Source organism: Allofournierella sp. (assembly GCF_048388525.1).
Taxonomy (GTDB): domain Bacteria; phylum Bacillota; class Clostridia; order Oscillospirales; family Ruminococcaceae; genus BQOK01.
Map to the genome: position 1 here is coordinate 113,487 of NZ_DBGCTQ010000049.1, position 48,326 is coordinate 161,812.

The 48,326-nt window shown below is 63.6% G+C and carries 47 protein-coding genes and 1 pseudogene (1 of these 48 only partly in view); 35 read left to right on the forward strand and 13 right to left on the reverse strand.

The window, feature by feature from the left end; translation table 11 throughout:
* From ACMLHZ_RS05880 to ACMLHZ_RS05910, 7 genes are all read right to left on the reverse strand, one after another.
* Positions 1-372, reverse strand: partial view of a beta-N-acetylhexosaminidase gene (locus ACMLHZ_RS05880; protein WP_418666841.1) — the 5' portion only. Its footprint begins 1,494 nt before the window's first position; 372 of the gene's 1,866 nt are visible here — the first part of the coding sequence; it begins with the start codon at positions 370-372; the stop codon falls past the left edge of the window.
* 32 nt (positions 373-404) lie between these two features.
* The gene (locus ACMLHZ_RS05885; RefSeq protein WP_418666842.1) at positions 405-1,655 is read right to left on the reverse strand and encodes an MFS transporter; all 1,251 of its coding nucleotides are present in this window, start codon (positions 1,653-1,655) and stop codon (positions 405-407) included.
* 5 nt (positions 1,656-1,660) lie between these two features.
* On the reverse strand, positions 1,661-2,509 hold the full coding sequence (locus ACMLHZ_RS05890) for a carbohydrate ABC transporter permease (RefSeq protein WP_418666843.1): 849 nt from the start codon (positions 2,507-2,509) through the stop codon (positions 1,661-1,663).
* Between the two features lie 12 nt (positions 2,510-2,521).
* Entirely contained in the window at positions 2,522-3,454 is a 933-nt protein-coding gene (locus tag ACMLHZ_RS05895; protein ID WP_418666844.1) for a carbohydrate ABC transporter permease, read from the reverse strand.
* A 62-nt stretch (positions 3,455-3,516) separates the two neighbouring features.
* Positions 3,517-4,908, reverse strand: a complete 1,392-nt coding sequence (locus ACMLHZ_RS05900; protein WP_418666845.1) for a carbohydrate ABC transporter substrate-binding protein — start codon at positions 4,906-4,908, stop codon at positions 3,517-3,519.
* Positions 4,909-5,051: 143 nt separating this feature from the next.
* Complete coding sequence (locus tag ACMLHZ_RS05905; protein WP_418666846.1) at positions 5,052-6,638, reverse strand: response regulator transcription factor; 1,587 nt, start codon at positions 6,636-6,638, stop codon at positions 5,052-5,054.
* Positions 6,631-8,433, reverse strand: a complete 1,803-nt coding sequence (locus tag ACMLHZ_RS05910; protein WP_418666847.1) for a cache domain-containing sensor histidine kinase — start codon at positions 8,431-8,433, stop codon at positions 6,631-6,633. Before ACMLHZ_RS05910 ends, ACMLHZ_RS05905 begins: the two co-directional genes overlap by 8 nt.
* A gap of 191 nt (positions 8,434-8,624) precedes the next feature.
* Between ACMLHZ_RS05910 and ACMLHZ_RS05915 the strand changes: the two genes are divergently transcribed.
* Complete coding sequence (locus tag ACMLHZ_RS05915) at positions 8,625-9,944, forward strand: PHP domain-containing protein (RefSeq protein ID WP_418666848.1); 1,320 nt, start codon at positions 8,625-8,627, stop codon at positions 9,942-9,944.
* 294 nt (positions 9,945-10,238) lie between these two features.
* Here the strand turns inward: ACMLHZ_RS05915 and ACMLHZ_RS05920 are convergent, their stop codons facing one another.
* Complete coding sequence (locus ACMLHZ_RS05920; protein ID WP_418666885.1) at positions 10,239-10,760, reverse strand: RNA polymerase sigma factor; 522 nt, start codon at positions 10,758-10,760, stop codon at positions 10,239-10,241.
* A 243-nt stretch (positions 10,761-11,003) separates the two neighbouring features.
* On the opposite strand from ACMLHZ_RS05920, the gene ACMLHZ_RS05925 reads away from it, so the two are divergent.
* The 4 genes from ACMLHZ_RS05925 to ACMLHZ_RS05940 are packed head-to-tail and all read left to right on the forward strand — an operon-like array spanning position 11,004 to position 13,782.
* Positions 11,004-11,462, forward strand: coding sequence for a DUF2975 domain-containing protein (locus ACMLHZ_RS05925; protein WP_418666849.1), 459 nt, complete (start codon positions 11,004-11,006; stop codon positions 11,460-11,462).
* 13 nt (positions 11,463-11,475) lie between these two features.
* Positions 11,476-11,694, forward strand: a complete 219-nt coding sequence (locus ACMLHZ_RS05930; RefSeq protein WP_418666850.1) for a helix-turn-helix domain-containing protein — start codon at positions 11,476-11,478, stop codon at positions 11,692-11,694.
* Positions 11,695-11,752: 58 nt separating this feature from the next.
* On the forward strand, positions 11,753-12,124 hold the full coding sequence (locus ACMLHZ_RS05935; protein ID WP_418666851.1) for a hypothetical protein: 372 nt from the start codon (positions 11,753-11,755) through the stop codon (positions 12,122-12,124).
* Positions 12,125-12,168: 44 nt separating this feature from the next.
* Positions 12,169-13,782, forward strand: coding sequence for a DUF4153 domain-containing protein (locus ACMLHZ_RS05940; RefSeq protein WP_418666852.1), 1,614 nt, complete (start codon positions 12,169-12,171; stop codon positions 13,780-13,782).
* Positions 13,783-13,841: 59 nt separating this feature from the next.
* Here ACMLHZ_RS05940 and ACMLHZ_RS05945 read toward each other — a convergent pair whose 3' ends face one another.
* Complete coding sequence (locus ACMLHZ_RS05945) at positions 13,842-14,615, reverse strand: alpha/beta hydrolase (RefSeq protein WP_418666853.1); 774 nt, start codon at positions 14,613-14,615, stop codon at positions 13,842-13,844.
* Between the two features lie 90 nt (positions 14,616-14,705).
* On the opposite strand from ACMLHZ_RS05945, the gene ACMLHZ_RS05950 reads away from it, so the two are divergent.
* Positions 14,706-15,893 carry a hypothetical protein gene (locus ACMLHZ_RS05950; RefSeq protein WP_418666854.1) on the forward strand — a complete coding sequence of 396 codons (1,188 nt, stop codon included), beginning with the start codon at positions 14,706-14,708 and terminating at the stop codon, positions 15,891-15,893.
* Between the two features lie 22 nt (positions 15,894-15,915).
* Positions 15,916-17,169: a hypothetical protein gene (locus tag ACMLHZ_RS05955; RefSeq protein WP_418666855.1), complete on the forward strand. Its 1,254-nt coding sequence runs from the start codon at positions 15,916-15,918 to the stop codon at positions 17,167-17,169.
* Positions 17,170-17,246: 77 nt separating this feature from the next.
* Here ACMLHZ_RS05955 and ACMLHZ_RS05960 read toward each other — a convergent pair whose 3' ends face one another.
* Positions 17,247-17,798, reverse strand: coding sequence for an NUDIX hydrolase (locus ACMLHZ_RS05960; RefSeq protein WP_418666856.1), 552 nt, complete (start codon positions 17,796-17,798; stop codon positions 17,247-17,249).
* Positions 17,795-18,748 (reverse strand): hemolysin family protein, encoded by a 954-nt coding sequence (locus ACMLHZ_RS05965; protein ID WP_418666857.1) that lies wholly within the window; start codon positions 18,746-18,748, stop codon positions 17,795-17,797. The genes ACMLHZ_RS05960 and ACMLHZ_RS05965 overlap by 4 nt, the downstream gene beginning before the upstream one ends.
* 307 nt (positions 18,749-19,055) lie before the next feature.
* Between ACMLHZ_RS05965 and nifJ the strand changes: the two genes are divergently transcribed.
* From nifJ to ACMLHZ_RS06055, 18 genes are all read left to right on the forward strand, one after another.
* Positions 19,056-22,595 (forward strand): pyruvate:ferredoxin (flavodoxin) oxidoreductase, encoded by a 3,540-nt coding sequence (nifJ, locus tag ACMLHZ_RS05970; protein WP_418666858.1) that lies wholly within the window; start codon positions 19,056-19,058, stop codon positions 22,593-22,595.
* 281 nt (positions 22,596-22,876) lie between these two features.
* A complete protein-coding gene (locus ACMLHZ_RS05975; protein ID WP_418666859.1) occupies positions 22,877-23,131 on the forward strand; it encodes a hypothetical protein in 255 nt (84 codons plus the stop codon).
* 9 nt (positions 23,132-23,140) lie between these two features.
* On the forward strand, positions 23,141-23,491 hold the full coding sequence (locus ACMLHZ_RS05980) for a hypothetical protein (protein ID WP_418666860.1): 351 nt from the start codon (positions 23,141-23,143) through the stop codon (positions 23,489-23,491).
* A 289-nt stretch (positions 23,492-23,780) separates the two neighbouring features.
* The gene (locus ACMLHZ_RS05985; protein WP_418666861.1) at positions 23,781-24,653 is read left to right on the forward strand and encodes a YitT family protein; all 873 of its coding nucleotides are present in this window, start codon (positions 23,781-23,783) and stop codon (positions 24,651-24,653) included.
* A 323-nt stretch (positions 24,654-24,976) separates the two neighbouring features.
* Positions 24,977-25,645, forward strand: a complete 669-nt coding sequence (locus ACMLHZ_RS05990) for a Rhomboid family protein (RefSeq protein ID WP_418666862.1) — start codon at positions 24,977-24,979, stop codon at positions 25,643-25,645.
* 132 nt (positions 25,646-25,777) lie between these two features.
* Positions 25,778-26,101 carry a cyclic-di-AMP receptor gene (locus ACMLHZ_RS05995; RefSeq protein ID WP_177562166.1) on the forward strand — a complete coding sequence of 108 codons (324 nt, stop codon included), beginning with the start codon at positions 25,778-25,780 and terminating at the stop codon, positions 26,099-26,101.
* Complete coding sequence (locus tag ACMLHZ_RS06000) at positions 26,101-27,000, forward strand: hypothetical protein (protein WP_418666886.1); 900 nt, start codon at positions 26,101-26,103, stop codon at positions 26,998-27,000. Before ACMLHZ_RS05995 ends, ACMLHZ_RS06000 begins: the two co-directional genes overlap by 1 nt.
* 110 nt (positions 27,001-27,110) lie before the next feature.
* Positions 27,111-27,959 carry a PSP1 domain-containing protein gene (locus tag ACMLHZ_RS06005; protein ID WP_418666863.1) on the forward strand — a complete coding sequence of 283 codons (849 nt, stop codon included), beginning with the start codon at positions 27,111-27,113 and terminating at the stop codon, positions 27,957-27,959.
* A 199-nt stretch (positions 27,960-28,158) separates the two neighbouring features.
* The gene (locus ACMLHZ_RS06010; RefSeq protein ID WP_177562162.1) at positions 28,159-28,329 is read left to right on the forward strand and encodes a DUF362 domain-containing protein; all 171 of its coding nucleotides are present in this window, start codon (positions 28,159-28,161) and stop codon (positions 28,327-28,329) included.
* Between the two features lie 107 nt (positions 28,330-28,436).
* Complete coding sequence (locus ACMLHZ_RS06015) at positions 28,437-29,141, forward strand: SAM-dependent methyltransferase (RefSeq protein WP_418666864.1); 705 nt, start codon at positions 28,437-28,439, stop codon at positions 29,139-29,141.
* A gap of 6 nt (positions 29,142-29,147) precedes the next feature.
* Complete coding sequence (rsmI, locus tag ACMLHZ_RS06020; RefSeq protein WP_418666865.1) at positions 29,148-29,987, forward strand: 16S rRNA (cytidine(1402)-2'-O)-methyltransferase; 840 nt, start codon at positions 29,148-29,150, stop codon at positions 29,985-29,987.
* On the forward strand, positions 29,984-30,484 hold the full coding sequence (locus tag ACMLHZ_RS06025; RefSeq protein WP_418666866.1) for a metallophosphoesterase family protein: 501 nt from the start codon (positions 29,984-29,986) through the stop codon (positions 30,482-30,484). The genes rsmI and ACMLHZ_RS06025 overlap by 4 nt, the downstream gene beginning before the upstream one ends.
* Positions 30,468-31,208 (forward strand): biotin--[acetyl-CoA-carboxylase] ligase, encoded by a 741-nt coding sequence (locus ACMLHZ_RS06030; protein WP_418666867.1) that lies wholly within the window; start codon positions 30,468-30,470, stop codon positions 31,206-31,208. The genes ACMLHZ_RS06025 and ACMLHZ_RS06030 overlap by 17 nt, the downstream gene beginning before the upstream one ends.
* A gap of 412 nt (positions 31,209-31,620) precedes the next feature.
* Positions 31,621-32,445, forward strand: coding sequence for a MerR family transcriptional regulator (locus ACMLHZ_RS06035; protein WP_418666868.1), 825 nt, complete (start codon positions 31,621-31,623; stop codon positions 32,443-32,445).
* Positions 32,446-32,583: 138 nt separating this feature from the next.
* On the forward strand, positions 32,584-33,060 hold the full coding sequence (locus ACMLHZ_RS06040) for an SAM-dependent methyltransferase (RefSeq protein ID WP_418666869.1): 477 nt from the start codon (positions 32,584-32,586) through the stop codon (positions 33,058-33,060).
* Positions 33,061-33,264: 204 nt separating this feature from the next.
* Entirely contained in the window at positions 33,265-33,627 is a 363-nt protein-coding gene (locus ACMLHZ_RS06045) for a BlaI/MecI/CopY family transcriptional regulator (RefSeq protein ID WP_418666870.1), read from the forward strand.
* 5 nt (positions 33,628-33,632) lie between these two features.
* Complete coding sequence (locus ACMLHZ_RS06050) at positions 33,633-35,270, forward strand: M56 family metallopeptidase (protein ID WP_418666887.1); 1,638 nt, start codon at positions 33,633-33,635, stop codon at positions 35,268-35,270.
* Positions 35,271-35,292: 22 nt separating this feature from the next.
* Positions 35,293-36,738: a hypothetical protein gene (locus ACMLHZ_RS06055; RefSeq protein WP_418666871.1), complete on the forward strand. Its 1,446-nt coding sequence runs from the start codon at positions 35,293-35,295 to the stop codon at positions 36,736-36,738.
* A 116-nt stretch (positions 36,739-36,854) separates the two neighbouring features.
* On the opposite strand, the gene ACMLHZ_RS06060 is transcribed toward ACMLHZ_RS06055, so the two are convergent.
* Positions 36,855-37,490, reverse strand: coding sequence for a nuclease-related domain-containing protein (locus ACMLHZ_RS06060; RefSeq protein ID WP_418666872.1), 636 nt, complete (start codon positions 37,488-37,490; stop codon positions 36,855-36,857).
* A 255-nt stretch (positions 37,491-37,745) separates the two neighbouring features.
* On the opposite strand from ACMLHZ_RS06060, the gene ACMLHZ_RS06065 reads away from it, so the two are divergent.
* From ACMLHZ_RS06065 to ACMLHZ_RS06090, 6 genes are all read left to right on the forward strand, one after another.
* The gene (locus tag ACMLHZ_RS06065; RefSeq protein ID WP_418666873.1) at positions 37,746-39,191 is read left to right on the forward strand and encodes an aldehyde dehydrogenase family protein; all 1,446 of its coding nucleotides are present in this window, start codon (positions 37,746-37,748) and stop codon (positions 39,189-39,191) included.
* A gap of 34 nt (positions 39,192-39,225) precedes the next feature.
* Complete coding sequence (locus ACMLHZ_RS06070; protein WP_418666874.1) at positions 39,226-40,764, forward strand: acyl-CoA carboxylase subunit beta; 1,539 nt, start codon at positions 39,226-39,228, stop codon at positions 40,762-40,764.
* Positions 40,765-40,780: 16 nt separating this feature from the next.
* A complete protein-coding gene (locus ACMLHZ_RS06075; protein WP_418666875.1) occupies positions 40,781-41,164 on the forward strand; it encodes an OadG family protein in 384 nt (127 codons plus the stop codon).
* 28 nt (positions 41,165-41,192) lie between these two features.
* The gene (locus tag ACMLHZ_RS06080; protein WP_418666876.1) at positions 41,193-41,600 is read left to right on the forward strand and encodes an acetyl-CoA carboxylase biotin carboxyl carrier protein subunit; all 408 of its coding nucleotides are present in this window, start codon (positions 41,193-41,195) and stop codon (positions 41,598-41,600) included.
* 114 nt (positions 41,601-41,714) lie between these two features.
* Positions 41,715-42,809: a sodium ion-translocating decarboxylase subunit beta gene (locus tag ACMLHZ_RS06085; protein ID WP_177562784.1), complete on the forward strand. Its 1,095-nt coding sequence runs from the start codon at positions 41,715-41,717 to the stop codon at positions 42,807-42,809.
* 253 nt (positions 42,810-43,062) lie between these two features.
* On the forward strand, positions 43,063-43,809 hold the full coding sequence (locus ACMLHZ_RS06090) for a DeoR/GlpR family DNA-binding transcription regulator (protein WP_418666877.1): 747 nt from the start codon (positions 43,063-43,065) through the stop codon (positions 43,807-43,809).
* A gap of 69 nt (positions 43,810-43,878) precedes the next feature.
* Here the strand turns inward: ACMLHZ_RS06090 and ACMLHZ_RS06095 are convergent, their stop codons facing one another.
* Entirely contained in the window at positions 43,879-44,631 is a 753-nt protein-coding gene (locus ACMLHZ_RS06095; protein WP_418666878.1) for a PIG-L deacetylase family protein, read from the reverse strand.
* 320 nt (positions 44,632-44,951) lie between these two features.
* On the opposite strand from ACMLHZ_RS06095, the gene ACMLHZ_RS06100 reads away from it, so the two are divergent.
* The 4 genes and pseudogenes from ACMLHZ_RS06100 to ACMLHZ_RS06115 all read left to right on the forward strand — a co-directional run.
* Positions 44,952-46,052, forward strand: coding sequence for a tripartite tricarboxylate transporter substrate binding protein (locus tag ACMLHZ_RS06100; RefSeq protein WP_418666879.1), 1,101 nt, complete (start codon positions 44,952-44,954; stop codon positions 46,050-46,052).
* Between the two features lie 18 nt (positions 46,053-46,070).
* Complete coding sequence (locus ACMLHZ_RS06105; protein ID WP_418666880.1) at positions 46,071-46,541, forward strand: tripartite tricarboxylate transporter TctB family protein; 471 nt, start codon at positions 46,071-46,073, stop codon at positions 46,539-46,541.
* A 22-nt stretch (positions 46,542-46,563) separates the two neighbouring features.
* Positions 46,564-48,075 (forward strand): tripartite tricarboxylate transporter permease, encoded by a 1,512-nt coding sequence (locus ACMLHZ_RS06110; protein WP_418666881.1) that lies wholly within the window; start codon positions 46,564-46,566, stop codon positions 48,073-48,075.
* A gap of 66 nt (positions 48,076-48,141) precedes the next feature.
* Positions 48,142-48,326 (forward strand): annotated as a pseudogene (locus tag ACMLHZ_RS06115) (dihydroxy-acid dehydratase); the annotation flags it as partial.

Sequence of the window (48,326 nt, forward strand, 5' to 3'; positions counted from 1 at the left end):
GGTGTCTTCCATGTAAAGCTGAAGGGTGGTATAGCCCATTTTGGAAAGGCTGACCGCCAGGCGGCAGAAGGTCCCGAAGGTGGGAATGGCGTTGCGCGAGCAGTCCAGCAGCATGCCGAGCTCCCGGTAGGAGGGGGTCTCGCACAGGCGGCAATCGCCCCCCAGAGCCAGGGCGTCCTCCAAAAGAAGAAGGCCCCGGCCAAACAGCTCCGGCCGTTCCAGCCGGAGCACCGCCCGGCTTTGCCGCACCGTGACCTCGAGGCCCGCGCCCCCGGTTTCCACAAAAACGTCGGTCCCGGCCAAAAAGCCGGTCCCCTGCGGGTAGTACGCTTCCAGCGCCGCCTGCTGGGCGGCGTTCAGACCAAAAAACATGGGTGTTCCCCTTCCCTTTTTATTTTTCATTTTCAGGTTTGTTTGAACCGCTGCCAGCGGCGCGCCGCGGCGGCGCAGAACAGCCCCCCGGCCAGCGAGAGACCGGCCCAGCCCAGGATGGTGGACCCCCAGCCCAGGACAGCGCTGGCAAAGCCGGTGCCCCAGATCGAAACGCTGCACCCCACATAGATGCAGAAGTTCAGCACGCCGGCCGCCGAGCTGGACCGGCCCCAGGGCGCGAACGCCAGCGGCATGGAGCTTGCGAAAAGCGTGTTGGCCCCCATCATGGTGGTGGTGGCCAGGGCCAAAAGGATGTAGGCGGGCCAGGGCCCGGCCCCCCTGGCAAGGTATAAAAGGGCGATGAAGCCGGTGTTCAGCAAAAACAGCGCGCCGGTGCTGGCAAGTTCGTTTTTGAAAACGCGGCGGTCCAGCCAGGAGGCCAGATACACCCCGCCCAGGTTTACCAGCGGCAGAAACATGGTGCCGAACACCGACAGCGCGGGGGTGAGGCCATAGGCCTCGGCGGTGAAGCTGGGCACCCAGGTGGTGACGCCGTCTTTTAAAATGCCCTGGGCCGCCAGCGGGAAGAAAAAGATGAAAAGCCCGGCCCGCCGCAGCAGCGGCCACAGGGAGGGGCCCCGGGCGGAGGGCTGCGCGGGCGCGGCCGCCGCCGCAGGTACAAAAGCGCTGCTGCGGCTGAGGGGCGCAAGGCAGGCCGCCCACACCCCGCTCAACAGCACAAGCAGCGCGCCCACCAGCAAAAACTGGCCGCGCCAATTGCCCAGCCGGATGAACAGCACCGCCAGCAGGTAGGCCGCCACGGTGCCGGCCGGAACGATCAGGTTGATGCGGATGCAGGCGGCCCTGCGGTATTCGGGCCGGAACCACTCGGCAAAAATGCGGATGATGGGCGACCAGAGGAGCGACTGAAAAAAGCCGTTGCAGCACCACAGCGCCGTGAGCACCCCCGCGCTGTGGGCCAGGGAGAAGGCCAGGTTGGAAAGCCCGGAGCCGAGAAGGCCCAGAAGGATCATGCGGTGGGGGGCGGCCCGGTCGCCCACAAAGCCGTTGAGCAGCTGGCCGCAGCCGTAGACCACAAAGAAGGCGGTGCCGATCATGCCGCCCTGGGCCCGGGTGAGGCCGCAGTCGGCAATGATCTGCACGAGGCAGGCGGAATAGTTCAGCCGCCCCATGTAGGCGCAGGTGTAGGCCGCGGCGCACAGGCAAAAAAGAAAGAGGTGCTGCCGGGGGACCGAAAGGTGGGAAAGAGAGCCGGATCTCATTGCGTTCACTCCTTGATGCCGCCCATGCTCATGCCCTGGGTGAGCCGCTCCTGAGCAAAGATGTACACGATGACCGAGGGGATGAGCACGATCATGAGCCCGGCGAACAGGGCGCCCCAGTCGGTGGCGTAGCGCTGCACCTCGTACAGGTTTACAAGGCCCACGGGCAGGGTGTATTTGGTCTCGGAGGAGATCATGGTGAGGGCGATGGCGTATTCGTTCCAGTAGCCCAGCGCCGCCAGCAGCCCCACCGTGAAGATGCCGGGCTTTGCCAGGGGGGCCACGATGCGCCACAAATTGCGGGTGTAGGAGCAGCCGTCGATCATGGCCGCCTGCTCGTAATCCACCGGGATGGACTTCATGAAGCCCGAGAGCAGAAAGACCGAGAAGGGCATGCGCACCGTGGCGTAGATGACCGCCAGGGCAATGAGGTTATCCAGCAGATGGATGCGGCTGAGCTGCAGGTAGAGGGGCACCAGGATGTAGGGCTCCTGGATAAAGATGCAGGCCATCAGCACCGCCAGCAGAAGCTTGCTGCCGAAAAAGCGGTAGCGGGAGAGCGCGTAGGTGATGGGGATGACCAGCAGAAGGTGCAGGGCTGTGGCCAGCACCACCACGAAGATGGAGTTGAGAAAGTAATCGCCCATGCTGGCCTTCTGGAAGGCGGAGAGATAGTTTTCCCAGTGAAGGGCGGTGGGCAGGGCCCAGGGATCGGCCATGATCTCGGTGTTGGATTTGAGCGAGGAGTAGAGGTTCCAGACAAGCGGGAACACCACGCTGAGAGCGAGAGAGACCATGACGAGGCGGACCGGCAGACGGCCGAGGGCGCCCTTCCAGCTGAATTTTGTTTTCATTTTTTTGCCCCCTCAATCGTTTTTGGTCAGCCGGTCGCTCAGCTTGGACAAAAGGAACGCGATGGTGAGCGTGACCACCGCGATGGCCATGGCATAGCCGTAGTTTGCATTGGTAAAGGCCTGCTGGTACATGTATTGCAGCAGCACGCTGGTGGCCCCGGCGGGGGCGCCGTTGGTCATGACCGTGACCAGCACGAAGCTGGAGGACAGCACAGTGGAGATGCACAGCACCACCGTGGTCTTGATGACCCGGGTGAGCAGCGGAAGGGTGATGCGCCAGAACTTGGCCATTTCGCCCGCGCCGTCGATGGTGGCGGCCTCGTATACATCGGGAGAAATATTGTCGATGCCGGCGATGTACATGACCATGTAGTAGCCCGCGTTGGTCCACACCAGCACCACGGCCACCGCCAGCAGCGCCACCTTGGGATCGCCCAGCCAGGCGTGGGCCCAGAAGCCCAGGCCCAACTTTTCCAGCAGGTTGTTGAGCAGGCCCATGTTGGGGTTGTAGATGAAGGTCCACAGCATGCCGATGACCGTGGTGGACAGGATGCTGGGCAGGAACATGACCACCCGGTAGAACTTTTTTTCTTTCAGGCGGCTTTGGGTGATGATGACCGCCATGACCAGCGCCAGCGCCAGGGTGACCAGCGGCACCCCCAGCATGAGCTTGAAGGTGTTGGAAAACGCCTGGAGAAAGTATTCGTCCTGGAGCAGGTAGGTGTAATTTTCGAGACCCGCGAAGGAGCGGGTGGCGGACATGGCCGTTTGGTTATACAGGGACATGCTGAACACCTGGACCGTGGGGATCAGCACGATGTAGACCAGCAGCGCGGCGGCGGGCAGGATGCAGGCACACAAAAACAGGCGCAGCTTTTTGTCGTTTTTGAAAATCGCCACGTCGCTTTGCAGGGGCGGAATGCGAAATTTTTTGAGGGCAGGCATAAAGCTCATCTCCTTAAAAAAGCGCCGCCCTGCGCTTGGCAGGGCGGCGGGCTGGTGTTGCGTCAGGCGCCCAGCTTCGCCTGCTCGTCACGGATCTGGGCAAAGGCCTTTTCCACGATCTCGGCGCATTCGGTGGGGGTGACCTGCTCGCTCATGAGCTTGGTCATGGCGTTTTCAAACACGGTCTGGCTTACATCCACCTTGGAACCGGTGGGCAGGGTGGCAAAATCGTTGAACAGGGCCTTCACTCCGCCGCCCAGCTGGAACATGTTGTAGGCGTCTGGTTCCAGGTAGTCCTTGGCAAGCTCGGCACCGCCCTGGATGGCCAGCACGGTGCTGGATTTTTCAGCCATGAGTTGTGCGGACTGCGCGGTGTACAAAAAGCGCAGGAAGTCCTTTGCGCCCTCGGGGTTTTTGGCGTCTTTCGGGATGGAGATCTGGCCGTAGTTTGCCAGGGTGTAGCGGGTGCCGCCCTTTTCGGCAGCGGGCGCGCAGGCCAGGCCGTAGCTGAAGCCGTCCTCGCGGGGGGCGTCCTTCATCTCGTTGATCATCCAGATGCCGTTGGGGATGAACAGGGCGTGGCCCTGCATCATCTCGGTCTGGCTTTGGGTGTGGTTGAGGGCGAGGGTGCCGTCCATCAAATAGCCGCCGGAGGCGATCTTCTGGAAGTTGGCCAGCACGCTGACCACGCCGGGGTTATTGAAGGAGCCCTCCTCGTAATTGAAGATGCTGTTGATGCCCTCGGCGCCCACCACGTCCGCGATGGCGGGCCAGAGCAGGCTTTCCAGGTAACTGGGGTAGATACCCTGGTAGGTGAACAGGGCGCGGCCTTCGGCCTTGGCCTGATCGCCCAGGGCAAAAAACTCGTCCCAGGTCTCGGGCACGGCCCAGCCCTTTGTCTCGAACAGGGCCTTGTTGTATACCATGCCGCTGTAGCCGCAGTCCTTGGGGGCGATGTAGATCCTGCCATCGCCGTAGGGCTGGAACTTCTTGCTGTCCAGGTAGCCGGGCAGGATAACGTCCTTCAGGGGGGTGTCGCTGTCGTAAGCGGGGCCCTCGAACACGTCGGTGATGTCCAGCAGGGCCTTGTCCTTGATCATGGAAACCAGCAGGCCGGAGGCGTCGCCATCGGTCATGACCAGCAGATCGGGCGCGTCGCCGCTGACGATGCGGGGGCGGATGATCTCGCCCACCTTGGGGCTGATGGTGCTTTTGAACTCCACATTCGGGTGTTCGGCCTGGTAGGCGGCCATCATCTGTTCCCAGTACTCGCCGCCGAGGCCGCCCTCGAACACCGCGATCTCGATGACCTGCTTTTCGCCGGAAGCGGCGGGTGCGCTGCCGGCGCTGCCCGCGGGGGCCGGGGAGCCGGAAGGCGCGCCGCCGCAGCCGGTGAGGGCGCCGGCAGCCAGCACGGCCGCCAGGGCCAGCGATGCGAATTTTGCTTTTTTCATCTGTTGTTCCTCCTTTGTTTTGGGTAAAAAACCTTGTAACAACAGCATACACCGGGGGGCGGGCGCGGCAAATGCAGCTTTTTTGGGCCTGTTTGTACAATGCTCGGGGCCTTGGCGGCGGGGCTGGGGCCGGGCATGGAAAATCATTGGGAGCTGGTAATATCCTGCTGCTTTTTACGGTATTCGGTGGGGCTGATGCCGTAATACTTGCGGAACAGCTTGTTGAAATAGAACTGGTCGCTGAAGCCCAGGTCCGCCGCCAGGGTTTTGAGCAGCACATCGCCGGAGCGCAGGCATTCAGCGGCCTTTTCCATCTTGGTCTGGTTGATGTAATTCACGATGCTGGTGCCGGTGCGGGCCCGGAACACGGTGCAGAGATAGGTCTCGTTGAAATTGACGTGCTTTGCCAGCTGGGCCAGGGTGATTTTTTCGCCGATGTGGGCGTGGATGTATTGAAGGGTCTTTTCCACCTCGTGCGCACCCGCGCCGCCGGTGTCCGGCCGGAGGGCGGCGGCCACCCGCCGCAGAAGATCGTGCAGCAGGGCCCGGAGCTGGGCCTGGGTGTCCAGCCCGTCCAGCCGGAGGGACACCTCGGCCACCGCGCCGGGCAGCAAAAAGCCCTCCATGCGCTCGTGGAGGCGCAGCAGGATGGCCGACCATTTGTGCAGCGCCTCGCTGCGGCCCACGTTTGCCTGCCCGCAGGCGGCGAGCTGGGCGTCCACCGCGGCCAGCGCGCCGGGAAGGTCTGCGCAGCGCAGCGCTTCGCAGATCCCGGCCGTGAACTGGGGAATGTTTATATTCCAGCTGCCGCAGGGGCCGAGGCTTTCCAGCGGGATGGGGGCCGAGCCGCCCAGATAAAAGATGCGGTCCGCCATGTGCCGCCTGCGGGCCAGGGCCGCCAGAAGGGCGGCGGGAGAGGCGAGGGCGGGCTGGTAAAAGGCGGCCACCGTTACATTGAGATACTGGGTGAGCGCGGAGCAGAGCTTCTGCGCAAGAAAGCCCTGCTCCAGCGGCCGGCCCGGGGCGGCGGGGGTGACGACAAAATACTGCCCCCCGGCCACCGGGCCCTGGCACAAAATATCCGGCCCCAGCAGCTCGGCGGCGATGTTGAGCAGCGCGTAGGTGAGCAGCTCCATATCCTGCTGGGAGGAGACCTTCATCACCTCACCGTACTGCACCACCTGGATGAGATACAGATTGATGGGGCCCGCCGCGAACAGGGCCTGGGGGACGTCGCCCTCGTTCAGGGCGGGAGCCAAAAGCAGCTTTTGCCAGAAGGCGGCCTGCTGCTGGCGCTCGAGCTTATCCAGGGCGGTGCGGGCCAGTTCGTCCTGCCGGCGGCGGCGCATGGTTTCGTCCAGCGCCTGCTTCATGCGGCCCAGCATGGCGGTGTATTCCTGCGTGGTGATGGTGAGCTTGAGCAGGTAATCCTGCGCGCCCAGCACCATGCCCTGGCGCACCAGGTCAAAATCGTCGTAATTGCTGATGAGCACGATCTTGCCGGTGAAGCCCTGGCCGTTGAGACGCTCGATGAGGGTGATGCCGTCCATGCGGGGCATCTTGATGTCGGTGATGATGAGGTCAGGGTCCTCGGCGGCGCACAGGCGCAGGGCCTCCTCGCCGTCGGCCGCGGTGCCGCACACGGTAAAGCCGTACTGCTCGTAGTCCACCATGGTGCGGAAGGCCACCCGGACCAGATTTTCGTCGTCCACGATCAAAAGTTTATACATCCGGCCGTTCCTCCTCGTTTTTGGGGGGCAGAAGCAGGATTACCGCCGTGCCCCGGCCCGGCTCGCTCTCCACCGTCATGGCGGCGGCGGGCCCGTAGACCAGCGCGATGCGCTGGCGCACATTGCCCATGCCGATGCCGGAAAAGCGCCGGCTGCTGGTGTTCTGAAGCTCGGGAAGGGCGGTATCGAAGCCGGCGCCGTCGTCTTTCACCGTGACCTCCAGGCCGCCCCGCCAGGGGCGCGCTTCCACCGTGATGGTGACCAGCCGCCCCACCCCCTCGACCCCGTGGAGGATGGCGTTCTCAACGATGGGCTGCAGAAGAAATTTCAGGATGGGCGTTTCCAGGCAGGCGTCATCGACCCGGTATTCCATGCGAAACTGCTCGGTGTAGCGCAGGGACTGGATGAGCGCGTAATTGCGGATGTTTTCCAGCTCCCCGCGCAGGGGCAGGAACTCCTGCTTGTTCACGATGGTGTTTTTGAGAAGGCCCGCCAGGGCGGAGAGGCTGTCGGCCACCGCGGGCACCCGGCTGAGCACTGCCGTCCACTTGATGGAGTTGAGGGTGTTGAACAAAAAGTGGGGGTTGATCTGGGCCTGGAGCATCTGGATCTCGAGGTTTTTCATCTGGATGCTGTTCTGAACTTCCCGCTCGCCGTATTCATCCAGCCGGGCGACCATCCGGCCCACCTCGCCGGTGAGGTAGCCGATCTCGTCGCGGCCGCCGTCCCGGATGGAGCGCTCACCGGTGCGGGCCGCCACCCCCCGGCAGTAGCGCACCAGCCGGTTGACCGGCCGCACGATGCTGGCAGCGATGACCAGCATGGCCACAAGGCCCAGGCCCAGGCACAAAAAGCTCACCAGCAGAATGAAGGTGTTCAGGCGGTCCATCTCGGCGTTCATGTAGCCCTCGCGCACCAGGCCAAGGGCGTACCAGCGGGCCTTGGAGTTGTAAAAAAACGAGGCGTAATAGCTTTGGCCGCCCACCTCGATGGAAAAATGGGGATCGCCTGCGGCGTGAAGGCCGCCGATCGTTTCCAGCAGGGAGGGATCCGGCAGGGGCATGCCGGAGGCGAGCGCGGGGTCTGCGCTGCTGATCACGGTGCCGTCGGCACCCACCAGAACCACCTGGCCCTGCTCTTCCGGGTAGACCTGGCGGCAGGTTTCCTGGGCAAAGCGCTCCTCGTCCACCACCAGCAGCAGGTAGCCCAGGCGCTGGCCGGTGAAATCGGCCTGGTTGATGGCCCGCACCATGACCATGTTGGCCTGGCCGCCCGAGGGCAGCGAGGTGACCAGCTCGAGGGGATAAGTGTCCTCGGCGCGGGGCACCAGCTCGCGCAGGGCGTCGTCCTGCAGGCGGTCGTACCCCATGCTGTAGACCACGCGGCCCCCAGTGTCCAGCAGAGTGACGTTTTTGGCCAGGGGCGAAATGAGCAGGTTCTGCTCGATCTGGCGGGTGATCTGCAGCGCCAGCTGGTTTTTGGCGTAGGGGTCCAGCGAGGGCTCGGTGAGCATGCGCTGCACCTCGTCGGTGGTGGAGAGCTTCATGGTAATGCGCTCCATGTTTTCCAAAAGATCGTTCTGCCGGTCGGTGAGCATGGAGAGCAGGCGCAGCGCGTCCGAGCCGAGCTTTTGCCGCAGTTCGGCGGTATAGCGCGCCCGGTACAGCCCCCCGAAGATCAGGATGGGAGCGGCGCACACCACCGCGTACAGGATGATGAGCCGCCAGAGGATGCGCCCCTTGCGCAGGGGCAGGATGACCCGGTCCAGCCAGGCACCGCGCCGCGATCGCTCCATACCAAATTGCCGCCTTTCGACTTTTTTCTCTATCATACTACATTTTAACACGGCGGCAAGCAATCGGGCCCGCGGGCCCAAAGATTGTCAATGCAGTGCCGCGGATAATCCATACCCCGCGGGCCGCACCCGCCTTATACTGAAGCCAGGAAAGCGCGCAAAGCGGCGCGCTGCAAAAGGAGAGATGGAAAATGCTGCTGGCATATCCGCGGGTGGTGGCGGCGTGCGGGCGCCACACGGTGCGGCTGAGGGCCGAAAAGCCCCTGTTCACCGGGGAGAGCTACACCGCCCTGTTCACCGCCTGCGAGGTGTTTAAAAACGAACAAGAGGCCACCCAGGGGGAGATGATCTCGGGCTTTGAGGTGTTCCACACCACCAACAAGCCCCGGGAGCTGGCCGTGCGGGTGAAAAGCCCCTTCGAGTGCCTAGTAGAGGTGGAGTGCCCCGATGAGCAGGAGTACATTTTGCGGGTGGCGCAAAAGGAGGGCGGGACGCTGCGGCCGGTGGGCTGCGCCTGCCTGTACGCGGTGGAGCAGGACTTTCAGGGGCTGCTGCCCTATAAGGGCGATCTGCACATGCACAGCTATTGCTCGGACGGGGAAAACGCGCCCCAGGTGATGGCCGCCGCCTGCCGGGAAAAGGGCTTTGATTTTATGGCCCTGACCGACCACGGCAAATTTGAGCCCTCGCTGGAGCTGCGGCGGCAGTTTGCCGCCATGCCGGAGCTGGCGATGGAGCTGTATGCCGGAGAGGAGATCCACCTGCCCTGGCACCAGGCGCATATTTTGAACATCGGGGGCCGGGCCAGCGTGAACGAGGCGTTTTTGTCTGACCGGGAGGGCTTTCTGCGCCAGGTGGAGGAGATGGGCAAAAACACAGCCGTGCCGGAGGGCGTGGACCGGTACCAGTACCTGGCGGCGCTTTGGGCCTTTGACCGGGTGCGCCGCGAGGGAGGCCTGAGTGTGTTCTGCCACCCCTACTGGCGCAGGCCCTCGGGGTTTGAGCTGTGCGCAGAGTTCACCGAGGCGATGCTGGCGGCCCGGCCGTTCGACGCGCTGGAGGTGGTTTCCGGCTACGGCAAGGCGGACACCGACTCGAACCTTTTGCAGCTGGCCCGGTATTTTGAGCTGGAACCCGGCGCCCGGCCGCCCATTGTGGGGGTGAGCGACGCCCACGCGGCCTTTGCCCGCGAGGTGCCCGCCGGGGAATACCTGCTGGGGGCCTTTTACACGGTGGTGCTGGCAAAAACGAACAGGTTTGAGGACGTGGCGGAGGCCATACGCGCCCACCGCAGCCTGGCGGTGGAGGAGCAGGAGCACGAGCAGCGCCATGTGTACGGGCCATACCGGCTGGTGAAATATGCGCAGTTTTTGGCGCGGCAGTTCTTCCCCGAGCACGACGCGCTGGCTGCCCGCGAGGCGGCGGCCATGGGGCGTTTTGCCCGTGGCCTGGCCGCCCGGGGGGAACAGGCGGCGATGGAAGAGCTTTACGCCGCGGCGTTTGAGTGGTGAGGGACTGGAAAAGGACAGGGAGCTTTTGGCCTTTTTCAACATCCGCGCAAAACGGGAACGATGCACAACAGCTTTTGAGAAAAACCGCGCAAAAAATAACCGCAGCGCAGCGAAGACTATTTTTTGGCCCTGTGTTTCGGTTGCCGTTTCAGCGGCGAGGGGAAGCGCCATTTTAGATAAGTTTTTTGTTGCGAAGCAATAAAAACGCCTTTGGCCCCGGTTTTATCGCCGGGGTCAAAGGCGTTTTGTTTTTTGACACACTGCTTTTGTGCAATTTCCTGTTATAAATCCATTTTACGGCAGCCGCCGGGAAAAGAACCAAAGACCGGCGGGAAAAAAGCCTTTACGCGGTGAGGCGTGCAAGCTGCTCGAGGCAGGCGCCTTCAAATTCCGCGTCGGGCGGGTACAGAAAGCCGAACTGGCCCGGGAAGGCCGGCCGCGCCAGGAGGTAACCCAACTGCCCGCCTGGGTGATCACCATGGTCACGGTTTCGCCCAGGTGCTCGTATTCCAGGTTATAGCTGCCCAGTACCCTTTCAAATTCTCCTTCCAGATCGGCTTTTAGTTTTTCACGCCCGTGTGCCAGCCGCGTGGTGACCCCGGAAACGCTGAGGCCCAGCGCCTCGGCGATCTGCCCGGTGCTCTGCCCCTCGTAGTAGAACAGATACAGCGGGATGCGGTATTTTTCCGGCAGGCGCAGCAGCGCGTTTTGCGCCACGTCCTCGGCATCCTGGGGGTTGCGGGTGTAGTTGAGGGCGATGCGGTAGATGGTGTCGGCATGCGCGCGGAACAGCCGCTCAAACAGCTCGGTGTCGATGTGGCTTCCCTCCCCTGCTGCGTTTTAAAAGGCCTTTCAAACAGGAATACCCGCCGGGGCCCCGGTTTGTCTCATCGGCGGGCGGTTTGCCGCAAAAAAGGGGGCTGGGGCCGCCCGGCGCCGCCGGGCACAGTACGAACAACTGTTTATCAATTAAAAAATATTGATAAACGATAAATAATGCTTGCAATTCGATAAATGCTATGGTATAGTAGTGCCAGAAACCGAAGGAGGAGCAGGCCTATGTGGAGCGAAAAGAACAGCATTGCGCTTTCGCAGATTGCGGTGAAGGTGTTTTTGGTGATTTTGGTGGGGTGCGATGTGGGCGGCTGGTGGCTGGTGGACTGGTTTTTGGATTGGCCCCGCTACATGCCCATGAACGACCTGGCTCACCGGGTGTTGTTTTTGGCGTCGCTGTACGCGGCCAGCGTGCCGGCCTACTGCATTTTGCTGTGCCTGGCCCGGCTTTTGGGCAACATCCGTGAGGGACAGGTGTTCATCCCCCAAAACGTGCGGGCGCTGCGCAGCGCGAGCTGGTGCTGCGCGGCGGCGGCGCTGGTGTGCCTTGCCAGCTGCTTTTACTATATCCCCTTTTTGGCCGTGGCGGTGGCCGCCGCGTTTATGGCGCTGATCATCCGCATTATCAAGAACGTGTTCGAGCAGGCCATCGGCATGAAGGCCGAGCTGGACCTGACTGTGTAGGGGGGCGCGGAATATGCCCATCATCATCAACCTGGACGTGGTCATGGCCCGGCGCAAGATCGGCGCGGGCGAGCTGGCCGAGAAGGTCGGCATCACGCCGGCGAACCTTTCGATCTTAAAAAACAACAAGGCCAAGGCGGTGCGGTTTTCGACCCTGGCGGCGCTGTGCCGGGCGCTGGATTGCCAGCCCGCCGACCTGCTGGAATACCTGCCCGGCGAGGAAGAGGAATAAGCGCGGAAAACGAGAGCCGGCGTGCTGCCGGCCTTTAAAAGAAAAGGAGGCGGAGACCATGGGAGCGGGCTGGCTGAATTTTGGCAGCCTTGTGCTGGGTATCGCGGCCTGGGGGCTGCCGGCGGCGGCGCTGCTGCTGACGCCGGGAGGCCGGCCGGGGCAGGCGGGCCGGACCTGGTGCGCGGCGGGGAGCCTGGGGGCCTGCGGCGCGGCGCTGTGGCTGCAGATTTTGTACGGGGCGCATTTGGCAAGGATCCGGGACTGGAGCGCGGTGATGGATACCGCCGAGAGCGCAGCCCTGGTTTCGGGCGTTTTGCTGGCGGGGACCCTGCTGCTGAACGGCGCCCTGCTTGCCTGGGGCGCGGCGCGGAACGCAAAAAATGCGCAAGAGCGGGGGCCTGGGCGGGTAAACGCACGCCCTGCCCGTTGAATAAGTAATAAGGCCGGACCGGCCGTAAAGTGAGGAAACTGAATATGGAAAACAAGCCTTTGGAGGGCAAAAGCTGCCCCCCTTGTTCCAGTGCGCCCAAAACGGGGGCGCAGGAGACCTTGGATAGGGCGCAGGAGCGCGGCGGCACGGCCGGCAACGCGGCGGGCGCGGCGCGGCCGCCGGAAGGGCAGCCCATTGCCAGGTATGGGCCGGGGGCCCAGACGGCGCCGGAGCCGTTCACGGCCACATGGGTGCAGGGCGCCGGGGCGGCGCTGACCTACCTGCTGGGCTGGTTTTATATGCGCTGGCTGCTGGCGAACGGCGACTGGGGCGAGCCGGGCCGCTTTGGCGGCTGGGCGTTGGCGGTGTTCTGCCTGGCCTTTTTCGGCGGGGTGGAGCTGCTGCTGCGGGCCGCGGGCCGCAGGGCCAGCGCCGAGAGCTGGCTTTGGATGGGCTTTTGCGGTCTGCTGGCCGCGGACATCACCGCCAAGAGCTTTTTGTTTTGGGATTCGGGAAGCCTGTTTTGGTGGGAGATGTGGGCGCTGCACGGCGCGGCGGCCTATTGGGTGGTGTGCCGGGCGGGGCTGCTGACCGAGGGCGGCACCGGCCCCTTTGCGGCGCTGGACGCGCTGCGCGCGCTGGTGGCGTACCCCTTCGGGCAGTTCTTTTTGCGGGTGCGGGTGGTGTGGCACGGGCTGAAAAAAGCGGTGCGCCGCCTGCGGGGGCACCGCTTTAAAAAGAACACCGCCTTTTGGGTGACCCTGGCGGTGGCTCTGCCGCTGCTGCTGGCGGCGGCGGTGCTGCTGGCCGGGGCGGACCAGGGCTTTGGCCGGCTGCTGGGCGATCTGCTGCACTGGCTGGAGCTGATCGAGCTGCCGGAGTGGCTGTGGCAGAACTTCTGGTATTTCGTGGTGGGCCTGCCGGTGGGCGCTTACCTGTTCGGGCTGATCGGCGGCGCGCTGCGGGCGGCCCCCCGGCCGGAGCGCGGGGCCCGGCTGCGCGGGCGGGCCGAGGCGCTGCGCGCCGCGCCCGAGGGGGCGCTGGCGGTGGCGATGGCCGCGTTTTTGGCCCTGTATCTGTTGTTTTTCGGGGTGCAGGCCAGCTACCTGCTGGGAGGGTTCACAGGGCGACTGCCCGTGGGGTTTACCGCGGCCGGGTACGCGCGGCAGGGTTTTTTTGAGCTGTGCGCCATCGTGGTGCTGAATTTTGGGCTGCTGGTGCTGACCGCAAAGCTGGCCCGCCGCCCGGTGCGGCAAAGCCCTGCACTAAAAGCGCTGAGCCTTTGCCTTTGCGGGGCGAACCTGCTCTTCGCGGCGGTGAGCTTTTCCAAGCTGTATCTGTATATCAGCCGGTTTGGCCTGACCCCACGGCGGGTGATGTCCAGCTGGTTTACCCTGGTGCTGGCGGTGCTGACCGTGCTGGCCGCCCTCTCGATCCTGCGGCCGTTCCGGGCCGTGCGGGCCGGGGTGATCGCCTTCTGCGGGCTGTTTTTGCTGTTGTGCCTGTGCCAGCCGGATCTGCTGATCCACAAGGCGAACCGGCAGCTTTACCGCGCGGGGATCCTGCAGGAACTGGACGAGGGCTTTTATCACCCCAAATATATAAGCACGGCCGGGGAGGAAGCGGAACAGGCCATAAACGGAATGTTTGAAAAATAAACTCCCTCCAAAACAGGGGCGCGTACCTTTTGCCAAGGCACGCGCCCCTGTTTTGAGAATCAGCCAAAGGAGAGCTTGTCCGGGCCGAGGAAATGGTCCAGGGCTGTTTGCAGCAACTTGCCCCACACATCCCAGGTGTGGCCGCCGGGGCAGGGGCAGAATTCGTGGGCGACGCCCCGGCGGTTGAGCGCCCGGTGCATTTGCAGGTTCATGGGCCACAGCCGGTCGGAGGTGCCGCAGCCCACAAAGAGGCGGGGCAGCGCGGCGGGATCGGCGGCCCCGAGCAGGGCAAACAGATCCTCGGTGGCGGGGACCTGTTCGCCGGACCCGAATACGGCGGCGGCCTCGCCGGCGCGCAGGCCGCCGGAGGCCTGCCTGCGGTGCAGAAAGTCGTTGGCGTCCATCACGGCGGAGAAGGCGGCCGCGCCCGCATATTGGTCCGGGCGGCGCAGCGCGCATTTCAGGGCGCCGTAGCCGCCCATGGAATTGCCCATGACAAAATTTTGTTCCCGCGCGCCGGAAAGGCCGAACATGCGCCGGCAGAAGGCGGGCAGCTCCTCGCTTACATAGGTGAAATAGGCCGGGCCGGCGGCCATGTCGGTGTAAAAGCTGCGCTGCACCTCGGGCATGACGACCACCGCCTGCTTGAGCCGGGCGTACCACTCGAGGCCCGTGTAGCGCTGCCAGGCGGTGCTGTCGTCGGTGAGGCCGTGCAGCAGCCAGACCACCGGGGCGCCGGCGGGGGAAAAACCGTCTTCGGCGGGAAGGATCGCGCAGAACTGGGTCGCCATGCCCAGAGCCTCGCTGCGGAAATCACATTGAATAAAAGCCATAACGGCCGCCCCCTTTTACATTTTTTTCATTATAGCACATCCTGCGCCCACAGGGATATGCTATACTATTGAAAAAAGGAGGCGCTGCCTATGCCGAGAGCCCGTTTTACAAAGCAGCACGCCGCTGCCCTGGTGGGCGGCCTTGGCCTGCTGGCCCTTGCGCTGCTGTTTTACCATTCGCTGGCGGGCGGCACCCTGCTGGCCGAAAACGTATATGACAGCTACCTTTTGCAGGCGCAGAACTGGCTGGCCGGGCGCATGGACATTGCGGACGGCGCGAGCCGCCCCTGGCTGGAGCTGGCGGTTTTTGAGGGGCGGTATTACCTGTCGTTCCCGCCGGTGCCCTCGGTGCTGGCGCTGCCTTGGGCGGCGCTGGGCCTGAGCGCCGGTAACCTGACCCAGGCCGTGTACGCCCTGGTGGCGCTGGCGGGGGTCTACCTGTGCTTTTGGCAGCAGAAATACAGCCCGGCGGCCTGCGGCTTTTGGGCCGTGTTCGCCACTGTGGGCTCCAACTTTTTGTGGATGGCCTGCTATGGTGGCGTGTGGATGGAGGCCCAGGCGCTGAACTTGTGCTTTGCGGTCTGGGGAATCTTTTTTTACCTGCGCCGGCAGGAGGTGCCAGCCTTTTTTCTGCTGGCGGCGGCGGTGGGGTGCCGCCCCTTCACCGCCCTGCTGGCGGTGGTACTGTTTTTGCGCCCCCTGTTTGAGTGTGGGAGGCAAAGGCGGTGGGGCCGCCTGGCGGCGGTGAGCGCGCTGCCCCTGGCGGCGGCCGTGACCCTGGGGTGGTACAACTGGGCTCGCTTTGGCTCGCCCTTAGAGTTTGGGCGCGCCTATCTGCCCGAATTTGCCCGTGAGGGATATGCGCAATTCAGCTTGACCTATTTGGCGCAGAATCTGAAAAATCTATTGAGACCTGTAACGCTGGACACGGCGCTGGATCTGAAATTTCCGATGTTCGACGGCTTTTTGCCCGTTGCGGTAACGCCATTGTTTCTGGTGTGGGGCGCGGGGCAGGTGCGCGCAGTGCGGAAAAAGAGCTTTGAGCTGCGGGACGGTATTTTGCTGGCGGGCCTTGTGTTCACACTGCTGGGGCTGTGCACGCACCGCACCTTTGGCGGCTGGCAGTTCGGGGCCCGGTATACGATGGATCTTGTGCCCTGGGCGCTGCTGTTTTTTCTGCGGCATCCCCCGGCCGAACCGGGCCCAGGTGCGCGCTGGTTGTGCGCAGCGGGAATGTTGTTCAATTTTTATGGGGCAGTGTATCTGCTGAGCCACTGAAAAAACGAAGGGGGACGGTGGATTGGATATACTGCAAGCGGTGCTGCCGGGAGTGGCCGCGGCACTGTTTTTATGGGGTGCAGCAGTTTGCGTGCGGCGTTTGTTTTGGCCCGACCCGGAAGGACCCGCGCCCAGCCCGGCGTGCAAGGGGGAATATGTGCGGGTGCTGGCAGCCTGCCTGTGCGCCGGACTTTGTTTTATAACGCTGTTCAGCGTTTGTGCCCTGTGGCAATACCCCGGACAGGGACTGGCAGCGGCAGTGCAGCGCTTTTTCGGGCAGAATATCGACTCGAACAGTTATGTGGGACTGGCACAATATGGCTATGGAACCGGCAGCAGCGAGCTGTGGCCGGAGCAGACGGTCCAGATTGTGTTTTTTCCGCTTTTTCCGGCGTTGCTGCGAGTTGTGTCGCTGGGGGGCAGGCTGCCGCTGCACTTGGCCGGCTTTTTGCTGCAGATTCCCCTGTTTTGCTGGGCGGGCACAGCGCTCTACGCCCTGCTGCGCCGCAATTACGGCCCGGGCGCGGCCCGCTGGGCCCTGGCTTTTTTGCTTGTGGCTCCCGGGGCTTTCTTCTTTTTTACTCCCATGACCGAGAGCTTGTTCCTGGCGCTTTCTGTAAGTTTTTTCCTGGCGCTGGAAAAGGACCGGCCGGCCGCCGCCGGCTGGCTGGGCCTGCTGGCCGCCCTGTGCCGCAGCCCCGGCGCGTTGCTGGCCGGAGCGGCAGCGGCGTGGTACATCCTGTGCTGGCGGCGGGAAAAAAGCGCCCCCCGGCCGGCTGCGCTGTGGCCGGTGGCAGCCCCGGCCCTGGGTCTGGGAATGTATCTTTTGCTGAACTGGAGGGTGTACGGAAACTGGTTTCAGTTTGCCGTGTATCAAAAAGAGCATTGGCACCAGGGACCCGGTTTTTTTACCGATACGGTGCGGTATCACCTGGGTTATTTCGCCTCCTGGTGGGCGGGGGGAAACCGGGCGGGAGCGCTATTTATCAGCCTGGCAGCGGTGTGCACCATTCTGTGCAGCCTGGCACTGCTGACCCTGACCGCCAAAAAGCTGGCGGTGCATCATCTGGCATATGGGCTGGCTTATTTGGCTTTTACCATGGGGGCGACCTGGCTGCTCAGCGCGCCCCGCTATGCCGAGGGCCTGTTCCTTTTGCCCGCGGCCCTGGCGCTGACCGCAAGACGCAGAGGGACCCGCTGGCTGGTCCTTGCGGTGCTCACGGTGCTGGGCGCTGTTTATACGGTGGAGTTCATCCGGCATGGGCCCATCTACTGAGGGGGTGCAGACAAAGAAACGCCCGGGCAGGCGCCCGGGCGTTTCTTTGTCTGCCTGATCCAGCTGCTTGAGAAAAATCATTCGGCCGCCTTTTCTCGTTCACGCAGGGTTTTGATCTTGAGCAGAGCGGCGATGGTCTTGCCATCCTTGATCTCGCCGGTGAATACCATGTCCACCGCGGTTTCAAAGGGGACCTTTTCGGGGGTGAGGAACTCGTCTTCGTCCAGGTGCATGGCGCAGGGGGAAAGATCGGTGGCAAGCCAGGTGTAGATGATCTCGCTGCAATAGCCCACCGTGGGATAAAAGGCCCCCAGGTCGGTGTAGCGGCGGGCGATGAGACCGCACTCCTCGCCCAGCTCCCGCTGGGCGGCCTCGAAGGGGTCCTCGCCGGGCTCCAGCTTGCCCGCAGGCAGCTCCCACAGCTCCTCGCCGAAGGCGTAGCGGAACTGCCGCACAAGATACACCTCGTCCTGCCCGGTGAGGGCCGCCACGCAGGCCCCGCCGTGATGGTGCACGATCTCCCGCACCGAGGTCTGGCCGTTTTCCAGCTCCACCTGGTCGCGGGTGACGGTGAATACTTTGCCCCCGTAAACTGTTTCGCGGGAGAGAGTGCGCTCAAAATGGCTCATGTGTGCCCCTGCCTTTCCGGGGATTTGCCGCCCGCCGCGCTTTGCGCCCGGATGCAGCGCACCCGGTGGATGCGCCGCTCGCCGGCTTTTACCACCGTGAAGGTGAGCCCGCCCCAGCTGACGCTGGCGGCCTCGCCCTGGGCGGGGATGCGGCCCAGCTTGTCGGCAATCAGGCCGCCCACCGTGTCGAACTCCTCGTTTTCGCCGCGCCCGGGGCATTCCAGGCCGAAGGCCTCGAACACGTCCTCCAGATCCAGCGCGCCGTCGGCCAGAAAACCGTCGCCGTCCGGCGAGAGCTCGGCCTCTTCGTCGTCGTATTCATCCTGGATGTCGCCCACGATCTCCTCCAGGATGTCCTCCATGCTCACTAGGCCCGCGGTGCCGCCGTATTCGTCGACCACGATGGCCAGCAGGGTGTGCTGGTTTTTAAAGTCCAGCAGCAGCTGGCTGGCGGGGCGGCTCTCGGGCACGTAGATGGCCCGGCGGCAAAAGCGGCGCACTGGGCTTTCCAGGCCGTCCGGCTCGTCGAAGAGGGCCAGCAGGTCCTTGACGTACAAAACGCCCACCACCTCGTCCACCGTTTTGCGGTAGAGGGGCAGCCGGCTGTTGCCGCTTGCAAGGGCCGCCGCGATCACCTCGCGGCAGGTGGCGCTTTCTTCCACGGCTACCATGTCCATGCGGTGGGTCATGATGTCGCCCGCAGTCACATCGGCCAGTTCGATGATGTTGTTGATCATCTCTTTCTGGCTGGAATCGATCAGGTCCTGCTGGTCGGCGTCGTCGACCAGTTCGTACAGGTCCTCTTCGGTCACCGGGTCGGCGCCGCCGAGCCTTGCCAGCCAGCGGGGCGCCCGTTTGAGCCTGCGGGCCGCAAGCCAGCCCAGGACAAGGCCGATCGCCAGAGCCGCCAGGGCGGCGCCGAGGGCGATCAGTAGGCCGGTCGTATCCATGTGTTTCTCCCATTACCCGCCCCTTGCGGAGCTGTTCTTACAATATCATAAATATACTATACGGTCTCTCCCCCGGCTTGTCAAACCCGGGTTTGGGGCAAAAAACAGGCTTTTGGGGCGAAAAGGAAGGGCAGGCAGGAACTGGCGCGGTAAATTGCCCGATAAAAGCCCCGCACGGCGCAAAAAGCCCGGCGAAGGTGGTTTACATCCGCGGACACTTTTGTTAAAATAGAACATAGGTAATAGCGCCCATTCCCCCACCTGGAGGGAGCGACGTTAAATACTGATAAGTTATGGAGGAAGAAAAATGCCTAGAGCAAAACAGTCCATGGATGGCAACACCGCGGCAGCGCATGTAGCCTATGCGTTTACCGAGGTGGCGGCCATCTACCCCATCACCCCGTCCAGCCCCATGGCGGACTACGTGGACCAGTGGTCCGCGGCGGGCCAGAAGAACATCTTCGGCACGCAGGTCAAGGTCATGGAGATGCAGTCGGAAGCCGGCGCCGCCGGCGCCGTGCACGGCAGCCTGGCTGCCGGCGCCATGACAACCACCTTTACCGCGTCCCAGGGCCTGCTGCTCATGATCCCCAACATGTACAAGATCGCGGGCGAACTGCTGCCCAGCGTGTTCCACGTTTCGGCCCGCACCGTGGCCACCCAGGCGCTGAACATCTTCGGCGACCACTCGGACGTGTATGCCTGCCGCCAGACCGGCTTTGCCATGCTGGCTGAGTCCAACCCCCAGGAGGTCATGGACCTTTCGGCCGTGGCGCACCTGGCCTCCATTGAGGGCCGCGTGCCCTTCATCAACTTCTTCGACGGTTTCCGCACCAGCCACGAGATCCAGAAGATCGAGAAGTGGGATTACGCGGATCTGGCCGAGATGGTGAACTGGGACGCCATTGAGGAGTTCCGCAACCACTCGCTGAACCCCGAGAACCCCTCGATGCGGGGCAGCCACGAAAACGGCGACATCTTCTTCCCGCACCGCGAGGCCTGCAACCGCTACTACGACGAGCTGCCCGCCACCGTGGAAAAATACATGGAGAAGGTCAACGCCAAGATCGGCACCAACTACCAGCTGTTCAACTACTACGGCGCGCCTGACGCCGAGCGGGTCATCATCTGCATGGGCTCGTTCTGCGACGTGGCCGAGGAGGTCGTGGACTACATGACCGCCCACGGCGAAAAGGTGGGCCTGGTGAAGGTGCGCCTGTACCGCCCGTTCGTGGCGGAGAAACTGCTGGCCGCCATTCCCGCCACCGCCAAGAAGATCGCCGTGCTGGACCGCACCAAGGAGCCCGGCAGCCTGGGCGAGCCCCTGTTCCTGGATGTGGTCACCGCCCTGCGCGAAGCGGGCAACGACGCCGCCGTGATCGGCGGCCGCTACGGCCTGGGCTCCAAGGATACCCCGCCCCGCAGCGTGTTCGCCGTGTACGACGAGCTGGCGAAGGCCGAGCCCAAGAGCCGCTTTACCATTGGCATTGTGGACGACGTGACCGGCCTTTCGCTGGAGGAGAAGCCCGCCCCCAACACCGCAGCCGAGGGCACCAAGGAGTGCAAGTTCTGGGGTCTCGGGGGCGACGGCACCGTGGGCGCCAACAAGAACAGCACCAAGATCATCGGCGACCACACCGACAAGTATATCCAGGCGTACTTCCAGTACGACTCGAAAAAGACCGGCGGCGTGACCATCAGCCACCTGCGCTTCGGCGACAAGCCCATCCGCGCGCCCTACTACATCAACAAGGCTGACTTTGTGGCCTGCCACAACCCCAGCTACGTGATCAAGGGCTACAAGATGGTGCAGGACGTGAAGCCCGGCGGCGTGTTCATGATCAACTGCCAGTGGTCGGACGAAGAGCTGGCCCAGCACATGCCCGCTGAATCCAAGCGGTACATTGCGCAGAACAACATCCAGCTCTACACCATCAATGCCATCGACAAGGCGGTGGAGATCGGCCTGGGCAAGCGCACCAACACCATTCTGCAGTCGGCGTTCTTTGCGCTGGCGGGTGTGCTGCCCCGCGAGGACGCCATCAAGTATATGAAGCAGGCCGCCGAGAAGAGCTTCTCCAAGAAGGGCCAGGCCATTGTGGAGATGAACTGGAAGGCCATCGACGCCGGCTTTGACGCCTACCACAAGGTGGAGGTGCCCGCCGATTGGGCAAACGCCGTGGACGCCGGCGACGGCGAGGCGCTGCAGGGCGATCCCGCCACCGTGAAGATGGTGAAGAACATTCTGGAGCCTGTGGCCCGCCAGGACGGCGACAGCCTGCCTGTTTCCGCCTTTGTGGACTATGTGGACGGCCAGTTCGCCCAGGGCGCTTCGGCCTACGAGAAGCGCGGCGTTGCCGTGACCGTGCCCGTGTGGAAGCCCGAGAACTGCATCCAGTGCAACCAGTGCTCGTTTGTGTGCCCCCACGCCACCATCCGCCCGTTTGCCCTGACCGACGAGGAGGTGGCTGCGGCGCCCGCAGGGATCAAGACCGCCGCCATGAAGGGCAAGGGCTGCGAGGGCTACAAGTTCGTGATGACCGTTTCCCCGCTGGACTGCATGGGCTGCGGCGTTTGCGTGAACACCTGCCCCGCCCCGGGCAAGGCGCTGGAGATGGTGCCGCAGGAGAGCCAGGCGGCCGAGCAGCCCGTGTTCGACTACTGTGTGGAGAACGTGCGCAAAAAGGACGGCATGATGGCCGAGACCACCGTGAAAGGCAGCCAGTTCAACCAGCCGCTGCTTGAGTTCAGCGGCAGCTGCGCCGGCTGTGCCGAGACCGCTTACGGCCGCCTGGTGACCCAGCTGTACGGCGAGCGGATGTATATTTCCAACGCCACCGGCTGCTCTTCCATCTGGGGCGGGCCCGCTGCGACCTCCCCCTACACCATGAGCAAGGAGAACGGCCACGGCCCCGCCTGGGCGAACAGCCTGTTTGAGGACAACGCCGAGCACGGCCTGGGCATGTATCTGGGCCAGAAGGTGATCCGCGAGGCGCTGGCCGCCAAGCTGCACGAACTGGCCGAGGTGACCACCAATGACGCCAAGAAGGCCGCCATTGAGGAGTACTTCGCCACTTACGAGGACGGCAACGCCAACGCGGCGGCCACCAAGAAGCTGATCGCCCAGCTGGAGGCCGACCCTGACTGCCAGTACAGCAAGGACATCCTGCCCCAGAAGCAGTATCTTTCCAAGAAGAGCGTGTGGATTTTTGGCGGCGACGGCTGGGCCTACGATATCGGCTTCGGCGGCCTGGACCACGTGCTTGCCTCGGGCGAGGATGTGAACGTGTTCGTGTTCGACACTGAGGTGTACTCCAACACCGGCGGCCAGGCCTCCAAGGCCAGCCAGATCGGCCAGGTGGCGCAGTTTGCCGCCGCCGGCAAGGCCATTGGCAAGAAGAGCCTTTCGGAGATCGCCATGAGCTACGGCTATGTGTACGTGGCCCAGATCGCCATGGGCGCCGACATGAACCAGACCATGAAGGCCATCACCGAGGCCGAGAGCTACCACGGGCCCTCGCTGATCATTGGCTACGCGCCCTGCGAGATGCACGGCGTGAAGGGCGGCATGACCAACTGCCAGGCTGAGATGAAGAAGGCCGTGCAGGCGGGCTACTGGAACATGTTCCGGTTCGACCCCCGCAAGAAGGCCGAAGGCAAGAACCCCTTCAGCCTGGATTCTAAGCCCGCCACCGCGGACTACAAGGAGTTCATCTCCAACGAGACCCGGTACAGCCGCCTGAAGCTGGCTTTCCCCGAGCGCGCTGAGGAGCTGTTCGACCTGGCCGACCAGAAGGCCAAGGAGCGCTACGAGTACCTGGAGAAGCTGGTAAAGCTGTACGAGTGAGCGTGAAGCAGCCCTGAAAACCCCGAGAAAAGGTTTTGCCCCCCGCCGAAAGGCGGGGGGCTTTTTGTGTGAAATGAGAGGCGCTGCGGGGAGGAGCTTGCGTAGGCAAAAGAAACATGCGCAATTTTTATTAAAATTGCGCATGTTTCTTTTCATATTATGGATTATATGATAGGATAAAAATGGAAATAAAAGAAAGGAGAAGGGTCCAATGCATTTGTGTGGGAAAGAGCCTTTTCTTTTGAGAGGGCGCAAATAGTGTTTGGAGCAAAGGGGGAAACATGATCTTAAAGACATGGGCGCTGTGCGCGCTTATCGCCACAGTGGTACAGCTCGTGCTGGCGAGGAAGTGCCGCTGGTATTGGGGCCTGATCCTGCCGGCCTGCTTTGCCGTTTTTACGGTTTATGCGTGGGTAGACCTGGTAAAGATCGGGATCCCCTTCTCGGTGCTGGTTACGCTTGCGATCCCTCCCATCTGGCTGGCCGCCATTTTCGACGTTTTTTATTGGCGCGGGAAATGGAAAGAGGGAAGGTGACGAAAAGAGATGGATCTTATTAGGGAGTTCCTTGTGCGCCACCGCATTTTAGATTGGCAGCTCGGCTGGTTCTTGATCGCGGTGGTGGTGTGCCTGGGGGTGCTGCAGTGGTTCCTGGCAAGAAAAAACCGGATTGCGGTGGGCCTGGTCATTCCGGCGGTCGTGCTGATCACGGTTTCCCCCAGAGTATACGCGGCCCTTTTTCACAGCATTGTGAAAAACAGACCGAATTATTACACGGCGGCGGCGCTGGTGTTTCCGGCGGTCTGGCTGGTCTGCGTATACCTGAGTTCGTATTACCGGCAAAGGTGCCATGCAAAACCGGCGCGGGAAGGACCGGCCGCCGCACACAAGGAGTGAAGCCCGCTGCGGGGTTGCCCGGCCGGTGCGCGGACGTGCGGGCTTGCCACCCCGAGATCCCGCTCCCGCTGCAAAGCGGGGGCTTTTTTGGTTGCCCGGCCCCTGCCCCAAGAGGGAGAAGCGGGGCTGACCGCATAAAGGGCGCAAAGTGCGGCCTTTCTCCCCTGCCCTGCCGCGGATTTGTGTAGCGGGCGGCAAATATGCTATAATACATTTGAGAATGCGGCGCGCTGCCCGGCACTTGTCTGCCGGCGCGGCGCGCGATTTTAAACAGAGGAGGAGGCCGCCTGTGGAAAAACGCGCGAAGCGCAGGGAGTTTTTGCTGGATGTCGCCTACGACCTGGCGGGCAGCGTGCTGTTTGGGGTGGGGGTGTACACCTTTGCGCTGAAGGGAGGGTTTGCGCCGGGGGGCATTTCGGGCCTGGCGCTGATTGTGAACTATCTCTTCGGACTGCCCGTGGGTACCGTGAGCCTGGTGCTGAACATCCCCATCATCCTGTGCACCTACAAGACACTGGGGCACCGCTTTTTTATAAAAAGCCTGCGTACCATGCTGATCAGCACCGCCGTGATCGACCTGGTGCTGCCCCTGTTCCCCGTTTACGAGGGCAACCGGCTGCTGGCGGCGGTGTTCAGCGGCATTTTGATGGGGGCGGGGCTCTCGATCATTTATATGCGGGGTTCCAGCACCGGCGGCGCGGATTTTTTGATCCACACGGCCAAGCGAAAGGCCCCCCACATGAGCTTCGGCCAAATCAGCCTTGCCATGGACGGCATCATCATCCTGGTGGGCGTGCCGGCCTTCGGGGACATCGACTCGGCGCTGTACGGCATGATCGCGGCCTTTGCGCTGACCATTGTGATGGACAAGATCATGTACGGCGCGGGCAGCGGCAAGCTGGCGCTGATCATCACCGACCGGGGCGCCGAGGTGGCCAAAGCCATTGACGAGGCGGTGGAGCGCGGCAGCACCCTGGTGGACGTGACCGGCAGCTACTCGGGCCTTGCCAAATGCATGGTGATGTGCGCTTGCTCGAACAACGAGGTGTTCAAGGTGCGCACCGCCGCCCACGGGGTGGACCGGGGCGCCATGGTGATGATCTGCGAGGCGAACGAGGTGTTCGGTGAGGGGTTCCACCCGCCGGAAATACAACAAAAGTAACGAAAAGTGCAAGGGCAAAAAAGAGTGAAAAATCCATTTTGCAAGGGATTTTCCACAGGGCTGTGAAAAATTTTCCCGAAAGGCTTTACAACAGGTATAAAACCAGGCTTTCCACAAAAAGCGTTGAAAACTCGGTTGAAAGTGTTTAAAACCGCCGTCTGAGTCAAGAGTTTTCAACATATGGATCCCCCGCGGAAAAGCCGGTTTAACTTTTTGTTGAAGAAGCCGGGGAAAAAGTGGAAAGAATCGCCTGTTTCGTAAAAGATTTTCCACAAATATATGGTACAACAAAAACAAATCTTGACTGAAAAGGAGCAACGCCGATGGATTGGCTTACAAAAATGGAACAGCGCTGGGGGCGCAGAGCGCCCCGGAACCTGATGCTGGTGATCGTGGGCGGGCAGATCGCCGTGTGGCTGGTGGTGATGCTGGCTTATCAGAACCTGTATTACCTGATCCAGCTGACCCGCAGCGGGCTGGCGGCGGGGCAGGTGTGGCGGCTGGTGAGCTTTGTGTTCAGCCCGGTGAGCATGACCTGGAACCCGCTGCTGTTCGCGCTGGCGCTGTATCTGATCTATATGATCGGCACCTCGTTGGAGCGGGCCTGGGGCAGCTTTAAATTTGACATGTACCTTGTGCTGGGCATGGCCGGGGCGTGGATCGCCTGCCTGATCACCGGCTACAGCGACGCCATGGCGCTGTATTATTCGCTGTTTCTGGCCTTTGCGTACCTGTTCCCGGAGGTGCGGCTGATGCTGTTCTTCTTTATCCCTGTGAAGGTGAAGTGGCTGGGCTGGATCGCGGCGGCCATGTGCCTGCTGAACATCCTGGCGCCGCTGTTTTTCGGCGACTGGCGCAGCAGCGCCGCGCTGGTGGTGGGCCTGGCGAACTTTTTGCTTTTCTTCGGAAAGGGCACGGTGCAGGCCATCCGGGCCGAGATCAAAAACCGCCGGCGCCGCCGCGAGTGGCAGAACCAGTGGCGTGACCGGTAAAAACCGCCGAAAGGCCGCGCGGCAAGGGCGGCCGGCCACACTTTTTTGTGGAATTTTGCGCGCCGCCATGCTATAATGAACGTAAAGAGAGCACCGGGCCTTTTGCCCTGCTCTGAAAGGGGAGCTGCCAATATGAAACTCATCACTGCGATCGTGAACAAAGAGGACTCCAAGCATGTTTGTAACGAGCTGATCAAGGCGGGCTTCTCGGTCACGCGGCTGTCCACCACGGGCGGCTTTTTGATGGCCGGCAATATGACCCTGCTGATCGGCACCGAGGACGAGAAGGTGGACGAGTGCATCGGGCTGATCGCGGGCTGCTGCAAGCAGCGCACCGAGGTGGTGCCCAGCACCGCCAGCTACGGCATTGGGGTGGCCACGGCCTACCCCCTGCAGGTCACGGTGGGCGGGGCGACCGTGTTCGTGACAAATGTGGAGCGGTTCGAAAAGCTGTGATGCTGGACCGGCTGGCGGGAAACGCCGAACTGAAACAGGACTTGCAGGCCGCCCTGCGCGCAGGGCGGCTTTCTCATAGTGTGCTGCTGTGCGGCGAGGCGGGCTGCGGCGCGGGCTTTGCGGCCCGGTGCCTGGCTGCCGACCGGCTGTACCCCCAGGGCGGGCCGCAGGCCGAGGCCGTGCTGGCCGGCCGGGCAGCCGAGTGCTGTGAGGTGCGGGGCGAAGGGGCCTCGGGCGAGATCAGGATCGACCGGGTGCGCCAGGTGCGCCGCCAGGTGTTTGACACCGCACTTTCCGCCGAGGGGCGGGTGGTGATTTTTTACGGCGCCCACAAGCTGAACGGCCCCAGCGCAAACGCGCTGCTGAAGGTGCTGGAAGAGCCGCCCGAGGGGGTGCTGTTTGTGCTGACGGCCACTGGGGCGGCCGCGGTGCTGCCCACCATCCGCAGCCGGTGCGAGGGTTATACCGTGGCGCCGGTGAGCGCGGCCGAGTGCGAGGCGTACCTGAAAAAGGAATTCCCGGCCTGCGCAAGGCCCGGCCTGCTGGCCCGGGTGTATGCGGGGCGGATCGGCCTGGCCCGGGCCGCTGCCGGCGAGCCGGAGGCCGCCCGCAGCCTGGACGAGGCGCTGGAGCTGGCCCGCGCTGTGGGCGAAAAAAACGAGTATGAGCTTTTGGTGCGGCTGGCGGGCTATGAAAAGGACAAGCCCGCCGCCCAGCGCCTTCTGCGGGACCTTGCCAGCGTGGCGGCCGCCGCGCTGGAGGGGGAAACGAGCCTTGGCCTGCCGCCCAAAGCGGCTGCCCGCACGGCGGCGCTGTGCGGCGCGGCGGTGCAGGATATGGCCCGGAACCTGAACCAGAAGCTGCTGCTAACGTGCCTGGCTGCACGGCTGGCCGGCTAGCGGCGCACCGGGGGCCGGCGTTCCCTTTCTTCTTTACAAACTTTTGCCCAAGTTCCGCCGCGGGCAAAAGAAATGAACACCCGCCCCGCGGCAGGGCAAGCGAGAACCATATGAAAAAGATCGTTTCCGTCCGCTTTAAGCCGGGCGGCAAAGCCTATTATTTTGACCCCACCGGGTTTGAGATCCAGACCGGCGACCACGTGATTGTGGACACCGCCCGCGGCACCGAGTGCGGCGAGGTGGTGGCCGGGCCCCGGGAGGTGCCGGACAGCCAGGTGGCCCACGAGCTGAAACCCGTCAAGCGCATGGCCGACGCGGTGGACGTGCGCCGTATGGAAAAAAACCGGGCCGATGAAAAGGCCGCCTTTGAGGTGTGCAGCCAGCGCATCGAGGCTCACAAGCTGGATATGAAGCTGGTGGAGGCGGAGTACAACCTGGACCGCACCAAGATCGTGTTCTACTTTACTGCCGACGGCCGCATCGACTTCCGGGACCTGGTAAAGGACCTGGCCGGGGTATTCCACACCCGGATCGAGCTGCGGCAGATCGGCGTGCGGGACGAGAGCAAGATGCTGGGAGGCCTTGGGATCTGCGGGCAGCCCTTTTGCTGCAGCCGCTTTTTGAAGGAGTTCCAGCCGGTTTCCATCAAGATGGCGAAGGAACAGGGGCTTTCGCTCAACCCCACCAAGATCAGCGGCAGCTGTGGGCGGCTGATGTGCTGCCTTTCCTATGAGCAAAAGGCCTATGAATACCTGAACGGCATCACCCCCATGCCGGGCAGCATTGTGCGCACGCCGGACGGAGACGGCATGGTGGTGGAGGCAAACCCGGTGAGCGGCATGCTGAAGGTGCGGTTCCAGAACGAGGCGCTGGCCCCAAAATACTATAAGCGCAGCGAGTGCACCTACCTGCGGGGCGGCAAACGCGCGCCCCGGGCGCCGGACCCGGAAGAGGAATAAGCAGGGGGTTTTTGGGCCACACTGCTACCAAAGGCACGGCAAAGTTTTCGGCAAATTTTCACCTGCAGGGCCTTGTTCTTTTTGGATTTTATGCTACAATAAACCCATAAAGGGGCAATGCCCCCTGCCCGCGCGGCGCCCGCTTTCTCTGGGCCTGCGGCGGGCGCCAAAGAATATGGAGAAAAAGGAGAGAATGATCATGGCTTATAAGATCACTGACGCCTGCGTTTCCTGCGGCACCTGCGAGGGCGAGTGCCCCGTGAGCGCCATCAGCCAGGGCGACGGCAAGTACGAGATCGACCCTGATACCTGCATTTCCTGCGGTACCTGTGCCGGCGCTTGCCCTGTGGGCGCCATCGAAGAGGGCTGAAAAAGCCCCCTTGAGGCGGTAAAACAAAAAAGAGCGGCGGGTGGATTCACCTGCCGCTTTTTCTGTGCCGCGCCCGGCGCGGCGGGCTGCAAAGAGGTGAAACGCGAGTGGATTATTCGGCAGAGACATTGTATAATGGAACCAGTGTGTATGTGAGCGGGGCGCACCGCTTTGGCACCGACGCCATGCTGCTTTCGGCGTTTTGCAGGCCGCGGCGCGCCGAGCGGGCGGTGGATCTGTGCAGCGGGTGCGGCATCGTGGCGCTGCGCTGGCATGATCTGGGCCACCGGGGTCCCTGCCTTGCGGTGGAAAAGGAGCCGGAGGGCACGGCGCTGCTGGAGCTGGCGCGGTGTAAAGACCCGGAACTGGCGCACATCCTGCCGCTGTGCATGGACCTGAACGAGCTGCCCGGCACGGGCGAAGAGCACCTGGTGGCGGCCAATCCCCCGTATTTTACCGGCGGGCGCGCCAGCCCCAGCCCCGCGCGGGCCGCAGCCCGGCACGAGGGGGGCTGCACCCTGGAGCAGGTGGCGGCCGCCGCGGCCCGCCTTTTACGGGACGGCGGGCGCTTTGCGCTGTGCCACCGGCCGGACCAGCTGGCGCGGGTGTGTGCCGCGCTGGCCGCGGCGCGCCTGGAGCCCAAGCGGATCGCCTTTGCAAAGCAGGAGCCGGACGGCGCGCCCTGGCTGTTTTTGTTGGAGGCGCAGAAGAACCGCCGGCCCGGCCTGCGCTTTGAGCCGGATATCCTGATGGCGGACGAGGCGGGCCGCCCCAGCGCCCAGCTGCAAAAGATTTACAAGGAAGGGATGTGAAGGGGCATGCAGGGTACCCTGTACATCGTGGGGACCCCCATCGGGAACCTGGAGGATCTGACCCCCCGGGCGGCCGCGGCCTTTGGCAACGCGGATTTTATTGCCGCCGAGGACACCCGGGTCACCTTAAAGCTGCTCAACCACCTGGGGATCAAAAAGCCCATGGTGAGCTATTATGAGCACAATTTGAAGGAGCGGGGAGACTATATTTTGAGCCGCATCGAGGCGGGCGAGAGCTGCGCTTTGTGCAGCGACGCCGGCATGCCCGCCATCTCGGACCCGGGCGAGGTGATCGTGCGGGACGCGCTGGCAAGGGGCATCCGGGTGACGCCGGTGCCGGGGCCCAGCGCCTGTGTGACCGCGCTGGCGGTGAGCGGCCAGGCCACCGGGCGTTTTGTGTTTGAGGGCTTCCTGCCCATGAACGCACGCCAGCGCAAAGAGCGGCTGGCAGCCCTTGCCGGCGAGGAGCGCACCGTGATCTTTTACGAGGCCCCCCACAAGCTGCGGGCCACCCTGGCGGATCTTGCCGCGGCGTTTGGCCCCGAGCGGGGCGTGACCCTGGCGCGGGAGCTGACCAAGCTGCACGAGGAAGTGGACAAGACCACCCTGGGCGCGGCGGCGGCGCATTATGCGGACACCGCCCCCCGGGGGGAGTATGTGCTGGTGATGGAGGGCGCGGCGGCCCCCGCGCCCGAGGCGGTGAGCCTGCAGGAGGCCGCGCAGCGCGCCCGCCGCTTGATCGAAGAGGGGCTTTCGCCCACGGCGGCGGCAAAGCAGGCCGCGGCGGGCACCCCCTATTCCAAGAGCGAAGTGTACCGGCTGCTTGCCAGGGAGGGCGAAACATGAAACGAATCCTGATCATGAGCGACACCCACGGCATGGCGAGCGCCTACCGGCGGGTGCTGGCAAGGGAAAAAGAACTGGACGCGCTGATCTTTTTGGGGGACGGGCTGCGGGATTTGGAGGTGGTGGAGGGGCTGCGCCCCCGCCTGCCGGTGTATGCGGTGCGGGGCAACTGCGATTTCAGCGCTTTGGAGCCGGTGGACGGCCTGGCGGCGTTTGCCGGGGTGTGCGTTTACTACACTCACGGGCACCTGTTCGGCGTGAAGTACGATCTGTACCAGCTGGCGGGCCTTGCCCGGGAGCGGGGGGCGGACATCGCCCTGTTCGGCCACACCCACATCCCCGCCAAGGAACAGTTCGGCGACGTGACCCTGTTTAACCCCGGCAGCGCGGGGATGCCCCGGCACGGGCAGGCCACCTACGGCCTGCTGAGCCTGCCGGGGGGCGGCGCGTTCCAGCTGGAACACAGAGAGGTGCCGGAATTTGAAGACTACGACTGAGCCGGCGCTGTATCATTTGCAGACGGTGGGCAGCACCAACGCCTGGTGCAAGGAGCGCTTTGCGGGCCTTGAGGATGGCGCGGCGGTGTGGGCCGATGCCCAGACGGCGGGGCGCGGGCGGCTGGGGCGGGCCTGGCACAGCGCGCCGGGCGCGGCGCTGTATTACACGGTGGTGTTCAAGCGGCCCTTTGCCCAGCCCGCCTGCCTGCCGCTGGCGGTGAGCCTGGAAACAGCCGCCGCGCTGCGGGTGGAATTCGGCGCGGCGTGCGCGGTGAAATGGCCCAATGACCTCTTGCTGGGCGGCAAAAAACTGGTGGGCATTCTGTGCGAGGGGGTGCCGGGCGGCATCGTGTGCGGCATCGGGGTGAACCTGCGCCAGAGCCGGGCGGAGTTTGAGGCGGCCGGGCTGCCCCACGCGGCCAGCCTGGAAGCCGGGGGCATTCCCCTGCCCCGGGACGCCGCTGCGCGGCTGGCCGCGGTTTTGAGCGCCCGCTTTGCCCCCGGCGGACCGCTGAGCGCCTTTTGCGAGAGCGGCTTTGCCGCGGTGCGGGAGGAATACCGGGCGGCGTGCGTGAACCTGGGCCGCCCGGTGGAATTTGAGGGGGGCCGGGGCGTGGCGGAGGACGTGGACGAAGAGGGGCGGCTGGTGGTGCGCACCGAGGAGGGGACGGCCTCCGTTTTTACCGGCGAGGTGAGCGTGCGGGGGATCTACGGAAAGGTATGAAGGGGAGCCGCCGCTTGAGAGAGGGCGCTTTGCGCCGCGGCGGCAAAGGGGACCCGGCGGGCCAGAGAGGAAAAAAACAGGATTTTTAAGATTCACAGAAAGTTAACAGAGCTTTAAAACTTCTTACGCAAGTTCCGGGTATACTAAAATCACAGGACGGAGGAGCCGCAACCGAAGTCCTGTACATGATTCCTCCTCACACCAAAGCGATACCCCTTAAACGCCCCCCGTGATCCGCAAGCACGGGGGGCACTTTTTTGCCCTTTCCCCGGCCGACGAGCCGGGGACTTTTTTTGCCGGAAAAACCCCGCAGAAGGGCAGCCGCGCCCGGTCCCCCTGCCCCGCGGCCGGGGATTGAAGAATGCCTCCGCAGCCGGTATACTGAGACAAACAGGCAAGGAGGCGGGCGGCCATGTTCAGGATCGGCGAATTTTCCAGGCTGACACAGGTGTCGGTGCGGATGCTGCGGTATTACGACGCACAGGGGCTTTTAAAACCCGCCCTGACCGACCCATTTACCGGCTACAGGCTGTATACCGCGGAGCAGATCCCGCAATTGCAGCGGGTGCTTTTGCTGCGGGACGCCCAGTTCACGGTGGGCGAGATGGCCCCCCTGCTGGCGCGGTGGGAGGAGGGCGCGGTAGCGGAAGGCCTGCGGGCGAAAAGGCGGGAGCTGGAGGAGGAGCTGGAGCGGCAGCGGCGGCGGGTGGAAAAGATCGATGCGGCGCTGGAGGACCTGGCCGGCGGGCGGCTGGAGGTGCACTGCAATGTGGTGCTGAAAGCAGCCCCAGGCGGGCTGATCCTGGGGCTGCGGCAGGTGATCCCCGACCACTTCTGCGAGGGGCGCCTGTGGGAAAGGCTGTATGATTTTATGCGGCGGGAGGAAGCGGAGCCCCTGCCGGGAGCGAGCAACCTGGCGCTTTTTTACGATGAGGGCCAGCGGGAGGAGGGCGTGGACGTGGAGGTGGCCGTGCGGGTGAGCCGGATGGGGCAAAGCAAGGAGGGGTTTGTATACCGGCAGCTGGAACCGGTGGACACGATGGCCTGCGTGATGGTGCGCGGCCCCTATGAAAACATCGGCCCGGCCTACCACGCGTTCGCCCGGTGGCTGGAAGCGCACCGCCGGTACGAGATGGCCGGGCCCAGCCGGCAGATCTGCCATGTGGGCCCCTATGGGGAGGCCGACCCGGAAAAGTTTTTGACCGAGGTGCAGACCCCGGTGCGGCTGCGGGCCTGAGGCCGCCCGATGGGCGGCGGGCTGGGTGAGGGCGCGGAGGCCTTGAAAAAAGACGGGGGCGGAAAAGAACAAAAGGGCTTGACTCTGCCACGGTGTGAGGGTCTACACTGGGATCATCACAAAAAGGAGGCGGCAGCCATGAAGCAGTTTACCCTATCCCCCATCGGCAGCGTGGAAGGAGAAGAGGGCGCCCAGTTCATCCAGCTCGCGCCCGGATATGCACCCGCCCTGGAGGGGCTGGAGGGATTCAGCCACATCAACGTGCTGTGGTGGTTCGACCGGTGCGACACGCCCAAGGACCGGGCGGTGCGCGGCGCAGACAGCCCCTACACCCGCGGGCCGGCCTATATGGGCATTTTTGCCACCCGCTCGCCCCGGCGGCCAAACCCCATTGCGCTGTCAGTGGTGCAGGTGCTGGGGATCGACCAAAGGGCGGGCCGGGTGTGGATCGCCTACTGCGACGCGGCGCCCGGCACCCCGGTGCTGGACCTGAAACCCTATACCCCCAGCATCGACCGGGTGAAGGAGCCCCGGGTGCCCCGCTGGTGCGGCCACTGGCCAAAGGACGTGGAGAGCGCGGGAGAGTTTGACTGGGAAAGCGAATTCAACTTTTAAAAAGGCCTGGCGGTACAGCCGGGGCGGTGGGGCGGCAGCCCCCTGCCCCGGAGAAAGGGCGGAAAAGGCGGCGGCTTTGCAGGGCAAGGCCGCCGCTTTTTGCGCTTTTGTGAAAATCTTTTTAAAAAGCGTTGACAAATCCATTTTACTGCAATAAAATGAAGATGCTGTTTTATTGCAGTAAAATAGAAAGGGGAAACGGATATGCCGGAAGTGAAGCTGTTTGATTCGGAGAGGAAGATCATGGAATGCCTGTGGGAAAAGGGTGCGATGACCGCCAAGGAGCTGGCCGGGGAGCTGGAAAAGACCGTGGGATGGAGCAAGCCCACCACCTATACCGTGCTGCGCAAGTGCGTGGCAAAGGGCGCGGTGGAGCGCATGGAACCCGGCTTTCGCTGCCGGGCGCTGGTGAGCCGGGCCGAGGTGTGCCGGCAGGAGACCGACGAATTGATCCGGCGCAACTACGGCGGCTCGGCCGACCGGCTGGTGGCCAGCCTTTTGGGGGGCAAAAAGCTCTCGGCCCAGGAGATCGAAGGCATGAAAAAACTCATTGAGGAATTGGAGTGAACGCAATGCTCTCTTTGCTGGAAATGAGCGCCTATGGGGGCGCGATGATCCTGGCGGTGATCCTGGTGCGGGCGCTGGCGATGAACCGGCTGCCCAAGGCGATGTTCCTGGCGCTGTGGGCCCTGACCCTGGCGCGGCTGGCGCTGCCGGTGAGCCTGCCCTCCCCTGCCAGCATCTGGGCGGCGGCGGGCAGGCTGCCCGGGCTGCCGCAGCGGGCCGGGGTGCTTGCCGCCGACGGCGCACAAACCGCCGCCCTGACCGGCGCAGCGGGCGCTGCCGTGCCCTGGACGGCGCTGTGGATCGGGGGCGGCCTGGCGCTGGCGGTGTTTTTCCTGGCGGCGCACCTGCGGGCAAGGAGGGATTACCTGGCCTCGCTGCCGGCAAGCGACGGCGCGATCCTGGAATGGATGGCGGAAAACCGGCTTCGACGCCCGGTGCAGGTGCGGGTGTCGGACCAGATCGCCTCGCCCCTGACCTACGGGGTGCTGCGGCCGGTGATCCTGCTGCCCAGCGCGCTGGAGGGCGGGGACGGGCAGACGGCTGCCTTTGTGCTGGCCCACGAGATGGCCCATGTGCGCCGGTTTGACGCGCTGACCAAATGGCTGTTGGCCGCGGTGCTGTGCCTGCACTGGTTCAACCCCCTGGTGTGGGCCATGTACGTGCTGGCGGGGCGGGATCTGGAGCTGGCCTGCGACGAGGCGGTGGTGCGGCAGTACGGCCGCGGCGCCCGGGCGCCCTATGCCCTGGCCCTGGTGGGCATGGCAGAGCAGCACGGCGGCTTTGCGCCCCTGACCAGCAGCTTTTCCAGGAACGCCCTCACCGAGCGGATCACCGCGATCATGAAGGCAAAGCCCCTGACTGCTTTCGGCATGGGGGCAGGGCTTATGCTGGCGGCGGCGGTGGCGGTGGTGTTTGCAACCTCGGCCCCGGCGCGCCAGCAAAAGGCAGTGGCCGAAAACGTGCAGCCCGGCGGCATCAGGACCCTGGTAGGGGATGTGCTGGTGGGCATGACAGCCCAAACGGGCGTCACCGTTCAGGCGGGCACGGACAGCGGGTGGAACGGTTACACCAAGGCCGAGTACGATACGCTGCTGGCCGCTTTGCCGGGCAAGGGGTACGGGGAAATGAGCATTGCGGCGTTCAACCGGGCGGTGAACGCCGCCCTGACCGCCGGGGATGAGAACGGGATGGAGCTTTACGAGAGAGTGCTGGCGTTCCTGCCGGAGGGCGACGAGAACGAGACGTTTTTGCGCAACACGGTGCAGGCCTCCTGGAACGAGTATGCCGCCCGGCTGGACGAGGCGTATTCCGGCAGGCGAAACGACCCGGTGTTCCGGGGCCGGGCAGCGGTGAGCCGCAAGCGGGAGGTCTTTGGCCGGCAGGTGGGCGCCGAGGTGACGGCCGATTACAGCTTTGCGTACCGCATCCTGGATCAGGACGGCCTGACCGTGGCGGGGCGGGATCAGTTTTTGCAGCAGGCCATGCAGGCCGCCCAGAAGACCCTGGAGGCCCAGGTGCAGGCGGGCGGCGATGAGGCTGCCCTGCGAAGCGCCCTTGCACAGGCGGGAAAAGAACTGACAAACGGCAAGATCGAATTTGTGGGCTATGAGCTCGACGGCCTGGAAGTACTGAACGACGATTAAAAGTGAAAGCGAGGAGTTCGCAATGAAGCGGATGAAAAAGGCCCTGGCCGGGCTGCTGGCGCTGGCGCTGGCGGCGGGGTGCGCCGGCTGCGGCGGGGCGCCGGGGCAAAGCCCTGCGCCAGCCGGTTCGCCCACCACGGCGGTGTTTTCCGGCGGGAACGGGCGGCGGTACTACTGGCGCGGCAGCAGCGACAAGATGGAAAAATACACCCAGGCGGATTATGACCGGGTGCTGGCGCTGAAGGCCGAGGGGTATGAGCAGCTGCCGCTGGAGCAGTTTGAAGCGGCCGCGATGAAGGTGGAGGATGAAACCGCCTACCACGAGGCGGAGGAGGCGTTCCGGCGGCTGTGGAACACCCTGCCCGAGACCGACCCGAACTGGGGGTTTTTCAGCAGTACGGTCTACAATACCTGGCAGGCCTGTGAGAAAAAGCATTACAACGCCTGTGCGCACAACCAGGACCCCTGGTACAGCGGATGGGCCGGGTACGAGACCCACGGCGATGTGTTCGGTGACGATGTGGTGCTGACCGGCGCGTATGCGGATTTTGACTTCACCTATCACCCGGAAAGCGGCGCGGCCCTGACCGTGGGCGGGCGGGATGAGGCGCTGCGCAGCATTGAGGCCGGGATCGAGGCCTTTTTGAAAAAGCAGAGCGCCGCGGCACTGAAGGATGAAAAAAAGATGGAGAAGGCCTTGCAGGCGGAGCTGGAGCGCAGCCTGAAGGCCTGGACGGGCGGCCTTGTGTGGGGCGGCCAGAGCGAGGTTTCGTATTATTACGACCAGCCCTTCGGCGAGGAGGACCCGCAGAAGGAAAGCACCCTTGTGCAGGGCGGAGTCGCGGAGAGCGGCTGGAACGGTGAGAAAAAATACACCCGCGCCCAGTACGATCTGGCGATAAAGCTGCTTCGCTTTGAAAACTACGGGAACATGACGGTGGCGGAATTCAATCGCAGGGTGCACGCGGCCTTTCAACAGGACGAATTCCGAGAGGACTACGAAAACGGCCTGATGTACGCCTATGAGATCGTGCGGGCCACCCTGGAAGAAACCGACCCCAATTACAGCTTTTTCTGGGATACCGTTCCCACCGCCGAAAACGAGTACGACGCGCGGGCCAATTCGGTGGCGTGGGGCAGGGATGTGGACCCGGAGCGCACGGAGGACCTTTCGCTGGATGTGCAGGAGGATGTGTTCGGCGACAAGGTGGTGGTGGGCGGAGCCCAGGGCTATTATACCTACACCTACCGGCTGCTGGACGCAAACACCCTGACGGTGGCCCAGCGGGACGCCTTTTTCAAGGCCGTGGAGAGCGGGGTGCGCCGGACGGTGAGCGAGACGCTGCAGAGCGGCACAATGAGCAAAAGCGAATTTAAAAAGGCGGTGGAGGCGGCCGGGAAAGCGGCGTCCACCGAGCTTGTGGCTTTTACCGGCTGCGAGGTGGATTATTTTGAGATTTACCGCTGAGCGGCCCGGCGCCGCGTCGGCGGCAGGCAGATAGGAAGAGCGCGTTCCCCGCGGCGGCTTTGTGCCGCGGGGAACGCGCTCTTTTTGTGACTGGTGCGATTGGAAGGAAAGAAGGGTCAGCCCTGGGTGAAGGCCGCGGCCACCGGCTCGACCTGGATCTTTTTGTCCTCCTCGAACCGGCTGGACTTTAAGTAGGCGGAAAAGCTTTTTTCGGTGTAGTGCCCGGTGGAGCGGGGCAGCGCCAGCTGCACGCGCTTGCCGGTGAACACCACCACCGTTTCCACCGGCACGCTTTTGAGCCCGGCGGCAAACAGCGCGTCGCGCAGGACAAGGCCGCTTTGTTTTGAGCGGGCTATGGGATTTTTGAATTTGCGGCGGGCGCCGTTCACGGTCTGCACCCACTCGGCTTCGTCCGGACTGCCGTACACCTCGCCCCCGTACCCCAGGCATTTGACCCCCAGCACGCCGAACCAGCCCACCAGCACCGCATCCAGATCGGTGGTGCCGTGCACGCCGGTGACCGCCACAGGCGCCACGACCTTGTATTCGTGCAGAGCGGCATACCGGCGCAGCTGGCGGACCACCGCCTCGGCGCCCTTGTGCTCGTCGTCCGGCAGGTTGCCGGGCTTTTTTTCTTTTTGAGGCGCAGAGCCGCCCCGGCCCTTGCGCACCAGGTTGATCACATAGATCGTGAGGGCGAAGGCCAGAACCCCTGCCAGCACGAGAAGGATGATGAAAACAATGTCGTTCATACGAGCGCTCCTTACCGCCGGGCCAAAAAACCGGCGCGGCTTTTAGATGAATGTTTATTTTATATTGTAACAAAGCGCGCGCGTGTTTTCAAGAACGGTATTTTGTCCCGGAGAAATGGCGCGATGGCCCGAAGCTCTTGCAGAAAAAAATGAATGTAAAATGAAAAAGTATTGACAATATTGTGGAATATAGTTATGATATTATCAACAAGTAACTTTTGATAACTCAAAAGTTTTCCAACAAATGAAAATCATTTGGGAGGTAGTACCATGAGCGAGATCACCGAAAAGGACAGAGAAGTGATCGCGGGCCTGATGGAGCGCGCCCGCGCGGCACAAAAACAATTTGAAGAGCAGTTCACCGACCAGGAGACCCTGCGCGAGATTGTGCGGCACATCGGGTGGATGGGCGTGAAGTATGCCGAGACGATCGCCGAGATGGCGGCCCGCGAGTCCCGCATGGGCAAATACGAGTCCAAGGTGGCCAAGATGAACAGCAAGATGCGCGGTACCATGCGGGATCTGCTGAACGCAAAGACCGTGGGCGTGGTGGAGGAATGGCCGGAGAAGGGCCTGACCCGCATGGTGAAACCCGTGGGTGTGGTGGGGGCAATCATTCCCTGCACCAACCCCGAGGCAACCCCCTTTATCAAGGCGATGGACGCGATCATCTGCCGGGACGCAATCATCTTCAGCCCCCATCCCCGCACCGCGGGCACCAATAAGTTCTGCTGTGACCTGATGCGCAAGGTGCTGAAAAAGTTCGGCGCGCCCGAGGACCTGGTGCTCAGCATCGACGAGCCCACCATGGGCGCCTCGGCCGAACTGATGGCCCGGTGCGACCTGGTGGTGGCCACCGGCGGCGGGGGCCTGGTAAAGGCGGCTTATTCCTCCGGCACGCCGGCCTACGGCGTGGGCGCGGGCAACGCGGTGGTGATCGTGGACGAGACCGCCGAGCTGGCGGACGCCTGCGACAAGATCTACGCCAGCAAGGTGTTCGACAATGCCACCAGCTGCTCTTCGGACAACAGCATTGTGGTGCAGGACGCCGTGTACGGCGAGGTGCTGGAACGGCTGCAGGCAAAGCACGGCTACCTGTGCACCCCCGAGGACCAGGAAAAGCTGCGGCAGATGATGTTTTTGCCCACCGGCCATTACAACGGAAAGATGGGCTTTGCGGGCGCGAGCCCTGAACGGATCGCGGAGCTGGCGGGCATTACCGATATGCCCCAGGGCACCGAGTTCTTCATTGTGCAGGAAAACCCCGCCAGCCCGGACGAGATCGGCAGCTTTGCCTACCCCTTCGGCGGCGAAAAGCTGTGCGTGGTGCTGAACGTGTTCCGCTACGGGCAGTTCGACGAGGCGGTGGAGATCGTGAACGCCTGCCACCGGTTCAGCGGGCTGGGGCACAGCTGCGGCATCCACACAAAGCGCGAGGACCGGGTGATGGAGCTGGCGGCGCGCACCTACACCAGCCGGGTGATGGTGAACCAGGCCACCAGCCTTGCCAACAGCGGCAGCTTTACCAACGGTATGCCCTTTACCCTTTCGCTGGGGTGCGGCACCTGGGGCGGCAACAGCGCCTCGGAAAACATCACCTACAAGCAATTTTTGAACAATACCTGGGTGGCGCGCCCCTGCGCCGAGGATAAGCCCAGCGACGAGGAGCTGTTCGGCGCGGCCATGCAGTGCGAGCTGTAACGCGCCGCGCACACCCTTGCAGAAAGGAACTGCCATGAAAACCATCCAAGAGCTGCGCGAGGCAAAACAGGCCATCGCCGCGGGCGGCGGCCGGGAACGCATCGACGCGCAGCATCAAAAGAACAAGCTTACAGCCCGCGAGCGGCTGGAGCGGCTGTTCGACGAGGGCACCTTTGTGGAAACGGGTATGTTTCGGGCCCACCGCTGCACCGATTTTGGAATGGCGGGAGCCGCGGCTCCCGCCGACGGGGTGGTGACCGGCTACGGCCGGGTGGCCGGCCGGCTGGTGTACGCCTACGCACAGGATTTTACTGTGCGGGGCGGGAGCCTGGGCGAGGTGCACGCGGAAAAGATCGTGAAGGTGCAGGACGCGGCGCTGCAGAACGGCGCGCCCATTGTGGGGCTGATGGATTCGGGCGGGGCCCGCATCCAGGAGGGCATCCACTCGCTGAACGGCTTTGGCAAGATTTTTTACCGCAACACCATCGCCTCGGGCGTGGTGCCCCAGATCAGCGCGATCATGGGGCCCTGCGCGGGCGGCGCGGTGTACAGCCCCGCCATCACCGATTTTGTGCTGATGGTGGAGGGCACCGGAAACATGTTCATCACCGGGCCGGACGTGATCCGCTCGGTGACCGGCGAGCAGGTGAGCGCCGAGGAGCTGGGCGGCGCGGCGGTGCACGCGGCCACCAGCGGGGTGGCCCACCTGCGGGCCTCCTCGGACGGGGAATGCCTGGCGCAGATCCGCACGCTTTTGGGATACCTGCCCTCCAACAACGCGGAGGAGGTGCCCCTCGGCGCCCCCTGCCAGCCCAACCGGCTGGCCCCGGAGCTGGATTCCATCGTGCCCGACAGCCCCCGCAAGAGCTACGACATGCGCCAGGTCATTCAGGCACTGGCCGACGAGGACAGCTTTTTTGAGCTGCAGCCGGACTTTGCCCGCAACATTCTGACCGGGTACTGCCGGCTGAACGGGCGCACGGTGGGCGTGGTGGCAAACCAGCCCAAGGTGGGCGCGGGCTGCCTGGATGTGGACGCCAGCGACAAGGCGGCCCGGTTCATCCGCCGGTGCGACAGCTTCAACACCCCGCTTTTGACCCTGGTGGACGTGCCCGGCTTTTTGCCCGGCACCGCGCAGGAGCATGCGGGCATCATCCGGCACGGGGCGAAAATGCTGTACGCCTACAGCGAGGCCACGGTGCCCAAGGTGACGGTGATCACCCGCAAGGCCTACGGCGGCGCTTACATCGGCATGTGCTGCGGCGCGCTGGGCGCGGACGCGGTGTTTGCCTGGCCCACCGCTGAGATCGCGGTGATGGGCGCCGAGGGGGCGGCCAACATCGTGTTCAAAAAAGAGATCCAGGCCGCCGCCGACCCGGCGGAAAAACGCAGGGAAAAGGTGCGGGAATACGAGGAGAAGTTCTCCGGCCCGGATTTTGCAGCCAAAAACGGCTATGTGGACGACATCATCGAGCCTTGCGAAACGCGGCTGCGGGTGATCAACGCCATTGAGGCAAACCTGGGCAAGCGCCAGGCGCTGCCCGCCAAAAAGCACGGCAATATCCCGCTGTGATAAGGGAGGGAAGGCCATGATTGAACGCTTGAAGGACGCTGCGGCCCTGGCGCAGATGGGGCCGGGCGAAAAACTGCTGGGCGCATTGCAGGTTGCCGCCCTGGGCATGGGCGTCACCTTTGTGGTGCTGCTGGCGCTGATGGGGTGCATCCGCCTGTGCTCGCGGCTTGCGGCGGACAGGCGCGGCGCGGCGCCGGCCCCCGCTGCGCCCGGCGGCCCGCCCGACGAACGGGACGAAGGACTGGATGAGGAAGCGGTGGCCGTGCTTTGCAGCGCCATCGCAATGATGCGTGGGGGCAGCGATTTTCGGATTGTGAACATCGCCCCGGCCCCAGCGCCCGAGCACTGGGTGGCCCAGGGCCGCGCCGAAGGGCTTGCCGCCCACCGGCCCCAGCGCTGAACACAAACAAGAAAAGGTGTGAAACGACATGAAACGATATTACGCCAAGGTAAACGGCCGGGAATATGAGGTGGAGATCGAGGAGCTGGCGGCAGGCGCCGCGGCCCCCTGCCCCACCCCGGCCGCTGTGCCTTCCCCGGCTGCTGCGCCTTCCCCGGCTGCTGCGCCTTCCCTGGCTGCCGCGCCGGTCCCGGCTGCTGCGCCTGCCGCACAGGCACCCGCCGCCGCTGGGCTGATCGCAAGCCCCATGCCCGGCCAGGTGCTGCGGGTGCTGGCAAAGCCGGGCCAGGCCGTAAAGCGGGGCCAGGTGCTGCTGGTGCTGGAGGCCATGAAGATGGAAAACGAGATCATGGCCCCGGCGGACGGCACGGTGAGCCAGGTATATGCGGCTGAGGGCGCGGCGGTGAACACCGGCGACCCCCTGATTGCCCTGTAACCCGCGCCCGCGACGAAAGGAGGGCCCGACCCCGTGGATTCCTTACTTGCATTTTTCAGGACCACCGGCCTGTATGAGATCTTCACCGGCTTTGCCCGGTTGGGCGAGCTGAGCATGGACACCCTGGGAGGCAGCGGCCTGGGCAGCCTGATTATGGTGGCCATTGCCTGCGGGCTGCTGTACCTGGGCATCGGCAAAAAGTTTGAGCCCCTGCTCATGGTGCCCATCGCCTTCGGCATGCTGCTCTCGAACCTGCCGCTCTCGGCGATCTTTGCCTCGGAGGGCGATGTGGGCCTGCTGTATTACTTTTACACCCTGTGCCGCTGGGGCATTCTGCCGCCCCTCATCTTTATGGGCGTGGGCGCAATGACCGACTTCGGCCCCCTGATCGCAAACCCCAAGAGCCTTTTGCTGGGCGCGGCGGCGCAGCTTGGGATTTTTGCCACCTTCATCGGCGCGATCCTGCTGGGCTTCACCGCGCAGGAGGCGGGGTCCATCGGCATCATTGGCGGGGCGGACGGCCCCACCTCGATTTTGGTGACCAGCCTGCTGGCTCCCCACCGCCTGGCAGCGGTGGCCGTGGCGGCCTACAGTTACATGGCCCTGGTGCCGGTGATCCAGCCTCCCATCATGCGGGCGCTCACCACCAAAAAGGAGCGCTGCATCGAGATGAAGCAGCTGCGCCCGGTGAGCAGAAAAGAGCGCATCGTCTTCCCCATCCTGGTCACCATCGTGGTGGCGCTGTTCGTGCCGGACGCGATCCCGCTGGTGGGCATGCTGATGCTGGGCAACCTGTTCCGGGAGAGCGGGCTCACAAACCGCCTGAGCGACACGGCCCAGAATAACCTGTGCAACATCGTGACCATCCTGCTGGGCACCGCGGTGGGCGCCTCGGCCACCGCCGAGAACTTTTTGCGGCCCGAAACCCTCATGATTATGCTTTTGGGGGTGGTGGCGTTCAGCTTCGGCACCGCGGGCGGCGTGCTGCTGGCCAAGTTCATGAACCTGTTTTTAAAGGAAAAGATCAATCCCCTGATCGGCTCCGCAGGCGTTTCCGCCGTTCCCATGGCGGCCCGGGTGAGCCAGAAGGAGGGCCAGCGGGCGAACCCCGCAAACTTTTTGCTGATGCACGCCATGGGGCCCAACGTGGCCGGCGTGATCGGCAGCGCGGTAGCGGCCGGCGTGCTGCTGAGCCTGTTCCGCGTGTGAATTCTGCAAAAAGCGCAGCGCCCGGCGGCGGCCTTCCACAGGGGCCGGCCAAAGGGCAGCGCTTTTGGCCCGGGCGCGGCGCAGCGCCCGGGTGTATGCCTCCTTTTTCTCTCTCCATAGGGCACAGGCCGGCCGGGTTTGGCCGGCCTGTGCCTTTTTGTGAAAAGGTTGTGGGGTTTTGGCTTGCAACCGGCCAAAATTCATGGTACATTGTAGTAGAATCAGACCAAATTTTAGCAAAGGATGAGTGAATATGCGGCTGTATCGGATGCAGGAATTAAAGGATTATATCCAGCAGCACGAAAAAGCCTCCATCGACGAGCTGTGCCAGGCCATGAGGGTGTCCAAAAGCACCCTGCGGCGCGACCTGGACCTGCTGGCCGGCGAGGGCTGGATTGAAAAGGTGTATGGCGGGGTGAAGTACCGCGACTCCTCCCAGCTGATCCCCTACGAGAACCGGGGCGTGCTGAACGCCGAGGCCAAGCGCGCCATCGGCCGGCGCGCCGGGGAGCTGGTGGAGGAGGGCGACGTGCTGTTTTTGGATTCCGGCACCACCACGCCCTACATGCTAGAATCGCTGAGCGGCAAGCACGTGACCGTGCTGACCCACAGCATTTCGGTCATCAATGCTGCCGGCGCGCTGCCGGACGTGGCGCTGTTTGCCCTGCCCGGCCTTTACTACCCCAAGACCAAATCCTTCCGCTGCATGGACACCGTGGCTTTTCTGCGCAAGTACAACATCACCAAGGCGTTTATGGCGGCCTCGGGCTTTTCCCGCAGCGGGGTGACCAACAGCGCCACCTGGGAATACGACATCAAGCAGTATGCGGCCCACAACGCGCAGAAGGTCTACCTGTGCATCGATTCGGCCAAGTTCGGCGTGACCCGCATGATGACCTACTGCGAGGCCGAACAGCTGACCGGCATTGTGTGCGAGGCCGCCCCCGGCGAAGAGTGGCTGGAGTATCTGGAGGAAAAAGGTGTGGAGCTGATCCTGTAAAGGAGCGATATCGCAAAAAGCTCGCTCCCGGCTATAGCCGGGGGCGAGCTTTTTGCTGCAAAGGGGCGCTCAGCCCCACTGGGTGGCGGGCGGCAGTGAGCCCACAAAGGGGGTGTAGCGGAGAAAGCCCTCGGCATAGCGCACCGTGCCGCGGCCCCGCAGCCAGTTGGTGGCCTGCTCGCCCCGCCGCTCACCGCAGCGGCGGTAATAATCGACCAGGTGGGGCTGGGCCTCGAATTTTGCCACCGCCGCCAGCTTTTGGCCGAACACGCCGGTGACGTCCACATAGGTGTCGATCTTGAAGCCGTTGAACTCTGAATGGGGCAGCGAGGATTCGAACAGAAAAACATCCGGCACAAAGTGGGCCGGGGTGGCGGGCAGCGCGCCCAGCATGGCGGCGCCACTCACCGCCCGGATGACGGCGCTGCTGGTGACCTCGTGATCCACGTTCAGCGGATCGGAGAAAAAATGGGTCAGGATCACATCTGGCCGAAGCTCCAGGATGCGGCGGGTCAGATCCCGAAGCTGCCGGGCTGAGAGGACCAGCGGGTAATCGTTGTAGTCGAAAAACTCAATGCTCACCCCCATCAGCCGCGCTGCGGCCAGGGCTTCCCGCCGCCGGCATTCCTTACAGGCCTCCACCGGGCCGGCGGGGTTGGCCGCCCAGTACTCGCCCGATTCGCCCCGCTCCCCATAGGTGAGAGCGAATACCGTTACCTCGGCTCCCTGTTCCAGATACCGCAGGATGGTGCCCCCCGCCCGGGTGCACCAGTCGGCCGCGTGGGCGCTTACCACCAGAATGCGCTTTACTGGCTTTTGCACGAAAACAAACCTCCTTTACATGTCTGACTTGTTTTGGGTAAAAATGAACGTGTTGTGCGCGACATTGTGTTCGAATGAACATATTTTAACTCGTTTCATACAATTTTTCAAGAGAAAATCAAAATATTGTCTAAAAATGATTGACAAGTCTGTTCAAAATAGTATAATCTAAACTACAGATAAGACGATGTCTTGCGAAATGGTCGGATGAGTTTGATCGCGAGGAAAGGAGGGAGACGAAAAAACCGAGCCAAAAAGGCGCGGTGGGGCGCACCCGGCGCGCGGAGAAGCCAGAGTATACGGAAAAGGAGACTGAAACGATGAAACACAGCGTGAAAAAAATAGTGACAGGCGCGCTTGCGGCAGTGCTGGTGATGGGCGCCGCAGGCTGCGCGGGCACGGGGACAGGTCAGGAATGGCCCACAAAGCCGGTGACGGTGGTGGTGGGATATGCGGCGGGCGGCGGTTCGGACCTGATCGCCCGCAAGCTAGCCGAGGGGATGGCGGAGGAGCTGGGTCAGCCCTTCAACATCCTGAATGTGTCCGGCGGATCGGCCTCGATCGCGGGGCAGCAGGTGTGCGACGCGCCGGCAGACGGGTATACCATGCTGGCGGGGCCCATGAACGTGGCTTCCCCCTGGCGGGTGTGCAATTACATCGATGCGGGCTGGGAGGATTTTTACAGCCTGATCGGCGCGAACTCCTGGTATGCCATCCTGGTGTCGAAGAACTCGCAGTTTAAAACTTACCAGGACCTGATCGCTTACGGCAAGGAAAACCCCGGCAAGCTGAAATGGGGCCACAGCGGCTACGGTTCCATGAATCAGGTGTCGGGCGACCTGATGCTGGACATCGTGGGGGTGGAGGCGGTGAGCGTGCCCTACGGCGGCGGCAGCGAGGCGGCCACCAAGGTGATCGCCGGCGAGAACGACTTCACTTGGCTGCCCCTGAACGACGCGGCGGATTTTATCAATTCCGGCGACCTTGTGGCCCTTTGCGTGACCAGCGCCGAGGACAGGACCATCGCCACCATCGGCGGCGAGTATACGGCGCCCACGATGCTGAAGGACTACCCGGAGTGCGAGAAGCTGGATGGCATCCTGGGATGGGGACTACACGTGCCCCGGGGGACCGACGAGGCGGCGATGAAAAGGATCGTGGAGGCGTTTGAAAAGACCGCGAACAGCGCCGAGTACGCCGAGTACTGCAAGAGCATCAATGTGACCCCGGCCTGTGTGGTGGGCGAGGCGGCCGACCGGCAGGCGGCGTTCATGGAATCTTTTATTGCCTGGGGCCTGTACGATATGGACATGGCGGCCGAGGGTGTGACTCCCGAGGACTTTGAGATTCCCACAGTGCAGGATTTTGCCTGGCCGCCCAACGAGAGGGCATCGGGCGCGAAGGCCTGGCCCGCGGGCTGAAAACAGGGAGGAATTTGCGTGAAAAAGGAATGCGGCTGGAAAAAATGCTCCGAGGGCGCGGTGGTGCTGGCCCTCGGGGTTGCGTGCCTGCTGCTGGCACTCGGCGTGCCGGACAACCCCATCCGGCAGCCGAACCCAGTGCTGGATTTTGTGACACAGGCCCGCTTTTTGCCCCTGATGGGCGCGCTGGTCATCACCGCGCTGGGCGCGGCGATGACCGCAAAGCAGCTGGGCGGCGCTTTGGCGACGGCACACATCCCCGGGGAGGAGCTGACACGGGCAGGAGTGCTGGTGGGGCTTACCGCGGCCTACGCGGCGCTGGTGCTGAACCTGGGGTTTGTGCTGCCCACGGCCGGCTACTTGGCGGCGTGCCTGTTTTATCTGAACCGGGGGGCGCGCCGATGGTACACCCTGGTGCTGTTCACCGCGATCTTCACGGGGGTGGCTACCCTGCTGGTGCCCCGCCTGCTGAACATCGCCCTGCCCTGACCGGCGGAAAGGAGCGAAAGCAATGAGCGTGCTGCTGAGCGAATGGTCGCATCTTCCCGCGGCCATGGGGGAATTCTTTTCGGACCCGGTCATGATCCTGCTGCTGCTGGGCGGACTGGTGTACGGCTATTTTATCGGGGTGGTGCCGGGGCTCGGCACCACCATGGGCATGGCCCTGTGCCTGGGGCTCATCTTTAAAATGCCCCCGAACCACGGCCTTGCGCTGTTGATCGGGGTGCTGGTGTCGTCGCTGGCGGCGGGGGGCATCACCGCCTGCCTGGCCAACATCCCCGGCACGGCCGCGGCCGCCGCCACCTGCCTGGACGGCTACCCCCTCACCCTGCAGGGCAAGGGCCGCGAGGCGGTGGGTTACAGCTATGTATCCAGCATCATCGGCACGGTCCTGGCGGCGCTGTTTATCTTTTTGGTGCAGCCCTTTGTGACCACCATCGCGCTGATGTTCGGTGACTGGGAGGTGTTTTTGTTCTGTGTGTTCGGACTGGTGGTGTGCGGCTCGCTGACCGGCAGCAGCCCGGTACGGGGCTGGGTGGCGGCGATCGCCGGCATCATGATCGCCTGCTGCGGCGCCGAGAGCGTGCAGTCGGTGGTGCGTTACAACTTTGGCGTACCCGAGCTGCTGGGGGGCGTGGATTCGACCGTGGTGCTAATCGGGCTGTTCGGCCTGAGCGAGGTGTTTTACTGCCTTAAAAGCAAAAAGCCCCTGAGAATCGAGGGCAAAGCCTGCTGGCCTAAGGTGGACCTGAAGACCTTTGTAAAAAATAAGTGGAACATCCTGCGCTCCGCGATGGCAGGGATCTGGGTGGGGTTCATCCCGGGCGTGGGCGAGGTGGCGGCCTGCTGGTTTTCCTACGACATCGCCAAGCGGGCCTCGAAGCACAAGGAGAAGTTCGGGAAGGGGGCCGCGGAGGGGGTCATTGCCGCCGAGACGGCCAACAACGCCTCCACCCTGGGGGCGCTGATCCCGGCGCTGGCACTGGGCGTGCCGGGCAGCGGCAGCGCGGCGCTATTTCTCTCGGCGCTGTTCATGATCGGCTACCGGCCGGGCCCCACACTGCTGATCACCTCGCCGGGGTTTTTGAGCAATCTGGTATTCCTGTTCATCATGGGGGCCTTGGCCATGCTGGTGGTGGGATTCGTGCTCTCGCGGTTTTCCATCGGCTTTTTGTCCATTCCCCGGGAGCTGCTGATGCCCTTCATCGCGGTGTTCTGTTTGGTGGGGGCCTACGGCACCACCTTTACCCTGTTCAGCGTGGCCGTGGCCGTATTCTTTGGGGTGCTGGGCTTTGTTATGAAGCTGTACGGCTACCCCATCGCCCCCATGGTGCTGGGCATTCTGGTGGGGGACATCATGGACCTGAACCTGCGCCGGGCGGTGATGCAGTATGCCGACCACCCGCTGGGCCTGTTTGCCCGGCCGCTGGGCATCGCCATCCTGGCGCTGCTGGCGGTGGTGATGTTTTTTGAGGTGCGCAGGGCGCGCCGCAAAAAGCGGGAGGAGCCGGCCGGCACGTGAACGGCCGGTGCAAGAAAGCCGGCGCGCTTGCGAAGCACGCCGGACACGGGGCGAAGGAGCTTTTTTATGAAATACAGAAGCAGCAAATTGCGGGATCGGGGCCTGACCGAGGCGCTTCTCAAGGCCACCGGCATGATCGAGGAGGAGTTTGACCGGCCGCTGATCCTGGTCATGAACTCGTGGAACGAGCTGCACCCGGGGCACATGCACCTGCGGGCGATCGCGGACGCGGTGAAGGCGGGCGTGCGGCT

Excerpts from the sequence above, each read along its gene's own strand:
- ACMLHZ_RS06070 (WP_418666874.1), top strand. The coding sequence starts at position 39,226 with ATGAAAACCATCCAAGAGCTGCGCGAGGCAAAACAGGCCATCGCCGCG.
- ACMLHZ_RS06090 (WP_418666877.1), top strand. The coding sequence starts at position 43,063 with ATGCGGCTGTATCGGATGCAGGAATTAAAGGATTATATCCAGCAGCAC.
- ACMLHZ_RS05885 (WP_418666842.1), bottom strand. The coding sequence starts at position 1,655 with ATGAGATCCGGCTCTCTTTCCCACCTTTCGGTCCCCCGGCAGCACCTC.
- ACMLHZ_RS06055 (WP_418666871.1), top strand. The coding sequence starts at position 35,293 with ATGAAGCGGATGAAAAAGGCCCTGGCCGGGCTGCTGGCGCTGGCGCTG.
- ACMLHZ_RS06025 (WP_418666866.1), top strand. The coding sequence starts at position 29,984 with ATGAAACGAATCCTGATCATGAGCGACACCCACGGCATGGCGAGCGCC.
- ACMLHZ_RS05940 (WP_418666852.1), top strand. The coding sequence starts at position 12,169 with ATGGAAAACAAGCCTTTGGAGGGCAAAAGCTGCCCCCCTTGTTCCAGT.
- ACMLHZ_RS05950 (WP_418666854.1), top strand. The coding sequence starts at position 14,706 with ATGCCGAGAGCCCGTTTTACAAAGCAGCACGCCGCTGCCCTGGTGGGC.
- ACMLHZ_RS05980 (WP_418666860.1), top strand. The coding sequence starts at position 23,141 with ATGGATCTTATTAGGGAGTTCCTTGTGCGCCACCGCATTTTAGATTGG.
- ACMLHZ_RS05910 (WP_418666847.1), bottom strand. The coding sequence starts at position 8,433 with ATGGAGCGATCGCGGCGCGGTGCCTGGCTGGACCGGGTCATCCTGCCC.
- ACMLHZ_RS05960 (WP_418666856.1), bottom strand. The coding sequence starts at position 17,798 with ATGAGCCATTTTGAGCGCACTCTCTCCCGCGAAACAGTTTACGGGGGC.
- ACMLHZ_RS06100 (WP_418666879.1), top strand. The coding sequence starts at position 44,952 with ATGAAACACAGCGTGAAAAAAATAGTGACAGGCGCGCTTGCGGCAGTG.
- ACMLHZ_RS05895 (WP_418666844.1), bottom strand. The coding sequence starts at position 3,454 with ATGCCTGCCCTCAAAAAATTTCGCATTCCGCCCCTGCAAAGCGACGTG.
- ACMLHZ_RS05915 (WP_418666848.1), top strand. The coding sequence starts at position 8,625 with ATGCTGCTGGCATATCCGCGGGTGGTGGCGGCGTGCGGGCGCCACACG.
- ACMLHZ_RS05890 (WP_418666843.1), bottom strand. The coding sequence starts at position 2,509 with ATGAAAACAAAATTCAGCTGGAAGGGCGCCCTCGGCCGTCTGCCGGTC.
- ACMLHZ_RS05965 (WP_418666857.1), bottom strand. The coding sequence starts at position 18,748 with ATGGATACGACCGGCCTACTGATCGCCCTCGGCGCCGCCCTGGCGGCT.
- ACMLHZ_RS06010 (WP_177562162.1), top strand. The coding sequence starts at position 28,159 with ATGGCTTATAAGATCACTGACGCCTGCGTTTCCTGCGGCACCTGCGAG.
- ACMLHZ_RS05935 (WP_418666851.1), top strand. The coding sequence starts at position 11,753 with ATGGGAGCGGGCTGGCTGAATTTTGGCAGCCTTGTGCTGGGTATCGCG.
- ACMLHZ_RS06000 (WP_418666886.1), top strand. The coding sequence starts at position 26,101 with ATGCTGGACCGGCTGGCGGGAAACGCCGAACTGAAACAGGACTTGCAG.
- ACMLHZ_RS05975 (WP_418666859.1), top strand. The coding sequence starts at position 22,877 with ATGATCTTAAAGACATGGGCGCTGTGCGCGCTTATCGCCACAGTGGTA.
- ACMLHZ_RS06050 (WP_418666887.1), top strand. The coding sequence starts at position 33,633 with ATGCTCTCTTTGCTGGAAATGAGCGCCTATGGGGGCGCGATGATCCTG.
- ACMLHZ_RS06035 (WP_418666868.1), top strand. The coding sequence starts at position 31,621 with ATGTTCAGGATCGGCGAATTTTCCAGGCTGACACAGGTGTCGGTGCGG.
- ACMLHZ_RS06085 (WP_177562784.1), top strand. The coding sequence starts at position 41,715 with ATGGACACCCTGGGAGGCAGCGGCCTGGGCAGCCTGATTATGGTGGCC.
- ACMLHZ_RS06075 (WP_418666875.1), top strand. The coding sequence starts at position 40,781 with ATGATTGAACGCTTGAAGGACGCTGCGGCCCTGGCGCAGATGGGGCCG.
- ACMLHZ_RS05990 (WP_418666862.1), top strand. The coding sequence starts at position 24,977 with ATGGATTGGCTTACAAAAATGGAACAGCGCTGGGGGCGCAGAGCGCCC.
- ACMLHZ_RS05945 (WP_418666853.1), bottom strand. The coding sequence starts at position 14,615 with ATGGCTTTTATTCAATGTGATTTCCGCAGCGAGGCTCTGGGCATGGCG.
- ACMLHZ_RS05900 (WP_418666845.1), bottom strand. The coding sequence starts at position 4,908 with ATGAAAAAAGCAAAATTCGCATCGCTGGCCCTGGCGGCCGTGCTGGCT.
- ACMLHZ_RS06110 (WP_418666881.1), top strand. The coding sequence starts at position 46,564 with ATGAGCGTGCTGCTGAGCGAATGGTCGCATCTTCCCGCGGCCATGGGG.
- ACMLHZ_RS05905 (WP_418666846.1), bottom strand. The coding sequence starts at position 6,638 with ATGTATAAACTTTTGATCGTGGACGACGAAAATCTGGTCCGGGTGGCC.
- ACMLHZ_RS06040 (WP_418666869.1), top strand. The coding sequence starts at position 32,584 with ATGAAGCAGTTTACCCTATCCCCCATCGGCAGCGTGGAAGGAGAAGAG.
- ACMLHZ_RS06080 (WP_418666876.1), top strand. The coding sequence starts at position 41,193 with ATGAAACGATATTACGCCAAGGTAAACGGCCGGGAATATGAGGTGGAG.
- nifJ (WP_418666858.1), top strand. The coding sequence starts at position 19,056 with ATGCCTAGAGCAAAACAGTCCATGGATGGCAACACCGCGGCAGCGCAT.
- rsmI (WP_418666865.1), top strand. The coding sequence starts at position 29,148 with ATGCAGGGTACCCTGTACATCGTGGGGACCCCCATCGGGAACCTGGAG.
- ACMLHZ_RS06045 (WP_418666870.1), top strand. The coding sequence starts at position 33,265 with ATGCCGGAAGTGAAGCTGTTTGATTCGGAGAGGAAGATCATGGAATGC.
- ACMLHZ_RS05995 (WP_177562166.1), top strand. The coding sequence starts at position 25,778 with ATGAAACTCATCACTGCGATCGTGAACAAAGAGGACTCCAAGCATGTT.
- ACMLHZ_RS05930 (WP_418666850.1), top strand. The coding sequence starts at position 11,476 with ATGCCCATCATCATCAACCTGGACGTGGTCATGGCCCGGCGCAAGATC.
- ACMLHZ_RS06005 (WP_418666863.1), top strand. The coding sequence starts at position 27,111 with ATGAAAAAGATCGTTTCCGTCCGCTTTAAGCCGGGCGGCAAAGCCTAT.
- ACMLHZ_RS06060 (WP_418666872.1), bottom strand. The coding sequence starts at position 37,490 with ATGAACGACATTGTTTTCATCATCCTTCTCGTGCTGGCAGGGGTTCTG.
- ACMLHZ_RS05925 (WP_418666849.1), top strand. The coding sequence starts at position 11,004 with ATGTGGAGCGAAAAGAACAGCATTGCGCTTTCGCAGATTGCGGTGAAG.